The organism is Arthrobacter sp. 10L430, assembly GCF_056395245.1.
On the sequence record NZ_JBFTJD010000029.1, the window covers coordinates 1 to 56,913 of the forward strand.

53 protein-coding genes and 3 riboswitches (1 of these 56 only partly in view) are annotated in these 56,913 nt (G+C 65.8%); of the genes, 38 read left to right on the forward strand and 15 right to left on the reverse strand.

Annotated elements, in window-relative coordinates:
• The 8 genes from AC1DDG_RS18815 to tcuA all read left to right on the forward strand — a co-directional run.
• Positions 1–230 (forward strand): hypothetical protein (locus AC1DDG_RS18815; protein WP_476877252.1); only part of this gene is annotated, 230 nt, incomplete at its 5' end.
• A 183-nt stretch (positions 231–413) separates the two neighbouring features.
• Complete coding sequence (locus AC1DDG_RS18820) at positions 414–962, forward strand: AMIN-like domain-containing (lipo)protein (protein ID WP_476877253.1); 549 nt, start codon at positions 414–416, stop codon at positions 960–962.
• A gap of 381 nt (positions 963–1,343) precedes the next feature.
• Entirely contained in the window at positions 1,344–2,006 is a 663-nt protein-coding gene (locus tag AC1DDG_RS18825; protein WP_476877254.1) for a GntR family transcriptional regulator, read from the forward strand.
• Positions 2,007–2,234: 228 nt separating this feature from the next.
• Positions 2,235–2,984, forward strand: a complete 750-nt coding sequence (locus AC1DDG_RS18830) for an amino acid ABC transporter ATP-binding protein (RefSeq protein WP_476877255.1) — start codon at positions 2,235–2,237, stop codon at positions 2,982–2,984.
• Between the two features lie 38 nt (positions 2,985–3,022).
• Positions 3,023–3,886: a glutamate ABC transporter substrate-binding protein gene (locus AC1DDG_RS18835; protein WP_476877256.1), complete on the forward strand. Its 864-nt coding sequence runs from the start codon at positions 3,023–3,025 to the stop codon at positions 3,884–3,886.
• Between the two features lie 10 nt (positions 3,887–3,896).
• Positions 3,897–4,541: an amino acid ABC transporter permease gene (locus AC1DDG_RS18840; RefSeq protein ID WP_476877257.1), complete on the forward strand. Its 645-nt coding sequence runs from the start codon at positions 3,897–3,899 to the stop codon at positions 4,539–4,541.
• The gene (locus tag AC1DDG_RS18845) at positions 4,538–5,401 is read left to right on the forward strand and encodes an amino acid ABC transporter permease (protein ID WP_476877258.1); all 864 of its coding nucleotides are present in this window, start codon (positions 4,538–4,540) and stop codon (positions 5,399–5,401) included. The genes AC1DDG_RS18840 and AC1DDG_RS18845 overlap by 4 nt, the downstream gene beginning before the upstream one ends.
• A 95-nt stretch (positions 5,402–5,496) precedes the next feature.
• Complete coding sequence (gene tcuA / locus AC1DDG_RS18850; RefSeq protein WP_476877259.1) at positions 5,497–6,990, forward strand: FAD-dependent tricarballylate dehydrogenase TcuA; 1,494 nt, start codon at positions 5,497–5,499, stop codon at positions 6,988–6,990.
• Between the two features lie 311 nt (positions 6,991–7,301).
• Here tcuA and AC1DDG_RS18855 read toward each other — a convergent pair whose 3' ends face one another.
• The 3 genes from AC1DDG_RS18855 to AC1DDG_RS18865 are packed head-to-tail and all read right to left on the reverse strand — an operon-like array spanning position 7,302 to position 10,974.
• Complete coding sequence (locus AC1DDG_RS18855; RefSeq protein ID WP_476877260.1) at positions 7,302–8,873, reverse strand: APC family permease; 1,572 nt, start codon at positions 8,871–8,873, stop codon at positions 7,302–7,304.
• A complete protein-coding gene (locus tag AC1DDG_RS18860) occupies positions 8,870–9,910 on the reverse strand; it encodes an agmatine deiminase family protein (protein ID WP_476877261.1) in 1,041 nt (346 codons plus the stop codon). The genes AC1DDG_RS18855 and AC1DDG_RS18860 overlap by 4 nt, the downstream gene beginning before the upstream one ends.
• Complete coding sequence (locus tag AC1DDG_RS18865; RefSeq protein WP_476877262.1) at positions 9,907–10,974, reverse strand: nitrilase-related carbon-nitrogen hydrolase; 1,068 nt, start codon at positions 10,972–10,974, stop codon at positions 9,907–9,909. Before AC1DDG_RS18865 ends, AC1DDG_RS18860 begins: the two co-directional genes overlap by 4 nt.
• A gap of 211 nt (positions 10,975–11,185) precedes the next feature.
• Here AC1DDG_RS18865 and AC1DDG_RS18870 point away from each other — a divergent pair, with 211 nt between their 5' ends.
• From AC1DDG_RS18870 to AC1DDG_RS18880, 3 genes are all read left to right on the forward strand, one after another.
• A complete protein-coding gene (locus tag AC1DDG_RS18870; RefSeq protein WP_230119772.1) occupies positions 11,186–11,665 on the forward strand; it encodes a Dps family protein in 480 nt (159 codons plus the stop codon).
• Between the two features lie 133 nt (positions 11,666–11,798).
• Positions 11,799–12,167: an ArsR/SmtB family transcription factor gene (locus AC1DDG_RS18875; protein ID WP_476877263.1), complete on the forward strand. Its 369-nt coding sequence runs from the start codon at positions 11,799–11,801 to the stop codon at positions 12,165–12,167.
• On the forward strand, positions 12,164–12,622 hold the full coding sequence (locus AC1DDG_RS18880; protein ID WP_476877264.1) for an SRPBCC family protein: 459 nt from the start codon (positions 12,164–12,166) through the stop codon (positions 12,620–12,622). Before AC1DDG_RS18875 ends, AC1DDG_RS18880 begins: the two co-directional genes overlap by 4 nt.
• Before the next feature lie 41 nt (positions 12,623–12,663).
• On the opposite strand, the gene AC1DDG_RS18885 is transcribed toward AC1DDG_RS18880, so the two are convergent.
• Entirely contained in the window at positions 12,664–14,238 is a 1,575-nt protein-coding gene (locus AC1DDG_RS18885) for an MFS transporter (protein ID WP_476877265.1), read from the reverse strand.
• Positions 14,239–14,305: 67 nt separating this feature from the next.
• Here AC1DDG_RS18885 and AC1DDG_RS18890 point away from each other — a divergent pair, with 67 nt between their 5' ends.
• The 5 genes from AC1DDG_RS18890 to AC1DDG_RS18910 all read left to right on the forward strand — a co-directional run bounded on the left by AC1DDG_RS18890 (position 14,306) and on the right by AC1DDG_RS18910 (position 21,783).
• Positions 14,306–14,845, forward strand: coding sequence for a TetR/AcrR family transcriptional regulator (locus tag AC1DDG_RS18890; protein ID WP_476877310.1), 540 nt, complete (start codon positions 14,306–14,308; stop codon positions 14,843–14,845).
• A gap of 123 nt (positions 14,846–14,968) precedes the next feature.
• Positions 14,969–15,067: riboswitch (glycine riboswitch) on the forward strand.
• Positions 15,068–15,264: 197 nt separating this feature from the next.
• Positions 15,265–18,111, forward strand: a complete 2,847-nt coding sequence (gene gcvP, locus AC1DDG_RS18895; protein WP_476877266.1) for an aminomethyl-transferring glycine dehydrogenase — start codon at positions 15,265–15,267, stop codon at positions 18,109–18,111.
• A 10-nt stretch (positions 18,112–18,121) separates the two neighbouring features.
• The gene (gcvT, locus tag AC1DDG_RS18900; protein ID WP_476877267.1) at positions 18,122–19,282 is read left to right on the forward strand and encodes a glycine cleavage system aminomethyltransferase GcvT; all 1,161 of its coding nucleotides are present in this window, start codon (positions 18,122–18,124) and stop codon (positions 19,280–19,282) included.
• Positions 19,283–19,804: 522 nt separating this feature from the next.
• Positions 19,805–20,188, forward strand: a complete 384-nt coding sequence (gene gcvH, locus AC1DDG_RS18905) for a glycine cleavage system protein GcvH (protein WP_476877268.1) — start codon at positions 19,805–19,807, stop codon at positions 20,186–20,188.
• A 182-nt stretch (positions 20,189–20,370) separates the two neighbouring features.
• Positions 20,371–21,783, forward strand: coding sequence for an L-serine ammonia-lyase (locus tag AC1DDG_RS18910; protein ID WP_476877269.1), 1,413 nt, complete (start codon positions 20,371–20,373; stop codon positions 21,781–21,783).
• Between the two features lie 4 nt (positions 21,784–21,787).
• On the opposite strand, the gene AC1DDG_RS18915 is transcribed toward AC1DDG_RS18910, so the two are convergent.
• Complete coding sequence (locus AC1DDG_RS18915; RefSeq protein ID WP_476877270.1) at positions 21,788–22,366, reverse strand: TspO/MBR family protein; 579 nt, start codon at positions 22,364–22,366, stop codon at positions 21,788–21,790.
• Between the two features lie 145 nt (positions 22,367–22,511).
• Here AC1DDG_RS18915 and AC1DDG_RS18920 point away from each other — a divergent pair, with 145 nt between their 5' ends.
• From AC1DDG_RS18920 to AC1DDG_RS18930, 3 genes are all read left to right on the forward strand, one after another.
• Complete coding sequence (locus AC1DDG_RS18920) at positions 22,512–23,345, forward strand: DNA/RNA non-specific endonuclease (protein WP_476877271.1); 834 nt, start codon at positions 22,512–22,514, stop codon at positions 23,343–23,345.
• Positions 23,346–23,458: 113 nt separating this feature from the next.
• Positions 23,459–24,532: a lipid II:glycine glycyltransferase FemX gene (locus AC1DDG_RS18925; RefSeq protein ID WP_476877272.1), complete on the forward strand. Its 1,074-nt coding sequence runs from the start codon at positions 23,459–23,461 to the stop codon at positions 24,530–24,532.
• A gap of 49 nt (positions 24,533–24,581) precedes the next feature.
• Complete coding sequence (locus tag AC1DDG_RS18930; RefSeq protein ID WP_476877273.1) at positions 24,582–26,078, forward strand: threonine/serine exporter family protein; 1,497 nt, start codon at positions 24,582–24,584, stop codon at positions 26,076–26,078.
• 5 nt (positions 26,079–26,083) lie between these two features.
• On the opposite strand, the gene AC1DDG_RS18935 is transcribed toward AC1DDG_RS18930, so the two are convergent.
• Together AC1DDG_RS18935 and AC1DDG_RS18940 are read right to left on the reverse strand one after the other, a co-directional pair.
• The gene (locus AC1DDG_RS18935) at positions 26,084–26,923 is read right to left on the reverse strand and encodes a siderophore-interacting protein (RefSeq protein ID WP_476877274.1); all 840 of its coding nucleotides are present in this window, start codon (positions 26,921–26,923) and stop codon (positions 26,084–26,086) included.
• A gap of 45 nt (positions 26,924–26,968) precedes the next feature.
• The gene (locus AC1DDG_RS18940; protein WP_476877275.1) at positions 26,969–27,745 is read right to left on the reverse strand and encodes a uracil-DNA glycosylase; all 777 of its coding nucleotides are present in this window, start codon (positions 27,743–27,745) and stop codon (positions 26,969–26,971) included.
• Between the two features lie 114 nt (positions 27,746–27,859).
• On the opposite strand from AC1DDG_RS18940, the gene AC1DDG_RS18945 reads away from it, so the two are divergent.
• From AC1DDG_RS18945 to AC1DDG_RS18970, 6 genes are all read left to right on the forward strand, one after another.
• Complete coding sequence (locus AC1DDG_RS18945; RefSeq protein ID WP_476877276.1) at positions 27,860–28,234, forward strand: DUF3263 domain-containing protein; 375 nt, start codon at positions 27,860–27,862, stop codon at positions 28,232–28,234.
• A 50-nt stretch (positions 28,235–28,284) separates the two neighbouring features.
• Positions 28,285–28,929, forward strand: a complete 645-nt coding sequence (locus tag AC1DDG_RS18950; protein ID WP_476877277.1) for a LytR C-terminal domain-containing protein — start codon at positions 28,285–28,287, stop codon at positions 28,927–28,929.
• Positions 28,930–29,087: 158 nt separating this feature from the next.
• On the forward strand, positions 29,088–29,291 hold the full coding sequence (locus AC1DDG_RS18955) for a cold-shock protein (RefSeq protein WP_230117918.1): 204 nt from the start codon (positions 29,088–29,090) through the stop codon (positions 29,289–29,291).
• A 32-nt stretch (positions 29,292–29,323) separates the two neighbouring features.
• Positions 29,324–30,607 carry an ABC transporter substrate-binding protein gene (locus tag AC1DDG_RS18960; protein ID WP_476877278.1) on the forward strand — a complete coding sequence of 428 codons (1,284 nt, stop codon included), beginning with the start codon at positions 29,324–29,326 and terminating at the stop codon, positions 30,605–30,607.
• 289 nt (positions 30,608–30,896) lie between these two features.
• Positions 30,897–32,525 carry a chaperonin GroEL gene (gene groL / locus AC1DDG_RS18965; RefSeq protein WP_230117920.1) on the forward strand — a complete coding sequence of 543 codons (1,629 nt, stop codon included), beginning with the start codon at positions 30,897–30,899 and terminating at the stop codon, positions 32,523–32,525.
• A gap of 118 nt (positions 32,526–32,643) precedes the next feature.
• Complete coding sequence (locus AC1DDG_RS18970; protein WP_476877279.1) at positions 32,644–33,630, forward strand: RNase H family protein; 987 nt, start codon at positions 32,644–32,646, stop codon at positions 33,628–33,630.
• A 37-nt stretch (positions 33,631–33,667) separates the two neighbouring features.
• Here the strand turns inward: AC1DDG_RS18970 and AC1DDG_RS18975 are convergent, their stop codons facing one another.
• From AC1DDG_RS18975 to AC1DDG_RS19000, 6 genes are all read right to left on the reverse strand, one after another.
• A complete protein-coding gene (locus AC1DDG_RS18975; protein WP_230117922.1) occupies positions 33,668–33,955 on the reverse strand; it encodes a WXG100 family type VII secretion target in 288 nt (95 codons plus the stop codon).
• A gap of 124 nt (positions 33,956–34,079) precedes the next feature.
• Complete coding sequence (locus AC1DDG_RS18980; protein ID WP_476877280.1) at positions 34,080–35,612, reverse strand: sensor histidine kinase; 1,533 nt, start codon at positions 35,610–35,612, stop codon at positions 34,080–34,082.
• Positions 35,613–35,614: 2 nt separating this feature from the next.
• Positions 35,615–36,328 (reverse strand): response regulator transcription factor, encoded by a 714-nt coding sequence (locus AC1DDG_RS18985; protein WP_230117991.1) that lies wholly within the window; start codon positions 36,326–36,328, stop codon positions 35,615–35,617.
• Between the two features lie 62 nt (positions 36,329–36,390).
• Positions 36,391–38,037, reverse strand: coding sequence for a DNA repair helicase XPB (locus AC1DDG_RS18990; protein WP_230117924.1), 1,647 nt, complete (start codon positions 38,035–38,037; stop codon positions 36,391–36,393).
• A gap of 13 nt (positions 38,038–38,050) precedes the next feature.
• Positions 38,051–40,549, reverse strand: coding sequence for a helicase-associated domain-containing protein (locus AC1DDG_RS18995; RefSeq protein ID WP_476877281.1), 2,499 nt, complete (start codon positions 40,547–40,549; stop codon positions 38,051–38,053).
• A 10-nt stretch (positions 40,550–40,559) separates the two neighbouring features.
• Positions 40,560–40,793, reverse strand: a complete 234-nt coding sequence (locus tag AC1DDG_RS19000) for a hypothetical protein (RefSeq protein ID WP_476877282.1) — start codon at positions 40,791–40,793, stop codon at positions 40,560–40,562.
• A gap of 185 nt (positions 40,794–40,978) precedes the next feature.
• Between AC1DDG_RS19000 and AC1DDG_RS19005 the strand changes: the two genes are divergently transcribed.
• Genes AC1DDG_RS19005 through AC1DDG_RS19015 form a run of 3 tightly spaced genes read left to right on the forward strand, consistent with a single transcriptional unit; the run spans position 40,979 to position 43,381 of the window.
• The gene (locus AC1DDG_RS19005; RefSeq protein WP_230117927.1) at positions 40,979–41,362 is read left to right on the forward strand and encodes a cold-shock protein; all 384 of its coding nucleotides are present in this window, start codon (positions 40,979–40,981) and stop codon (positions 41,360–41,362) included.
• A gap of 8 nt (positions 41,363–41,370) precedes the next feature.
• Entirely contained in the window at positions 41,371–41,964 is a 594-nt protein-coding gene (locus AC1DDG_RS19010; RefSeq protein ID WP_230117928.1) for a DUF3027 domain-containing protein, read from the forward strand.
• A gap of 49 nt (positions 41,965–42,013) precedes the next feature.
• Positions 42,014–43,381 carry an MFS transporter gene (locus tag AC1DDG_RS19015; RefSeq protein ID WP_476877283.1) on the forward strand — a complete coding sequence of 456 codons (1,368 nt, stop codon included), beginning with the start codon at positions 42,014–42,016 and terminating at the stop codon, positions 43,379–43,381.
• A 30-nt stretch (positions 43,382–43,411) separates the two neighbouring features.
• Here AC1DDG_RS19015 and serC read toward each other — a convergent pair whose 3' ends face one another.
• Positions 43,412–44,542 (reverse strand): phosphoserine transaminase, encoded by a 1,131-nt coding sequence (gene serC / locus AC1DDG_RS19020; protein ID WP_476877284.1) that lies wholly within the window; start codon positions 44,540–44,542, stop codon positions 43,412–43,414.
• Between the two features lie 341 nt (positions 44,543–44,883).
• On the opposite strand from serC, the gene AC1DDG_RS19025 reads away from it, so the two are divergent.
• The 10 genes from AC1DDG_RS19025 (at position 44,884) to AC1DDG_RS19070 (ending at position 56,226) form a co-directional block, all read left to right on the forward strand.
• Entirely contained in the window at positions 44,884–45,579 is a 696-nt protein-coding gene (locus AC1DDG_RS19025) for an iron-dependent transcriptional repressor DtxR (RefSeq protein WP_230117931.1), read from the forward strand.
• A gap of 133 nt (positions 45,580–45,712) precedes the next feature.
• Positions 45,713–45,957: riboswitch (cyclic di-AMP (ydaO/yuaA leader) on the forward strand.
• 4 nt (positions 45,958–45,961) lie between these two features.
• A complete protein-coding gene (locus tag AC1DDG_RS19030) occupies positions 45,962–46,783 on the forward strand; it encodes a M23 family metallopeptidase (protein WP_230117932.1) in 822 nt (273 codons plus the stop codon).
• A gap of 149 nt (positions 46,784–46,932) precedes the next feature.
• Positions 46,933–47,091: riboswitch (cyclic di-AMP (ydaO/yuaA leader) on the forward strand.
• A gap of 160 nt (positions 47,092–47,251) precedes the next feature.
• Entirely contained in the window at positions 47,252–47,842 is a 591-nt protein-coding gene (locus AC1DDG_RS19035; protein ID WP_476877285.1) for a C40 family peptidase, read from the forward strand.
• Positions 47,843–47,942: 100 nt separating this feature from the next.
• Positions 47,943–48,719 carry an NlpC/P60 family protein gene (locus AC1DDG_RS19040; RefSeq protein WP_476877286.1) on the forward strand — a complete coding sequence of 259 codons (777 nt, stop codon included), beginning with the start codon at positions 47,943–47,945 and terminating at the stop codon, positions 48,717–48,719.
• A gap of 222 nt (positions 48,720–48,941) precedes the next feature.
• A complete protein-coding gene (locus tag AC1DDG_RS19045) occupies positions 48,942–49,442 on the forward strand; it encodes an HNH endonuclease (protein ID WP_230117935.1) in 501 nt (166 codons plus the stop codon).
• Positions 49,443–49,466: 24 nt separating this feature from the next.
• Complete coding sequence (mobA, locus tag AC1DDG_RS19050) at positions 49,467–50,138, forward strand: molybdenum cofactor guanylyltransferase (RefSeq protein WP_476877287.1); 672 nt, start codon at positions 49,467–49,469, stop codon at positions 50,136–50,138.
• A 46-nt stretch (positions 50,139–50,184) separates the two neighbouring features.
• Entirely contained in the window at positions 50,185–50,535 is a 351-nt protein-coding gene (locus AC1DDG_RS19055; protein ID WP_476877288.1) for a DUF6457 domain-containing protein, read from the forward strand.
• Complete coding sequence (locus tag AC1DDG_RS19060; RefSeq protein WP_476877289.1) at positions 50,532–52,061, forward strand: molybdopterin molybdotransferase MoeA; 1,530 nt, start codon at positions 50,532–50,534, stop codon at positions 52,059–52,061. The genes AC1DDG_RS19055 and AC1DDG_RS19060 overlap by 4 nt, the downstream gene beginning before the upstream one ends.
• An 87-nt stretch (positions 52,062–52,148) precedes the next feature.
• Positions 52,149–53,021 (forward strand): formate dehydrogenase accessory sulfurtransferase FdhD, encoded by an 873-nt coding sequence (gene fdhD, locus AC1DDG_RS19065; protein ID WP_476877290.1) that lies wholly within the window; start codon positions 52,149–52,151, stop codon positions 53,019–53,021.
• A gap of 175 nt (positions 53,022–53,196) precedes the next feature.
• Entirely contained in the window at positions 53,197–56,226 is a 3,030-nt protein-coding gene (locus tag AC1DDG_RS19070) for an alpha-mannosidase (protein WP_476877291.1), read from the forward strand.
• Between the two features lie 39 nt (positions 56,227–56,265).
• Here AC1DDG_RS19070 and AC1DDG_RS19075 read toward each other — a convergent pair whose 3' ends face one another.
• Positions 56,266–56,913, reverse strand: the 3' portion of a protein-coding gene (locus AC1DDG_RS19075; RefSeq protein WP_290369728.1) for an amino acid ABC transporter ATP-binding protein. The gene runs 165 nt beyond the window's last position; the window shows 648 of its 813 coding nt (coding positions 166–813); the start codon falls outside the window, past its right edge; the stop codon is at positions 56,266–56,268.

Below are 56,913 nucleotides of genomic sequence, written 5' to 3' on the forward strand. Positions count from 1 at the left end.
CGTACCAGCGATTGACCGCAGACAAGACATTCCAGAGATATGCAAGCACCCCAGCCACCCTAAGCTTCGAAAGCTTAGCCATCCCGGAATTCGCCCGCCAACACTGGGAAGCGAGCCCCTCCCATACACACGTTTTGTCCTATAACCCCACAGCCGATCTGCCGGACGTGGCGGACCGGCCGGAAAATACTGCTTCCGCTTCCGCTGATATCGGCCGTTATCAGCGGTAACAGGAATATGGAGGTAGCGGCACGAACAGCTCTCAAACGCCCCAATTCCGAGCCTGGAATCACGTTCCCGTAATCGGTTGCCGAGGAGACTAACGGTTCCGCCCCGAACCGGATACAACCCTCGTTTTGGGGTTCCGGCACTCCTACGCTTGAGCTATCCAATCACTCGAGGGGGTGGCCAAAATGAAAAAAATCTATGCTTGGCTGACAGCTATCCTTATGGCTGTCGGACTAGGCCTTCTTGTTCCGGGGTCCGCCTCCGCGGCCTCGTATTGCGGACTCGTCTGGGGCTCGTTGGCAAAAACCAACCAGGCCATGAGCACCGCTGCAGTAACCAATGTTCGGACGGGGCAGCACTACTGCTTCGACCGGATGGTGATCGATATTAAGGGGAAGGCGGGAGGCTACAACGTCCGCTACGTCTCCAAGGTGGTCCAGGATGGCTCCGGCCTGCCCATCAAGCTGAGGGGCGGCGCGTTCCTTCAGGTAACCGTCCATTCACCGGCCTACGACAACGTCACCGGGAAGGCCACATTCATTCCGGCCAACCGGTCAGAGGTGACTAACGTATCCGGATACCAGACCTTCAGGCAGGTGGCCTGGGCAGGCAGCTTCGAGGGCTACACCACCCTTGGACTCGGCGTCCGCGCCCGGCTGCCGTACAAGGTCTTCACCCTCGCCGGACCGGGCTCGGGCACACGGCTCGTCATAGACGTTGCCCACCACTGGTGACGAGCCGGGTTGTTCAAACCCTTGAAACCCTGAACTCGCGAATCGCCGATTAACCAAGCGACGCCCCGCCCCCGGCAAGCCGGGAACGGGGCATCGCTTTGCTGTTCTAGATGGGCTGTGCTTCGAAGGGACGGCGTTTCGGGCCGGCCGTGCCTTGGTACAACGGTGATTAGTTTCCGAAGTCGCACGCCGGACGCGGCGTGGGACCGTCGGCCTGACTAAGCACCATCCAGGATGGGGAAGGAAGCCACATCTTGGACACCGCAGTGTCCGTGTGAATACAATAGCTGCCCGGGAGACGACTTCAGGGCTGTGAAATCTGGCGGGATCGAGTAGCAGGACAAGTCTCCCATCCGAAGTCGCCTCTGTGGAAGGAATGCTGTGTCAACTGGTTCTGCACCGATGCGGCACGACGGAGATTCGATCTATGCCCAGCTGCGCTCTGAAATCCTGGGCGGCGCAATTCCTCCGGCGACTCCATTACGGGAGGTTACCCTGGGGGAACGCTTCGGCGTCTCCCGCACTCCGGTACGCGAAGCTCTTCGCCGTCTCCAGCACGACCAGCTTCTGGACCGTGGCGCCCGCGGTCTGCAAGTCCATCAGGCGACCCCGCAGGAGGTCATCCAGGTATACGACGTGCGGATTCTTTTGGAACAGGAGGCGGCCGGGCAGGCAGCCCTGTCCCGCGGCATCACTGACATAATGCAGCTCGAAGGCCTGGTGGAACGTGATCGTGCGCTTTCGGGTCCGGATGACCAGACCCGGGCCTCGACGAACCTGGAGTTTCACGCCGCTGTCTGGGCGGCCGCGCATAATCCGGTCCTACAGGATCTCCTGCAGCGGCTTTCCACCCACCTGATTCGCACCCCCCACTCGACTCTGTCGGTAGGAAAGCGTTGGGATGAGGCCCTGGCCGAGCACGCGAAGCTGGTCGCGGCCATCACTGCCGGCGACGAAACCGGTGCGCGGAACACCGCGCGCGAACACATGGAGACAGCCCGCATGATCAGGCTCGACCTGCTGCGGAAATCGGCCTCCTACTAAGATTCCCCAGCGGCTCTGCCGCTAAACCTTCTTCCGCGGAGTACCAGCCATCCGTGTCCCCCTGGCATGCCAGTATTGCCCGGGGTGCCGCTGGCTCTCCTATCCGTTGCCGGGGCGGGTGCAGGCATGAGCACCCACCGGAGACTCCCAAGACTTGCCGTGATTGCGGTCACTATGCAACACTGTACTTCACTGTATACAGTCGTATTCCATCAAAGGAGATAGATCATGACAGCGATCACAGAGACGGACACCGTCGTTGAGTTCCGCGGGGTCGGCAAGCGCTTCGGCAGCATGCAGGCCCTGGGCGGCATTGATTTGTCGGTGCGCCGTGGCGAGGTGGTCGTCATACTGGGCCCGTCAGGGTCGGGCAAATCGACGCTGTGCCGGTGCATCAACCGGCTGGAAGCCATCGACGAGGGTCACATCCTCATCGACGGCCACGAACAGCCTGTCGAGGGCAGGGACCTGTACAAGTTCCGTACCGAGGTGGGGATGGTCTTCCAGTCCTTTAACCTCTTCTCGCACAAGACCATCCTCGAGAACATCACCCTCGCTCCACGGAAGATCCTGGGCCTGAACAAGCAGGCGGCAGAGACGCGGGCCCACGAGCTGCTGGCCATGGTGGGCATCGCCGACAAGGCACACAGCCGGCCGTCCCAGCTTTCCGGAGGCCAGAAACAGCGCGCAGCCATCGCCCGTGCACTGGCCATGGAACCCAAGGTCCTGCTCTTTGATGAACCCACGTCCGCGCTCGACCCGGAATCCACCCGCGAGGTTCTGGCAACCATGCGGAACCTGGCGCAGAGCGGCACGACGATGATCGTCGTGACCCACGAGATGTCCTTCGCCCGTGCTTTCGCCGACCGGATCGTCTTCATGGCCGCCGGAGCCATCGTCGAAATTGCCGAGCCTGAAACATTCTTCACCTCCCCTTCCAGCGACCGGGCCAAAGTCTTCCTCTCCTCGGTCCACTAACAGCCTGTGCAAAGACGCACCCACCCTAAGGAGTAACCATGAAACGCCAGCACTTCCTGCCCGCACTGGCCATCGCCCTGATCCTGGGCACCACAGCCTGCGCCGGCACCGCCCCGGCCGCCGACAGTCAGCCCGCCCAGAGCTTCCCGGGCAACAGCACGATGGACAAGATCCAGAAACGCGGCAAAGTCATCGTCGGGGTCAAATTCGACCAGCCGCTTTTTGGCGTGAAAAATCCAGTCACCGGCAAGATGGAAGGCCTGGACATTGAGATGGCCAGAATCCTGGCCAAGGACCTCACCGGCAGTGCAGACAATGTCGAGTTCGTGGAGGCGGTCACCAAAAACCGCGAAGCGTTCCTGCAGCAGAACAAGGTCGACGTCGTGATCGCCTCCTACGCCGTGACGGAAGAGCGGAAGAAAGTCGTCAGTTTCGCCGGACCTTACCTCGAGAGCAACGTGGCCTTGCTGGTCCGCAAGGACGACAGCTCAGTGAACAAACCCGAGGATCTCCAGGGCAAGACCGTGTGTTCCACCACCGGCGCCCGCGCTGCCCAGCTGATCGGTGAGGCCGTGCCCGCGGCCAACGTGGTCCTGTTCAGCACCTACAGTGAATGCGCACAGGCATTGAAGGACAAGAGGGTCGATGCGGTGACCACCACCGAGGCCATCCTGCTCGGTGTCCAGTCCCAGAATCCGGACGCCTACCGCATCGCGGACGGCCATCTGGCCGATGCCGAGGAATTTGCCATCGGTTCCGCGAAAGACGATGCAGCATTCCATGACTACCTTGATCAGCTTCTGAACAAGGCCATCGCGGACGGGGACTGGAAGAAGGCCTACGACTCCACGATCGGCAAGGTCAAGCCCGGCGACGTTACCCCGCCCAAAGTAACCCTGTAGGGATCGGCTTATGTCATTCCTTGTCAATCATCTCGTCGATTTCGGTCAGGGCGTGCTGGTGACTCTGGGACTCGTTCTCCTGGGCGCCACGGGTTCGATGATCCTGGGGACGCTGCTCGCTGCACTACGGACCAGCCCCGTCAGGACGGCCCGGGCGGTTTCCTTGGCCTACGTGCTGATCTTCCGGAACGTGCCGCTTCCCGTACAAATGGTGCTGTTTGTCTTCGGCCTCCCGGTCCTGGGCATCCAGTACTCGCTCTACGCCTCGGCCGCGATCGTCTTGGTGCTCTACACGGCGCCGTTCGTGGCCGAAACCCTGCGTTCGGGTCTGAACACCGTAGACCGCGGCGAGCTTGAAGCCGGGCGCGCCCTGGGCTTCGGGCCAATGGCGTCCCTGAAGCTCATCGTCCTTCCGCAGTCCTTCGCCACGGTCACCAGACCGCTGGGCAACGTCTTCATCACCATGGTCAAGAACACATCGGTCGCTGCCCTGGTGGGGGTATCCGAACTGACGTTCCTCTCGGACAAGATCGCGGTGGATGAGGCACAACCGTTCATTATCTTCGGCGGGGCCGCCGTCTGCTACCTCGTTATCGGGCTGGTCATCGGCCGGCTCGTATCCGCAGTCGATCAGAAGGTGGCGTTCAGCCGATGAGTACCGTATCGCTTTTTGACCCGGCCGGTCCGCGCGGCAAACGCCGCCACCTGCTACTGGAAATCTTCACCGCCGTCATCGTGACCGCCGGCGCCTATCTGGTCTTCAGGGTCCTCTACGACAAAGGCGAGCTGAGCGCTGCGGCGTGGGCTCCGTTCGCCGAGCCGGGGCTCTGGGCGCTTCTCGGCCAAGGCCTGTGGAACAACATTGCGGCCGCAGCGGTCGGCATGGTGCTGTCCATGATCACCGGGTGCCTCCTGGCGTTCGGGCTGGTCTCCACCCACACCCTGATCCGCAGAACCTGCCGGGTCTACACGGATGTCTTCAGCAGCATCCCCCTGCTCCTGCTGCTCTACTTCACGTCGCTGGTGTTGCCCAACTATGGCCTTAAACTCGGGGATTTCTGGTTCCTGGTAATCGCACTGACCCTCTACAGCGGGGCTGTCATCGGTGACCTGCTGCGCTCCGGGATCCTCGCGCTGCCACCGGGACAGGCCGAGGCCTCCCTCGCGCTGGGTTTCTCCCAGGTCGGCACGCTGCGCCTGGTCCTGCTTCCGCAGGCCCTGAGGTCCATGAGTCCCGCCCTGGTGAGCCAGCTCATCATCCTCTTCAAAGGAACGGCGCTGGCCTTTGTGCTCGGCGGTTACATGGAACTGCTGAGGTCGGCCACCGTCATCGGCCAGTACTACACCCGGTCGCTGCTGCAGGCGCAGTTTGTTGCCGCCTTGGGGTTCCTGGTGGTGAACGTCGCCTTGGGCGCCCTGGCCGTGGCCCTGGAGCGCCGCCAAAACCGCCTCGCCGAGCAGGAACCGCTGCCAGTAACGGCAGCAGAACCAGACCTCGTGCCGGCCCGCCGCTGACACCCCGGGGTCGCCCCATACGGGCCAAGTACGCTTGGCCGGCTCTGTATACAGACGAATACTTATAAATTCACAAATTAAGGAGCCAAAGAACAATGGCTGATCAGAACGAATCCGCAGCTGCAAACCTCACAAAGGCCGACGTGATCGTCGTCGGTGGCGGCAACGCCGGCTTCACAGCGGCCCACGCCGCTGCCGTCCGCGGACGAAAAGTCATCCTGCTCGAAAAGGGCACCAAAGACATGGCCGGCGGCAACAGCTTCTACACCGCCGGCGCCACTCGCATCGTGCACAACGGCCTGGATGACCTCCAAGGGCTCGTGGAACCGGACGAACGGCACGGCCGGACCGTCGTTCCGCCCTACAGTGCTGAAGAATACGCATCAGACCTGGCAAAGGTCACCGAAGGCCGGAACGACCAGGCACTGACGGAAGTCCTCATTGCCGAGAGCCAGTCCACCCTTCGCTGGCTCAACGGCCTGGGCCTGAAGTACCGCCTGATGTACGAACGCCAGGCCTTCGAGCGTGCCGACGGGTCCTACCTCTTCTGGGGCGGCCTGCACGTGGGAAACGTGGGCGGCGGCGAAGGCCTGATCGAAGACCACACCCGGGTAGCTGCAGAGCTGGGCATCGAAGTCAGGTACGGCCACGCGGCCCAAAGCCTCATCGTTGAGAACGGCCGTGTAGCCGGCGTCGTCGTCAACACCTCTGAAGGGGAGCTGCGCCTGCCGGCAGAATCCGTGGTCCTCACCGCCGGAGGCTTCGAGGCCGACCCGAAGCGTCGGCGGGAGTACTTGGGCGAAGGCTGGGAAAACGCCAAAGTACGCGGCACGCCCTACAACACCGGCGACATGATCGCCGCAGCGTTGGAGATCGGCGCCACCAAGGGCGGAGACTGGGGCACCTGCCACAGCGTCCAGTGGGATGCCTTCACCGCCACCAACGAAAGCAACCGCGAACTCACCAACCGCCTCACCCGGCAAAGCTACCCGTTTGGAATCATCGTCAACACCGACGGCAAGCGTTTTCTGGACGAGGGCGCGGACTTCCGGAACTACACCTACGCCAAGTACGGCAAGGAAATCCTCAAGCAGCCCGGCTCGGTTGCGTACCAGATCTTCGACGCCGGCCTTCGGCCCATGCTGCGCAGCGAAGAATACGAGATGCCCGGCATCTCCGTTGAGGTCGCCGACACCCTCGAGGACCTGGCCGTCAAAATCGGCATCGACCCGGAAAGCCTGTCCAAAACCGTGACGGACTTCAACAACTCGATCGAGCGCTCCATCCCGTTCGACCCCAACATTAAGGATGGCCGGAAGGCCGCCACCGAACCGGTCAAGAGCAACTGGGCCGCCCCCATCGAAACCGGACCCTTCTACGCCTACGGCGTCACCTGCGGAATCACGTTCACCTTCGGTGGCATCAAGTCCGACACCCACGGCCGCGTCCTGGACGCGGACGGCAAGCACATCGAAGGCCTGTTCGTGGCAGGTGAAATGCTCGGCGGACTATTCAGCGTCAACTACCCCGGCGGCACCGGACTTGCTGCCGGATGTGTCTTCGGCCGGCGAGCCGGAGTTCTGGCGTAGGGCACGGTTCACTGCACTTTTTGCGATAGGTCCCGGGACTAGCGTTCCAGGGACGAACAACTGGTCCCCGATTGGACCATGACCACCGACCGCCTGCCCTATGTCCGGCACAGATGGGCGCTCTTCCCGCACTCCGTCGCAACAGGCAGCCCGAAAGTCGGGCGTGGGAAGTGCGCCCATGGGGAGAAGGCAGGGTGGCGGTAACGCCGCCCTGCCTTCTCCGAAGCCCGCATTAAGCGGATTCCGTCGGTGCCCGCCAAGCCCGGACGAGGGTGGAACCCGGCCACTGGACCATTCGGCTCCTGCCACGCCTAGTCGGGCACCACCAGCGCCGGCGTGTCCTGGCGGATGGTTTCGCCGCGGAAGAACCCCGGCCGCAGCCTGGCCATGATCAGCATGAACACCACTCCCAGGGCCAGGATGCCGATCCCGAGGACGAACACGAGCCCCACGCCGAAGACCTCGGAACCGCTGCCGAACTCCGGCGCCCAGCTGTCCGCGGCGGTCTGCAGGAAGACTACCAGCAGCCCCAGGCCGCCCAGCAGCGGGCACAACAGCCGGAAGATGAAGTTGCGTGCGCTGCTGAAGACGCTGTTGCGGAAGTACCAGGCGCACGCGAACGCCGTGAGCCCGTAGTAGAAGCAGATCATCAGGCCCAGCGCCAGGATGGTGTCATTCAGGACGTTCTCGCTGATCACATGCATCACGGCGTAGAAGACCGCCGAAAAGGCGCCGGCGGCGACGGTGGCGAATCCCGGCGTCGAAAACTTCCTGCTGAGGCGGCTGAACCGCTCCGGCAGCGCGCCGTAATGCGCCATGGCGAGAAGGCTCCGTGACGGCGAGGTGAACGTGGACTGCAGGGAGGCCGCCGAGCTGGAGAGCACGGCCAGCGACATCAGGATGGCGAACGGACCCATGACGGGCGAGGCCAGGGCCGTGAAGACGTTGGCGTGGTTCTCCTCGTTGTTCAGGCCGATCCCCGTGTCCCCGACGCCGGCGAACATCATGGTTGCGATGGTCACCAGCAGGTAGATGCCCAGGACGACGACGGCGGTCAGCGTGCCTGCCAGGCCTGCCGTTTTCTTGCCGTTGGCGGTCTCCTCGTTCACCGTCAGGCACACGTCCCAGCCCCAGTAGACAAAGATGGACAGGGAAATGCCGGCGGCGATCTGGCCGAACGTCTCGATTTTGGTGACGTCGAACCACTCCCAGCTGAACGGGATGGCGGTCCCGGACGAGGACCAGTTCGCGAACGCCATGCCCACGAACAGGCCCAGCACCAGGAGCTGGAATCCGACCAGCCCGTACTGGACCACCTTGGTGGTGTGCAGGCCCCGGTAGCTGACCCACACTGCCAGCGCCACGAACACGAAGCACGTGACCACGTTCAGCGGCTTGTTCGCCGCGAGGTCCGCCAGTTCCGGCGATCCGGTCAGCTGGGCCAGGAACAGGTAGAAGAAGTCCACCGCCACGCCGGCCAGGTTGGACAGCACGATGATGTTGGCGGCCAGCAGGCCCCAGCCGCCCATCCAGCCGACCCACGGGCCGAAGGCCTTGGTCACCCAGGTGAAGGTGGTGCCGCTGTCGGGAGAATCGGCGTTCAGCTCCCGGTAGGCGAGGGACACCAGGATCATGGGGATGAAGCCGATGAGGAAAATGACCGGCAGCTGAAGCCCGGCCTCGTTGACGGTGGGGCCCAGCGCGCTGGTCAGCGTGTAGGCCGGCGCGATGGTGGAAATGCCCAGAACCACGACGGCGAGGAGGCCCAGCTGCCCGCCCTTCAGTCCCTTCCCGGTAATGCCGTGCACAGTTCCCGGGGCGTCTGTGCCGGGGCCGCCGGCAGGATCGCCCGCCGGTGCGCTGGCGCGGGTGGTTTGGCTCATGACTGACCTTTCCAGGACGCAGCGGGCTGCTGCTGGGTGATGCAGTGGATGCCGCCGCCGCGGGCGAAGAGCTCGCGGGCGTCGATGCCCACCACGCGGCGCCCGGGGTAGGCGTCGGCAAGGATGCGGAGGGCCTTCTCGTCGTTGGGGTCGGAGAAGGTGCAGGCGATGACTCCGCCGTTGACCACCACATGGTTGATGTAGCTGTAGTCCACGAAGCCCTCGGCGTCCGTGAGGACCGTGGGGGCCGGAACCTCGATGATGTTCCATTCACGCCCGGCCGCGTCCCGGGTGGTGGACAGGAAGCTGACGATCTCGCGGCTGACCTCGAAATCCGGGTGCGCCGGGTCCTGCTGTGAATGGACCAGCAGTGTGCCCGGCGAGGGGATGGCGGCCACGATGTCCACATGTCCGCGGGTGCCGAACCGCTCCGAATCACGGGTGAGGCCCCTAGGAACCCAGATAACGTGCCTGGCGCCGACGGTCCTGGCCAGCTCCGCTTCGATCTCCGGTTTGGTGAGCCCGGGATTGCGGCCCGGGTCCAGCTGCACGGTCTCGGTGACCAGCACGGTTCCCTCGCCGTCCACATGGATGCCGCCGCCTTCATTAACCAGACCGGACACGAGATGGTGGGCGCCGGACCGGCCGGCGACTTCCGCCGCGATGAGCGAGTCCTTGTCCCACCGCGCCCAGTCCTGGGCGCCCCAGCCGTTGAAGACCCAGTCCACCGCACCAAGCCGGCCGGCGCCGTCCAGCACGAAGGTGGGGCCGATGTCCCGCATCCAGGCGTCGTTCAGTTCCACCGTCAGTACGTCGACGGCGGGATCGAGGTAACGCGCGGCGGTATCGACGTCGTCGGGGGCCACCGCCACGGTGACCGGCTCAAATTCAACGGCGGCATTGGCGACGGCGGCCCAGACGGAACGCGCGGCGTGCGCCTCTTCGGCTGTGTCGCCCAGGGTGTAGCCGCCCGTGGGGAACGCCATCCAGAGCCGGTCCTGGCGTGCCGTTTCGGCGGGCATGCGCCACGCGCTCATGCGGTCACCTCGGCAGGCGCATAACCACTGATTGAACTGGTCGAAATCGCGGGACCCGCCTCGTCCCCGAACGGTGCATCGTGGCGGACGGGTTCGGTGAGCCGGGCATAGGTGTCCGGGCGGCGGGTGGTCAGGAACGGGAACAGCGTGAGCCAGTCCTGGCGCTGGTCCAGGTCAAGGTCCGCGACGAGAACGGCTGACTCGTTCCGCGGAGCCTGCGCCAGGATGCGGCCGTAGGGGTCGGAGATGAAGGAGGATCCGTAGAAGTTGAGGCTGCCCTCCTGGCCCCAGCGGTTCGGGACCACCATGAACAGGCCGTTGGCGATGCCGTTGCCCACAATCACCTGCTGCCACAGGGGCTGGGTGTCGAACTCCGGGAACAGCGGTTCGGACCCGATGGCCGTCGGATAGACGAGCAGTTCCGCCCCGCCGAGCGAGTACAGCCGGGCCAGTTCGGGGAACCACTCGTCCCAGCAGGTGGGCATGCCGAGGCGTGCGCCGCCGAGTTCGGCAGGCGAGTGGACTTCGTAGGCGTCATCCGCGGGCGGGCCCTGGCGGAAGAACCGGTCCTCGTAGTAGCCGGCGGTGACGGGGATGTGCAGCTTGTGCGTGCGGGCGAGCAGTTCGCCGCCGGGGGACACGAGGACGGAAGTATTCAGTCCCAAGCCGTCGTCCGGGCCGTCGGGGTTGTCCGCCCGCTGGTAGAGCGAGGCGTGGACGCAGATGCCGTGCCTGCGGGCAGCTTCGGCGGCAAAGCGGAAGGTGGGGCCGGTGAGCAGGTCCTCGGCCGCGTCCGAGGGGCGTGGCCTGGTTTGTCCGGCGAGGGACAGATCGTTGTCCGGAATCTGGTCCGCCGGATAGCGGGACAGCGTAAGTTCCGGCAGGAAGACAACTGTGGCGCCGAGGCGGGCTGCGCGCTCGATGCCGTCGTTCAGTTCGGCGCGAAGAGCAGCAGCGTTGCTGTGCCAACGGTGCTGGACGACGCCGATCCGCAGTGCCGGACGCGCGGACGGCACTGTCCGGGCCAGGGAGGAGGGTGAATCGAGGCAGGTGATTTCAATCATGATGACTACTCCAGAGAGACGACCGTCACTAAATGAATGACGTTCATTTAGTATGCACAGCCCGGCGGCGGCTGGCAAGGGTTAATTTGAATAGCATTCATATATGACAGGAATGGTAAGTAAGCTGATCGTGAAATTTTGGGCCTGCTCCTGCCTGCCCTGACCCGGCCTGCGGTAGCGTCGGAGCTACTGGACCACTCGAGGAGGACGAATGAAAGCTTCACCGACACTGACCAACAACATGCAGGCCGTGCTTGCGGACCTGATCGAACTGCACATCCAGGGCAAGCAGGCGCACTGGAACATTGTGGGGACCAACTTTAGGGACCTTCACCTGCAGCTGGACGAGATTGTCGATGCCGCCAGGGCGTTTGCTGACGACATGGCGGAGCGGATGCGCGCCCTGCACGCGCTGCCCGATGGCCGCAGCGAGACGGTGGCCAAGTCCACCAGCCTGGCCCAGTTCCCGGAAGGCCTCATCAACACCAAGGACGCGATCGACCGGATCGTCGCCGCGCTTGAGGCCGCCGTGGGCACCATGCGCAAGGTCCATGACGAGGTGGATGAAGAGGACCCCACCACCGCAGACCTGCTGCACGCCTTCATTGAAAAGCTGGAGCAGTACGCCTGGATGGTGGGTGCCGAGAACATGAAGGCCTCGGCCAGCGTCACACAGCCCGACAGCAAGTAACCGCAGCCTAAAAATCTGAGATCCGCAGGCGGCCGACGCCCGCGGAACCGACAAAACAGCCCCGGAGTTCCTCCGGGGCTGTTTTGTGCTTTGAACCCTTGACTTTCCGGGGTTGCGGAGAATACTTAAGCATGTGCTTAACAATCAGCTGGCGGAGGATTCGGACCTGGATTCCGTGTTCCAGGCGCTCGCCGACCCCACCCGGAGGGCGATCCTTATCCGCCTCTGCGACGGCGCGGCGTCAGTCTCGCAGCTGGCCCGACCGTTTGCCATGAGCCTGCCGGCAATCCTCCAGCACCTGCAGGTCCTGGAGGGCAGTGGCCTGGTCCGCAGCGAAAAGATCGGACGCGTGCGCAGCTGCACCATTGTCCCCGCTGCCGTCCGCCGTGCGGAGGGCTGGCTCAGCTCGCGCCGGACGGCTGAAGAACGCCGCCTCGACCGGCTCGAGTCGTTCCTTGATTCAGATGATCCACCCACAACAACAACCAGGAGTACGCCATGAGCACCCCCATCACGCATGCCAGCTTCACGTTGTCACGCACGCTCAACGCCCCGCCGTCGCGCGTTTTTGAAGCGTTCTCGGATTTCGCCAGCAAGAAGAAGTGGTTTGGCGGCCCGCCGGAGTGGAACCAGGGCGAATCAAGCCTCGAGTTCCGGGAGGGCGGCCGTGAGACGGACGTCGGAGGGCCCGAGGGCGGTTTCGTTTCGACCATGCATGCCCTCTATTACGACATCGTGGATAACGAGCGGATCGTTTATACCTACGAGATGCTGCTGGACGGTCAGCGCACGTCCGTTTCGCTCAGCACGGTGGAGCTTCAGGCTGAGGGCGACGGTACCCTGCTGACGCTGACCGAACAGGGCGCCTACTTCACGGAGGTTGACCAGGTGGCCGGGAGGAAGGAGGGAACCGAAGGCCTGCTCGATGCCTTGCAGGCCTTCGTCGAAGGCCACTGAGCAGCGGCCGCGGCAGGCCGCCGTCGCTCCTCCGCGGTCCCTTAGCGGGCCCTCGGCACCCGGCGGAGAACGACGGCGGAGAGGACTGACGCTCCCGCCATCAGTACCAGCGCGATGGCCGCCGTGATGTGGACGCCCGAGTCGAAGGCCGCCCGGGCGGCCGCGGCGAGGGCCTCGGACAGCGGCGCCGGCAACGTTCCCGCAAGCTCCATGGCCCCCGCCAGGGTTTCCCGGGCCCGGTCCGCGGAGTCTGCCGGCGCCACCTGGGTAACGGCTGCGGGCAGTGCAAGCTGCCTCTGGTACGAGGCGGTCAGGATCGATCCAAGAACGGCCGTTCCGAGCAGTGAGCCCACTTCGTAGCCCGTCTCGGAAATCGCCGCCGCGGCCCCGGATTTCGCGGGCGGCACGGCGCCTAGGATCAGGTCGTTGGAGATTGTTTCGGCGGCACCCACGCCGAGGGCAAGGAGGAGCAGTGCACCAAGCAGCAGGGCCGGTCCGGCGGAGTGGTCGCCAAAAGCCACCAGGGAGTAGCCCGACGCGCTCAGCGACAGGCCGCCGGCCACCACGAACCCGGGCCGAATCTTCCGGACCAGCGGCACCACCAGAAGCCCCGCCACCACGGTGGCCGTCAGTGCGGGCAGCATGGCAGTCCCCGACGCCGAGGGCGACATCCCTTCCAGCAGTTGCAGGTGCTGTGCCAGGAAGAGGATGAAGCCGTTGAAGGAGAACAGCGCCAGCACGTTGGCTGTGATGGCCGTGCTGAACACCCTGTTCCTGAACAGGGACAGGTCCAGCAGCGGGGACGCGAGCCGCTGCTGGCGACGAACGAAGACGAAGCCCATGGCCATGCCAAAGGCAATGATGGACAGGGCCTGTGCGCCCGGGCCTTCGGTGGCCAGTTCCTTGATTCCGTAGACCACGGGCACCATGGTCAGCATTGACAGCAGGATGCTGGGCATGTCCACCCGGCCCGGCCTGGGGTCCCTGGACTCCGGAATGAAGAACGGGCCGAAGATGAGCAGCGGCAGCATGATGGGCACGGCCACGAGCAGGACCGCGCCCCACCAGAACTGCTCCACGAGCCAGCCGCCGAAAATCGGGCCGAGGGCTGCGCCGCCGGAGAAGCCTGCCGCCCAGATTGCGACCGCCAGCCTGCGCCTGTTGGGGTCCGGAAAAATGTTGCGGATGAGCGAGAGCGTGGAGGGCATCAGCATGGCGCCAAAGAAGCCCAGTGCGGCACGGCCGGTAATCAGCCATTCGGCGCTTGGGGCGAACGCCGTGGCGGCCGAGACTCCGGCGAATCCCATGGTGCCAATCAGCAGCAGCCGGCGGCGCCCGATCCTGTCACCCAGGCCTCCCATGGCAACCAGGAGCCCGGCCAGGACCAGGGCGTAGGCGTCCACGATCCACAGCAGCTGCACTCCGGACGTATCCAGGCTCCGCGCGATTGCCGGCAGGGCGAAGGTCAGCGCGGTGTTGTCCACCGCCACGAGGAGGACCGGAAACATGAGCAGACCCAGGGCAAGCCAGTCGCGGGCTCCGCCGTTGGCGGGGGAGGGCTGTGCTGCTGCTTGGGTGGTGGGCTTTTGCTGCTGGAGGTCTGCGGACGCGGTCATAACTTAACTGTACCGTCTGGACGGTACAGTTATCGAACGAATGACCAGAACAGGCATGATGGGAGCCATGGCCAGAAAACCAGTAGCGCGCAGTGCCGTCCTCGACGCCTTTGAATCCCTCCTCATCGAGGTAGGCGAGCGAGCAGCAACCCTGGATGCCGTGGCCGGGCGCGCCGGGGTCTCCAAAGGGGGCCTGCTCTACCACTTCCCGAATAAGGAGGCCCTGATCGGGGTCTTGCTGGACCGCCTGGACGAGCATGCCGAGGCCGATGCCCGGGCCATGGCCACGGCGCCCGAAGGTGCGGCCGCCTACTTCATCAAATCCTCAGTGTGGGCAGACACCCCCCTCGACCGCGTCATTGTGGCGGCAACGCGGCTCGCAGAGGTGGCCCATCAGGAGACCCGGCGGCGTTTCGCCCATATTCAGCAGCGCTGGCTCGATGAGATCGCCAAGGATGTGGGGCCCGGGCTCGCGAAGGCGGTCCTGTACATGGGGGACGGCCTGTATTTCAATGCGATGCTGTCGATCGGGCCGGCCGCGACAGCTGCCGAGACGGCCGCCGACGTCGAGAGCCTGCTTGCCGCGCTGGAGCGGCTCCGGGGCTGACCGGCCGGTGCTGAAAGCGCCGGCGGCAATACCATCCGGCCGCTACGAGACAGTTTGCGGACGCGTTCCGGACATAGGAGAATAGCCTCTGTGGCTGTTGTCACCGCTAACTGAATATGCCTTTGATCTGCGGCGGGAGAGTTCTGCAAGTAGGTACAAGCAGGCGCCGTAGGAGCAAATCCTCCCCAGGAATCTCTCAGGCCCATGTACCGCCGCGGCAAGGCAACTCTGGAAAGTAGCAGGCTGTCCGTCTGGAGTCCCGGGATGATCCCGAACATCAGGACATGCTGTGCTCACCGACGGTGCAAGCGGGGCTGTGCGCAAACCACAGCAACGCGGAAACTCTCAGGTCCAATACAGAGCGGGGAGGAACCCGATCGATGTGGCGTACCCTGCGCCGCCTTAGTTATGGAGTTCCCTTGACTGTCAATTCAGCCTCCACGTCCTTCGTTGACCGGCATATCGGCGCCCGCCGTGAAGCCGACGTCGACGCCATGCTCAAGGCTGTCGGCTACGACACCGTTGATGCTCTGGTTGATACCGCAGTTCCCAACGACATCCGGCAGGATTCCCCGCTGGAGCTTGCCCCGGCCCTGAGCGAAGTTGAAACCCTCGCCGAGCTGCGCAAGCTTGCCGCGAAGAACAAGACGGCCGTGCAGATGATCGGCCAGGGCTACTACGACACCGTGACCCCGCCGGTGATCCGCCGCAACATCCTCGAAGCACCGGCCTGGTACACGGCCTATACGCCGTACCAGCCGGAAATCTCCCAGGGCCGCCTCGAGGCCCTGCTGAACTTCCAGACCATGGTGCAGGACCTCGTGGGGCTGCCCATCGCCAACGCTTCGCTGCTGGACGAAGCAACCGCCGTGGCCGAGGCCGTGCTGATGATGCGCAGGGCCAACAAGAACAAGGCCGCCCACGACGGCAAAACGGTGCTCGACGCCGACTGCCTGCCGCAGACCATCGCCATCGTCAAGGGCCGCGCCGAGGCCCTCGGCTTTGAGGTGGAGGTCGCCGACCTGTCCCAGGGCCTGCCTGACGGCGTCATTAACGGCGTTGTCCTCCAGCAGCCCGGGGTTTCCGGCCGCGTCTTCGACCACTCCGAGGTCATCGCTGCCGCCAAGGAGCGCGGTGCACTGGTGACGGTTGCCGCGGACCTCCTTTCACTGACGCTGATTACCCCTCCGGGCGAGCAGGGTGCGGACATCGCCGTCGGCTCGGCGCAGCGCCTCGGCGTGCCTCTGTTTTACGGCGGACCCCACGCCGCCTACATGGCAGTCCAGAAGGGCCTCGAGCGCTCGATGCCGGGCCGCCTCGTTGGTGTCTCCAAGGACTCTGCAGGAGTTCCGGCCTACCGCCTCGCACTGCAGACCCGGGAGCAGCACATCCGCCGCGAGAAGGCGACGTCCAACATCTGCACCGCGCAGGCCCTGCTGGCCATCGTCGCCTCGATGTACGCCGTGTACCACGGTCCGGACGGGCTGAAGGCGATTGCCGAAACCGCTCACCGCCACGCCAGGACCCTCGCCACCTCGCTGAAGGCTGCCGGGCTGGTCGTCCTCCACAACAGCTTCTTCGACACCGTGACCGTGTCTGTGCCGGGCAAGGCGGCGGACATCATCGCCGCGGCCGAGGCCAGGGGCATCAACCTCCGCAGCATCGACGCGGACACCGTGGGCATCTCCACCGATGAAACGACGACGGCGGCAATTGTCGAGGACGTCCTCGGCGCCTTCGGTGCCACGGCCGTTGAGGCGACGGACGCCTTTTCCCTGGACGCCGCCGTCGAACGCTCGTCCGAGTACCTGCAGCACCCGGTGTTCAACACCCACCGCTCCGAGACCCAGCTGCTGCGCTACGTGCGCCGGCTGTCCGACCGCGACCTCGCGCTGGACCGCACCATGATCCCGCTGGGTTCGTGCACCATGAAGCTGAACGCGACGGCCGAAATGGAAGCGATCTCCTGGCCGGAGTTCGCGTCCATCCACCCGTTTGCCCCGGATTCCCAGACCGAGGGCTGGCGCGAACTGATTGCAGATCTTGAAGCGCAGCTGACCGAGATCACGGGCTATGACCAGGTGTCCATCCAGCCCAACGCCGGTTCCCAGGGCGAGCTCGCGGGCCTGCTGGCCATCCGCGGCTACCACCGTTCACGCGGCGATGACCAGCGCAACATCTGCCTGATCCCGGCCTCCGCCCACGGCACCAACGCGGCCTCGGCCGTCCTGGCCGGCATGAAGGTTGTTGTTGTGGCCACGGCGGCAGATGGCACGATCGACCACGCCGACCTCAACGCCAAGATCGAGCTGCACAAGGACGCACTGTCCGCGATCATGATCACCTACCCGTCCACCCACGGCGTGTACGACGCCGATGTCCGGGAAGTCTGCGACGCCATACACGCAGCCGGCGGGCAGGTCTACATCGACGGCGCCAACCTCAACGCCCTCGTGGGGCTCGCCCAGCCGGGCAAATTCGGTGGCGACGTCTCGCACCTGAACCTGCACAAGACCTTCTGCATCCCGCACGGCGGCGGCGGCCCGGGCGTCGGTCCGGTCGCTGCCAAGGCCCACCTGGCGCCGTTCATGCCCGGCAACGCCGCGACCTGGACCGAAGGTAATGACGTGCCCATCTCCGCTTCGAACTACGGATCAGCAGGCGTCCTGCCGATCTCCTGGGCTTACGTGAAGCTCATGGGCGGCAGCGGCCTGACTGACGCCACCAAGTCCGCGCTGCTCGCCGCGAACTACATTGCGGCCCGCCTGAACGACTTCTTCCCGGTGCTTTACACGGGCGAGGGCGGGCTCGTGGCCCACGAGTGCATCCTGGACCTGCGCGAGCTCACCGCCAGGACCGGCGTCACGGCGGAGGACGTTGCCAAGCGCCTCATCGACTACGGCTTCCACGCGCCCACCCTGGCGTTCCCTGTTGCCGGCACGCTGATGGTGGAGCCCACGGAGTCCGAAGACCTGGGCGAAATCGACCGCTTCATCACGGCGATGATTGCCATCCGGGCTGAAATCGACCAGGTGGCCAACGGCGACTTCAGCGTGGCGGACAGCCCGCTGCGTAACTCCCCGCACACCGCCGCCGTCGTCATCAGCTCCGACTGGGCCCGCGAATACCCGCGCGAACAGGCGGTGTTCCCGGTGCACTCCCTCAAGCAGGACAAGTACTTCCCGCCCGTGGGCCGGATCGACGGCGCCCTGGGCGACCGCAACCTGATCTGCTCCTGCCCGCCGCTTTCCGAGTTTGAAAACTGAGGATCCGCCCATGTCTGAGAACTACACCGCCCTTTACGAAGAGCACAAGAAGCTCGGCGCCTCCTTCACCGACTTCGGCGGGTGGCAGATGCCGCTCAAATACAGCTCCGAGCTGGCCGAACACCGCGCCGTCCGCAGCGCGGCAGGCATCTTCGACCTCTCCCACATGGGTGAAGTCTGGGTCACCGGCCCGGACGCTGCAGCCTTTCTGGACTACGCGCTCGTCGGCAAGATTTCGGCGATGGCCGTCGGCAAGGCCAAGTACTCGCTGATCTGCAAGGAAGACGGCGGCATCATCGACGACCTCATCGTGTACCGCCGGCCCGCTACTGAGGACACCGCACAAGGCGGTACGGACAGGTTCCTGGTGGTGCCCAACGCCGGCAATGCCAAGGTGGTTGCCCAGGCCCTGGCTGAGCGTTCCGCCGGGTTCGACGCCGTGGTTGAGGATGTCTCCGCCGCCACGTCGCTGATCGCCGTCCAGGGTCCCAAGGCCGAGGAGATCCTCCTCCGCCTGGTTCCCGCCGCGCAGCACGAGCTCGTCACCGGCCTGAAGTACTACGCCGCCGTGGAAGTTCCTTTCCTGGTGGGCGGTGCGAGCCAGGAACTTCTGCTCGCCCGCACGGGCTACACCGGCGAGGACGGCTTCGAGATCTTCGTGGACAACGACGACGCCGCCGCCCTCTGGCAGGCCATCGTCGCCATTGCGGACGAAGGGGAGCTGACGCCTGCGGGACTCGCCTCCCGCGATTCGCTCCGCCTCGAAGCCGGGATGCCGCTGTACGGCAACGAGCTTTCCCTCGACGGCGACCCCTTCGCCGCCGGCCTGGGTCCCGTCGTCGCGCTGTCCAAGGATGGGGACTTCGTGGGTAAGGCGGCTCTGAGCGAGCTCAAGGCAGTCGGCGCCGGTTCCACCACTGGCCGCAAGCTGGTGGGCCTCAAGGGGCTCGGGCGCCGTGCCGGGCGCGGCCACTACCCGGTCCTCAAAGACGGCAACGTTGTCGGCGAAGTCACCTCCGGCCAGCCCAGCCCCACCCTCGGCTACCCGGTCGCGATGGCCTACGTCGACGTCGAGTTCACCGAACCCGGCACGGCCCTGGACATCGACCTGCGCGGCAAAACGGAGCCGTTCGAAGTCGTCGCACTGCCTTTCTACAAGCGCTCAAAGTAGGCCGCCCGCCCGGGTACCTCATCGGTACCCGGCCCCGGGGCTGGCCCCGTCGGGGCTGACATCCTCCGCGTGCTCGGTCGCGTAGACGCCCGCTGGGCGGACGTGACGCTCCCTTAGACGCACGCTTCCGGATGCCAGCCCCGAAGGGTGCCAGCAGCTCACCTTTTGAGACGCGCCGCCGCATCGGGACCAACGGGCACCGGCGCCTTCGAAAGCCAAAGGTGCTGGTGGATGGACCGCCTGCCGGGGGTTGGCTCTAGAAGATATCGAAGAGCGACGGTTTCTTTCGGAACTGACGTCTTTTCGAAAACTGTTGGCGTCCAGAACTGAAACCCGGCGGTCGGCGGGTGAGGGGATTCCGGAAGCGTGCGTCTAAGGGAGCGTCGCGTCCGCTCAGCGGGCGCCCTCGCGACCGAGCACGCGGAGGAATTCGCTCATCCGCCAGCCAACCCGGCCACCGCCAGTTTGTAACCCAGCCACAACTGATTTAGCACCAAGTTTTCAAAAGTAAAGGAAAAACACATGGCAAAAGTTGCCCGTGAACTGCAGTACTCCGACGAGCACGAGTGGGTTGCGCGCGAGGCCGGGAACGTTGTGTCCATCGGCATCTCCGCCGTGGCCACGGACGCCCTCGGCGACATCGTGTACGTGGACCTGCCCGAGGTTGGTTCCCCGGTGACGGCGGGGGAAACCTGCGGCGAGGTGGAGTCCACCAAGTCCGTTTCGGACCTGTACTCGCCGGTGACCGGCGAGGTCACGGAAATCAACACCGCCGTCGTCGACGATCCGGCCCTGATCAACAGTGATCCGTACGGCGCCGGCTGGCTGTTCAAGGTCGCCGCCGAATCGGAGGGCCCGCTGCTGTCGGCCGAGGAATACGCTTCAAAGAACGGCGGCGAGCTGTAAGCGCTTCGACCTCGCCGCGGCAAAAACCGCGTAGCGTGGATTAAAACAGCACGACGGCGGGCGGCCGCCACTAGCTGCCGCCCGCCGCCGTACTGACCGGCTGCAAGCCGCGACCCGCGGCCACTCAGTCATCCGGCAGGACCATCTGCCGGGCCACAGCAAGACCTAGTTAGGAACCGACAATGGCTGTTGGAGTCTTTGACCTCTTCTCCATCGGAATTGGCCCGTCCAGTTCGCACACGGTGGGCCCCATGCGTGCTGCCGCGGTGTTTGCAGAGGAGCTTAAGGCTTCCGGAGACCTTGGCCGGGTGGCGTCGTTGCGGGTGGACCTGTACGGTTCGCTGGCGGCCACGGGCCACGGCCACGGCACCATGACCGCGATCCTGCTCGGTCTCGAAGGTTTCCACCCGGAGAAGATCCTGCCTGACGAGGTCGAGGAACGGCTGGCGGCGATCGCCGAGACGGGCACGCTGCAGCTGGCCGGTTCCGTGCCGCTGCCCTACGGGGTGAAGGACATGGTCCTGCGTCCGCTGACGATCCTGCCTAGGCACACCAACGGCATGACCTTCACGGTGTCGGACGCGGACGGCGGGGTGCTGCACAGCGCCACCTTCTACTCGGTGGGCGGCGGCTTCATCGTCCGTGAGGGCGAGGAGGACGCGGCCCAGCAGGAGCTTGAGGAGTCTAAGAAGGAGCTTCCGCTGCCGTTCCGCACCGCCGCGGAACTGCTGGGCCGGTGCCAGTCCAAGGGACTCTCGATCGGCGAGATCATGCTGGTCAACGAGCGCGCGTCCCGCACCGAAGCTGAAATCCGCGAAGGGCTTCTTCACATCTACTCGGTGATGGAGGGCTGCGTGGAGACCAGCCTCAAGCGCGAGGGTCTCCTTCCGGGCGGGCTGAAGGTCCGCCGTCGTGCTCCCGACTGGCACGAGCGGCTCCTGAAGGAAAGCCGGGACCATGATCCCGACTACCGGGACCCGAAGTACTGGCAGGAATGGGTCAACCTGATTGCCCTGGCCGTGAACGAGGAAAACGCCTCGGGCGGCAGGGTGGTGACCGCGCCCACGAACGGTGCCGCGGGCATCATCCCCGCGGTGCTGTACTACGCGCTGCACTTCGCCCCGGGCATGGACAAGGCCACCCAGCAGGACCGCGACGACGTCGTGGTGAAGTTCCTGCTGACCGCCGGCGCCATCGGGGTGCTGTACAAGGAACAGGCGTCAATCTCCGGGGCGGAAGTGGGCTGCCAAGGCGAGGTGGGATCGGCGTCGTCGATGGCGGCCGCGGGCCTGGCCGAGGTCATGGGCGGCACGCCGGCGCAGGTGGAGAACGCCGCGGAAATCGCCATGGAGCACAACCTGGGCCTGACCTGCGACCCGATCGGCGGGCTCGTGCAGGTGCCCTGCATCGAGCGGAACGCAATCGCGGCAGCGAAGGCCATCAACGCCGCCAAGATGGCGCTCTGGGGCGACGGCTCGCACCGGGTGTCCCTCGACGAAGTGATCGTTACCATGCGGGAGACCGGCCGGGACATGAGCTCCAAATACAAGGAAACGGCCATGGGCGGACTCGCCGTCAACGTGGTGGAGTGCTGAGCCGTCAGTTGTTGACGGCTGCCCAGAGGTTCAGGCTCGCGGCGAAGACTACCCACGACAGGTAGGGCAACATCAGCAATCCGGCGGCGCGGCTGATCGGACCGAAGCACAGCACTGTCGCGGCCACAGCCAGGGCGAGGGCGAGGATGATCGCCAGTGCCAGCCAGAGCGCGGCCGTGCCCAGCGCCGGATAGAGACCGAAGAACACGGGCGTCCAGGCCAGGTTCAGGGCCAGCTGAACGCCGTACACCGTGAGCGCTGTCCGGGTTGCGGAGGTCTGAGTTCCGGTTGACCGGGCCGGGGGAGCCTGGCGGCGCCAGACGAGCCACGCGGCCACCGCCATGGCGGTGTAGAGCAGCGTCCACACGGGTCCGAACACCCAGTTCGGCGGGGACCACGGCGCCTTGCTGGCCGAGGCGTACCAGCCGTCGACGTTGTTGATGGTGGCCTGTGAACCGAGGAGGGCCACCAGCGCGGAGCCAGCCAGGAACAGCAGGAGCGCGGCCAGCTGGACGGCTGTTCCCCTGCGGCCGTGCGGATCGCGGCGCTCGGCGGCAACCGGTCCGTGGTCTTTCGTCGCCATGGTTCAACACTTGCCACGGGAAGAGCCAGAGTCAAGGGAGCCTTCGCCGGAGGATGCGGCCGCACCAGCCGCACGCGCCGCATCCGGGCAGCGCCGCACCGCTCGAGCACTCCACAGTGTCAGTCCCGGGTGCCACCATTGAGCTATGTTGAGCACTGGCGGCGGCGGATATGTTCCCGACTTTCTGCGGGTCTCTGTCGAACTGCCCGCCCCCGCCGGTTCCACCGTCCTCCTGGACTACACGCACTTCTCCATCCGGCTTCGAGCTGCGCGCAGGCTGGCCGTCGTGGCCGCCGTCAATATCAACGGGAGCGAACTCGTGCCGCTGGCCCGTGAGGGAATCTGGCATTTTGACACCAGGGTTCCGCGGAACGTGCAGGCCGGCCCCGAGGTTTACCAGAATAATGACCTGGACCGCGGGCATCTGGTCCGGCGCCTTGACCCCGTGTGGGGCGATGAAACCACGGCGCGGACGGCCAACCAGGACACGTTCACCTACTCCAACGCCGCTCCCCAGGCCTCGGACTTCAACCAGGGAGTGGAACTGTGGCGGGGCCTTGAGGACCATGTGCTCAACCACGCGGAACAGTACGACGCCAGGATCAGCGTTTTTACCGGCCCGGTCCTGGCAGATGACGATCTGCCGTACAGGGGAGTGCAGATACCCCGTAAATTCTGGAAAATCGCCGTCTGGACCATGGAGGGGCAGCTGGCCGCCGCGGGATTCCTGCTCGATCAGTCGCCCTTGCTGGGCAAGGAGGAGCTGGCCCGGGCCATCACGGAGCGGCTGCTGGCGGACGAGCCCCCGCCCCTTGGGCCCTTCCGGACCTTCCAGGTGCCTGTGCGGCAGATTTCAGCGTTGTCCGGAATGCCGCTCACGCAGCTGGAAGACGCCGACCGCTTCATTGCCGGTCCGGACGGGCCACGCCCGGACAGCAATGCGATGTTGCTCACGGACACGGCGCAAATACGGCTCTGAGCAGGGCGGCGCCCGGGTGTATCAAGCCCGCAGCCAGACACGGCGGATAGACTTGAGGCTGCCTCACCGGGCACCAGCTGCAGACACGTACGCGAAGATTGGACACGGCACACTTGCGAGAATTCACTGCCCGCTTTGCCTCCTCCGAGGAGGTCGCCAACTGGGATTCCCACGTCACCGCGAATCCGAACGGCGGAAACCTGCTGCAGTCGGAGGCCTTCGCCGACGTCAAACAGCACTTCGGCTGGAAACCCCTCCACCTCGTCTACGAAACAGCCGACTACACGAGCTACAACCTGGTCCTGGAAAAGACCTTTCCGGTGCTGGGTAAACTCTGGTACCTCATCAAGGGGCCCGACGTGGCCGACGTCGAGGATATTTCCGGTATCGCCAGGGCCAACGCGGACTTCGTCAAGAGGGCGCGGCTCGGCGTTTTCGCCATCAAGATCGAACCGGACATCGTGCTCACCGACTCAGCCCGTCAGGCCATCGAAGGGGCGGGGCTGGTCAAGACCCACAACCTGCAGCCCAACGACTCCACCGCGCTCCTGGATATTTCCCCCGAAGAGAACCAGCTGCTCCGGAACCTGCACTCACGCGGCCGCAACGCGGTACGCCGCGCCCTGCGTGAGGGCGTCGAGGTGCGGAACGTGGAGCCCACCGAGGAGAATTTCCGCGCCATGTACGGGCTGATGACCACGACGGTCGAGGCGAAGTCCCAGGTCCGGGTCCGGGAGTACGAGTACTACAGCCAGTTCTGGACCAATTTCATCAAGCGCGGCCAGGGCAGGCTGCTGTTCGTCTACGAGAACGGCGCGCCCTCAGTGGGCGCCTTCGTGATCAACTACGGCCGCAAGGGCACCTACAAGGACGGCGGTTCCCTCCAGAAACGCAGCCAGTACGGCGATTCGCACCTGGTGCAGTGGACAGCGATCAATCAGGTCAAGGAACTTGGCTGCACGGAATACGACTTCTGCGGCACCCCGCCGAGTGACAAGCTCAAGGATAAGTCCAACCCGTTCCACGGACTCGGCCTGTTCAAGACCAGCTTCAGCAAGACCGTCACCGACTTCGTGGGCTGCTACGACCAGGTCATTAGCCCACTGAAATACAGGGCGTGGATGGCCGCGGGCGAGCGGGTGGCGCGGCAGTTGTATACCCGCCGGACCGGACAGCAATTTTACTAAGACAGCCAATTATGCCCAGATCAGCGGCACTGCACGGAGGGAGGCCGGAATGACCAAACAACCCCGCGGAGCCAACAGGCCGCATACCGACGGACTGCCCAAGACGGAACCGCTCTCGCCTTCCCAGCTGCACCAGAATGCGGCGGCCAAGCGCATGCTCCGCCGGCTGGTCCAGGGGGAAAACCCGCCGACGGCGCCGCTGAGCATCGTGGACCGGCTCGCCGGGAGCCCCTACGCCAACCCGATGATCCAGGTCAGCGGCGTTGACACCTCGGCCCGCAAGACCATGGACTTCGCCCTGCACCTGGCCGAATCAATGTTCCGGTATGGGGCCGGTGCCCTCGAAGTGGAGACCAGCATCATCGCGGTCACTGCGGCGCTGGGCCTGAAGAACATCGAAGTGGACATCACCAACCAGTCGGTGGCCATCAACTACGCGCCCAAGGAACAGACGCCCATCGCCCTTCTGCGGGTGGTCCGCTCGTGGACCAACAACTACGCGGGGGTGGCCAAGGTACACCAGCTGGTGACCGACATCGTGGCAGGGGGCGTCGGCAGGGACGAGGCCATCCGCCGGCTCGACGAGATCATCCGCAGCCCCAAGCCCTTTCCCCGCTGGATGGTCACGGTGGCGTTCGGCGTCTTTTCCGCGGTGTTCGTCGGGGTGCTGGGCGGCGGACCGGGAGCGTCCGCCATTGCGTTCGCCTCGAACCTGCTGATCAGCCTTCTGGCACGGCAGCTGGGCCGGTGGCGGGTGCCCGACTTCTTCATCACGGCCGCCTGTTCCTTCGTGGTCACCTTCGTCGCGCTGCTCCTGTGGCGGTTCGGCCCCCTGGCAGGGATCCAGATCGCGCCGGCCATTGTGGTGGTGGGCGGCATCCTGCTGTTGCTGCCTACCGGGCGCCTTGTGTCTTCGGTCCAGGATGCGATCAATGGCTTCCCGGTCACGGCGGCCGGCCGGTTCCTGTCCACCATGCTGACGTTCGGCGCGCTTGTTGCCGGGATTGCCGTCGCGTTTGTGGTCGGTGACATGACCGGCATGGAGACGATCAATGTGACCGAGACGTTCCCTCCCGCGTATGTGCTGTGGGTACAGGTCGTCCTGGTGGCGATTGCCGTCGTGGCCATCGGCATCACTGAACAGACGGCCTGGAAGCTGCTGCTCCCGACGGCGGCCGTGGGCGTGGTGGGCCACCTCGTCCTTATCTGGGGAGAAGCCATCGGCATTGGTCCCCGTTTCGCCCCGGCGCTGGCAGCCGTGGTCATTGGGCTGCTGGCCCGCGTGGTGGCGCTGAAAATGGGCGCACCCCAGCTGGTGGTCGCCGTTCCGGCGGCACTGATTCTCCTGCCCGGGCTCACCATCTTCCGCTCGATGTATGTGCTGACGATTGAGGAATCGGAGATCCTGCTCGGTGCCGGCGGCATGCTCAACGCCGGGGCGATTGTGCTCGGCGTTGCCGGCGGGATTGTGCTCGGCGACACCTTGGCCAGGCCGCTGACCCGGAGCCTGGCGAGCAACGAACGACGGCGGGCACGGCGCCGCTAACGCCGCTAGATCTTCCCGATCGGCAGCTTTTTCTCGGCCTGGAAGTCGTCCTCCACCCGGCCCTTGGCCCAGTAGCCGGACAGAGACACCTGGCTGCGCTCCAGCCCCCGTTCCCGGAACAGCACCTCTCGCAGACCCTTCATGTAGCCCCGTTCGCCGTGCGCAAAGACATCCACCCGGCCGTCGGGCCACTGGGCATTCCGCACGGCGTTGACCAGCAGTTCGCTGCCCCCGGCGGGGACGCCTTCGCGTGGAAGCCAGACCAGCTGGAGGGCCGCGGGGGCGGCAATCGCCTGGATGTCGGCGTCGGACTCCACCTCCAGGAACGCGAGCCCGCGGGCGTCCGACGGCAGGGATTCGATGACGGCGGCCACCGCGGGCAGAGCCGCCTCGTCGCCGGCCAGCAGATGCCAGTCCGCCGCGGGATCCGGGTTGTAGCCGCCTCCCGGGCCGGTGAAGATGATGCTGTCGCCGGGCCGGGCGGAAGCGGCCCACGGACCTGCCAGCCCCTCGTCACCGTGGATGACGAAGTCGATGGCCAGTTCACGTGCAGCCTCGTCCACCCACCGGACCGTGTAGGTCCGGGTGTGTGGCCACTGCTCCCGCGGCATCGTTTCGCGGACGGCCCACAGATCCAGCGGCTCCGGATATTCCACGCCCGGCTGCGGGAAGGCAATCTTGACGTACCTGTCCACGAAGCCGTTGTTCACATAATCCGCGAACCCGTCGCCGCCCGCCACAATCCGCACCATGTGCGCGGAAAGCTGCTCGCGCCTGATGACGGTGAGGTTGATCTGGGGGCGGGATTTCCGCGTGGCGGACGTCGCGGCTGGAACAGAAGTCATGAAAGTAAGCCTAGGCTAAGTAGCCTGCCCGGCTGCATCGGGGCGTCACAGAACGGGCAGTTCCCAGTCAACTCCGCCGTCGCCCTGCTCCTGCAATAATCCGTTGGCCCGGCTGAAGGGCCTGGAGCCGAAAAACCCGCGGGATGCAGACAACGGGCTGGGGTGGACAGTGGCCACCACCGGGGTGTCGCCGAGCAGGGCGCGCAAGCCTTCGGCGTCCTTTCCCCAAAGCACAGCTACCAGCGGGAGCCTGCCGCCATCCGCCGTCCGGCGCGCAGCAACGGCGGTGACCGCCGCCGTCGTGATGGATTCCCAGCCTTTTCCGCGGTGTGAGCCGGCGGCGCCCCCGCGCACGCTCAGGACCCTGTTGAGCAGCAGCACGCCCTGGCCGGCCCACGCACCGAGGTCGCCGTGGACCCTTGCCGGAAGCCCCAGGTCCGATTCAAGTTCCTTGTAGATGTTCGCCAGGCTGCGGGGGATGGGCCGTGTCCGGCCGTCCACGGAGAAGGCCAGGCCCACTGCGTGGCCCGGCGTGGGGTACGGATCCTGGCCCACAATCAGCACCCGCACATCCGCCAGAGGCTGGCGGAAAGCCCTGAGGACGTTCGACGGCGTAGGCAGCACCGCATGCCCCGCCGCCACCTCACCGGCCAGGAAGGACAGCACCGACCTCAGCTCACCCTCCACCGCGGCCAGCGCCCCGGCCCAGTCAGGAGCCATAAGTTCAATCAGGGGCATCCCGGCCATCTCGGCGAAGCCAAGGGTCTCCGTCTCGGCTGCCCCCAGCTCAAACAGGGGTTCAGGTTCAGTCACAGCACCCATTCTCCCAGCAGCCGCCCGCTGCGCCACCCACGTCACACGGCGTAAATGACAACGCTGTTATTCGTCCGTAACATGGGTGGTGGACTTTTACCGGATTCAGCGAAGGAGGATGCAGTGGCGGAGCCGTTGCAGGACCATCTCGCAGAACAGCATGCGGCGCCGAACCCGCAGGCGGACCAGGCGCAGAACACCGGACCGCGGCGCGGTTCGCTGCTGGATGACTTCCAGTTGCGGGACTCGCCGCTGAGTGAGCGTGAGCAGCAGATGCTGGCGCTGGAACGGCAATGGTGGAAGTACGCCGGCGCCAAGGAACAGGCCATCCGCGAACTGTTCGACCTCTCAGCGACGCACTACTACCAGATCCTCAATGCACTGATCGATACCGAGACTGCGCTGGCCCACGACCCCATGCTGGTGAAGAGATTGCGTAGACTACGTACGTCACGTCAGCGGGCCCGCACTGCACGCCGCCTGGGGTCTGACGCGTAATCGTTAGTGCCGAACCGCCGGCAGAAGACCAACAAGGACGTCGCTTTACCATGACCAATTATGCTCGGGACGAATTCGACAGGGTCCCTGAAGCCTCTTCCCGGCAGGGCGTACACCGTGCCGTTTCGGCGCCGTCCCGCCCGCGTTTGTGGCCCATTCTGAGCGTGGGGATCGGCGCCCTTGCCGTCGGCCTCGTCGCGTTCCTCCTGCTGCCGCAACTTGGGTTCCAGGCCGCTGCTAGCCCGTCGTCAGCCAACGCCGCAGGCGCACCGTCGTCGACGCCGTCAGCGACTTCCTCAGCCAAGCCGTCCACGGAGGTGAAGGCGTCCGGCGCCTCGAACGCCGCTGCGCCGTCCGCCACCCCGTCATCATCGCCCTCTGCCACAGCTCCTGCAGCGGCCCAGGCTCTCGGGTCAACTGTGGACAAAACCCTCCCCGTTTCGGTCTACAACGGCACGCTGACGTCCGGACTCGCGGGCCGGGTGGGAGCCACGGTCCAGGCCGACGGCTGGGCCCTGGGCCAGGTGGCCAACTGGCAGGGCGCGCCTCAGCAGCAGTCGGTCATCTTCTACTCAGATGCGGCGCACAAGGCCAGCGCCGAGGCCATCGGGGCCCTGCTGAACATCACGACGTTCGTGGAAAGTGCAGAGTTCCAGACCCCCGTTGCCGTGGTGCTCGGCCCCGGATTCCAGTGACGATTTGGGTTACGCCTGAATAACTATTGCCGCCGGTTCCGGCTTTCTGCCTGCCTCCCGGCGGGCCCCAGTGGATAGAGTGATTTCAGGCTTCGAAGCGTAATTCACGGCACACGCTGAGGTGGGCCTTACGGAAGCAATCTGAAAGTGTGGAGATCATGGCATTGGGAACCGTGAAGTGGTTCAACGCTGAAAAGGGCTACGGCTTCATTACAGTTGACGGCTCGGGCGATGACGTCTTCGTGCACTGGTCTGCGATTCAGGGTGATGGCTACCGCGCGCTCGATGAGGGACAGCGCGTTGAACTTGAGGTCGGCGAAGGCGAAAAAGGCCCCCAGGCGGAAAGCGTCCGGCCCGCATAGTGGTGTTCCCCGCCGCCCGCAGCCTTGCCCCCGTGACAGCCCGACGGCGGACCGGCACCTGGACATCCGCCCGCGCCGCCGCCTGGGGTGCTGCAGCCGTTGTGGCGCTGAGTGCGTGCTCCGGATCAGCCGGAAATGCCCGGACAGCATCTGTCGAGGCCAGCGGCGACGGCACCTTGCGGATCGGCCTGATTCTGGACAACACCGGCGGCCAGGCGTTCCTGAACGGTGCGCAGCTGGCGGCCGCCAAACTCGCCATCCAGGAGATCAACGCCGCCGGCGGCCACAAGGGCAAGCCCGTGGAGCTGCTGCCGGAAAAGGTCAGCGCTGACACCGCCGCCCTGGCGCGGGAACTCGTGGACGCGAAAGCGGACGTGGTGATCGGCCCTACCGATTCGAGCCACGCTCCGGCCGCCATCGACGTGCTGTCCAAGGCCAAGGTGGCGCTCATTTCACCCGCCAACACTGCCTGGCAGCTGAATACCTACAAGAGCGGCGGATACTACTTCCGTACCGCGGCCGCCGACGTTGCGCAGGCAGCCGTGCTGGTGAAGCTGGCCAAGGACGGCGGCGCCAAGAGCATCGCTGTGGTCCACGAGGACGGCGCCTATGGCACGGAAGTGTCGACGGCCGTGGCCGCAGCCGCGAAGAGCGCAGGGCTGGATCCTGTGACAGTGGCTGGCTTCAAACCGGGCGACTCCCAGGAAGCGGCAGCGGCTGCCCGCGATGCCGCCCCGGACGCCGTCGTCGTGGTTGCCCGTGAAGATGCACAGGGCGCCATTGCCGAGCTCAACAATGCTGGGCTGTCAGGAAAGAAGCTAGTCCTGGCCGACGGCGCCTTCAAGCAGTACGGTTCGGACCTTGCCTCCAAGGCGCTGGACGGGGCCCACGGGATCGTCCCCGGAGTCTTCCCCTCCGCGCACCTGCAGGGTGAACTCGTGGCGGTGGACGCAGGCCTCAAGGACATGACCTACGCCGCGGAAACCTACGACGCGGTGAACCTTGCGGCCCTTGCCGCTGCCGCCGCCGATGACGACGCCGGTGCGTCGGTGGCCGCGAAGCTGATCTCCGTCTCGGGAGGCGCCTCCGTCGCGGCAACACAACCCGCCGGCAAGCCGTCCGCATGCAGGACGTACAAGGATTGCCTCGCCGCTGTCAAAGCCGGAACCGCGGTTGACTACGACGGCGAGTCGGGGCCGGTCCGGTTCGATGCGGACGGCGAGGTCACAGTGGCCAACTACATGGTGTTCACCTACGGCGCTGATAACAAGGCGAAACTCACCGGGAGTGAAACGGCCAGCCGGACCGCCGATTAATCGCTGGGAGCGAAGCGGGCACGCAAGCTCCCGGAATTTCGCGCCTACTGCTTGCACTCTCCCCGGGGGAGTGCTAATTATTGATTAGCACTCCTGCGTATCGACTGCTAAGGCATCGCCCGGTTTAGGCCGTCAGCGAGGCCGGCGGCCGTGCATGGAGCGAAAGAAACACCTGGTTGGGGTGAGATCCGTACTGCCGGCATACAGAGGCCTGCAGGAAAGATCGTCCGTCGCGGGCACCGCAGCGAGGTTCATTCTTAACGACTGTCCCGAAAGGACTACTGCCGTTATGGCCAAGATCATTGCATTTGATGAAGAGGCACGCCGCGGTCTTGAGCGGGGTCTGAACATCCTCGCCGACGCCGTCAAGGTCACCCTCGGCCCGCGTGGACGCAACGTCGTCCTCGAAAAGAAGTGGGGCGCCCCCACGATCACCAACGATGGTGTTTCCATCGCCAAGGAGATCGAGCTGGACGATCCTTACGAGAAGATCGGCGCCGAGCTGGTCAAGGAAGTTGCCAAGAAGACGGATGACGTCGCTGGCGACGGCACCACCACGGCTACCGTGCTGGCACAGGCACTGGTCAAGGAAGGCCTGCGCAACGTCGCGGCCGGCGCTGACCCGCTGTCCCTCAAGCGCGGCATCGAGAAGGCAGTTGAAGCGGTAACCCGCGAACTGCTGGACAACGCCAAGGAAATCGAAACCAAGGAAGAGATCGCCGCTACGGCCTCCATCTCCGCCGGTGACGATGAAATCGGTGCTCTCATTGCCGAGGCCCTGGACAAGGTCGGCAAGGAAGGTGTCATCACCGTCGAGGAGTCCAACACCTTCGGCCTGGAGCTGGAGCTCACCGAAGGCATGCGCTTCGACAAGGGCTACATCTCCGCGTACTTCGTCACGGACACCGAACGCCAGGAAACGGTCCTGGAGGACCCCTACATCCTGATCGTCAACTCCAAGATCTCCAACGTCAAGGAACTGGTTGCTGTCCTCGAAAAGGTCATGCAGTCCAGCAAGCCGCTGCTGATCATCGCCGAAGACATCGAGGGCGAGGCTCTGGCCACGCTGATCGTCAACAAGATCCGCGGCACGTTCAAGTCCGTCGCCGTCAAGGCTCCGGGCTTCGGTGACCGCCGCAAGGCGCAGCTCGCCGACATCGCCATCCTCACCGGTGGCCAGGTCATCGCCGAGGAAGTCGGCCTGAAGCTGGAGACCGCTGGCCTCGAGCTCCTGGGCCGCGCCCGCAAGGTTGTTGTCACCAAGGACGAGACCACCATCGTCGAAGGTGCCGGCGACGCCGACCAGATCGCCGGACGCGTCTCCCAGATCCGTGCCGAGATCGAAAACTCCGATTCGGACTACGACCGCGAGAAGCTGCAGGAGCGCCTGGCCAAGCTGGCCGGCGGCGTTGCAGTCATCAAGGCCGGTGCCGCAACCGAGGTTGAGCTCAAGGAACGCAAGCACCGCATCGAGGACGCCGTCCGCAACGCGAAGGCTGCTGTTGAAGAGGGCATCGTGGCCGGCGGTGGCGTTGCGCTCATCCAGGCAGGCCTCAAGGCATTCGCCAACCTGAACCTGACCGGCGACGAAGCAACCGGTGCGAACATCGTCCGCGTTGCCATCGACGCTCCGCTGAAGCAGATCGCCTTCAACGCAGGCCTTGAGCCCGGCGTTGTGGTCGACAAGGTCCGCGGCCTGCCCGCAGGCCACGGCCTGAACGCTGCAACCGGCGAGTACGTCGACCTGCTGGCTGCCGGCATCAACGACCCGGTCAAGGTAACCCGCTCTGCCCTGCAGAACGCGGCTTCGATTGCCGGCCTGTTCCTCACCACCGAGGCAGTAGTAGCCGACAAGCCGGAGAAGAACGCTCCGGCCATGGGCGGCGGCGACGACATGGGCGGCATGGGCGGTTTCTAACCCCCGGCCTTCCTATCGCTGAATAACGCGTAAGAGCAGCGGCGGCCCCACCTTCGGGTGGGGCGATTGCTGGCGCGCCGGAGGGTGGCCGCACGGAACGAACAACCAGGGCGAGCTGATGGCTGTGCTGGACCTGTTCCGCGCTACGGCCCACATTCCCCAGGAGGACCTCCGGATCCTGTGCGACAGCCAGTACGTCATCAACTCGGTGACCAAATGGATGCCGGGCTGGAAGCGCAAGGGATGGCGCAAGGCCGACGGCAAGCCGGTGCTGAACGTGGACCTCCTGAAGGAGATCGACAAGGAACTGGCAGGGCGGAAGTACACCTTCGAATGGGTCAAGGGCCACGCCGGCCATGACCTGAACGAAGCGGCCGACGAGCGTGCCCGGGCCGTGGCCGTGGCCTTCCAGCAGGGAGTGGCCGCACGCTCCGGGCCCGGCTTCCGCGGAGCGCCGGCGCTCGGCGCAGAGGAGGCCCGGGCAGGCGCCCAGCCGAACGCCCGGGCCGGCACCGACGGGCCCGCCAGCACGGAACCGGCCAGCACGGAACCGGACCGCACGCGTCCGGACCGCACGCGTCCGGACCGCACCGGACCGGACGAGGCCGACGAACTGGACCTTTTCGGCGGCCAGGACATCTCAGGACCGGACCTCCGCAGGCAAGCCCGCGGCGACGTGGCTGGCATGGGTCTGTCCGCCGCCAGCGAGCCGGATCTCTTCAGTGAACTGGGTGCGGATGCCTTTGCCGCGGCCCCCGGCAGCCCCAGCCCGGAGGAATCCGTGGAGGCGCTTGAGCGCGAACTCCTCCGCCCGGATGTGCGCAGCGACATCGGGCGGACCGGCGTGCTTCTGCATCCGGAGTTCACGGAGATCGGCAGCTCCGGCCGGATCTGGACCCGCGATGCCATGATGATGTCGCTCGAGGAAAGCCCGGGCGGTCCGACCGAGCTGGAGGTGATTAGTGCCGACCGGATCGGCGCGGACGCCATCCTGCTCACCTACCGGAGCCACTCCCGCGCCGGCGCGGACCTCCGCAGCTCCTTGTGGGTCCTCGACGGCGGACAATGGCGCCTCCGCTTCCACCAGGGCACCCCGGAGGCCTGACGGGTCCACGACGACCTGCCACGCCCTGACGGGCGTCTCAGCTGAAGCGCTGGGCGTTGCCCTGTTCGGCCTGGGCATAGGTGGCGGCAGCGGACGAGAGCGCGAGGTTGATCGACGCCAAGGACGCCTCCACCTTTCCCTGCGTCAGGGTCCACTCGGTGACGAGCGCCTGGAAGTTCGTGGCGGCCGAACCGCGCCACGTGGCCTGGAGTTCATCCAGGCCACGCTTCATCGCCTGGACGTCGGCGCTGATGCGGTCAACTGTCGCTTTCACGTTGGCTGACTTCACCTGGAGGAGTTCAGTATCGACGGAAATGATGCTCATGGCTGTGGCCTCTCGACGTGCGCGGAACCGGGGTCCGCGGACCGGTATTGGAAGAAGCAGCCGGTCTCCCGGTCCGCTGAGTCGAGCCTACGAACATGACGGCAGCCCGCACCACAGCCGGTTCCTATATGTGGATAACCTGCCCGTCGTCCTGGCTGCCGCGGTCCTGCCCGTCGTTATGGCTGCCCAGGTCCTCGCTGGCTCCGTCCCCGCGGTGGCCGTCCTCTGAGTCATCCCGGAGCGGGAGGCTGACCGCCAGGGTTGCGCCGCCGCCGTCGGTGGTTTCCACCCGCACGGAGCCGCCGTGCGAACCGATGATGGCCGCCACGATGGCAAGGCCAAGGCCGCTTCCGCCGGTTTCCCGCGTGCGTGAGGTGTCTGACCGGTAGAAGCGCTCGAAGACCTTCGGCGCTTCGCTTTCAGGAATACCGGGTCCGTGGTCCCGGACTTCGAGGACAGACAGCGGCGCACCGTCCTCGTCATTTCGCACGCCCACGGCAAGCTCTATCGGCGTTCCCTCGGGCGTGTACCGCAGTGCATTTCCCACCAGGTTGCCCACCACCTGGCGGAGCTTCAACTCGTCGCCGAGCACGGGTGCCGGCGCGGCGTTTCCGCCGTCGAGCCCGGTCAGGGTGATCGTGCGGTCCCGGTCGCTCGCCTGCGTGTCCACCACGGCATCGTGGGCGATGAGCTGCAGGTCAACGGGCTTCTCCTGCAGGGGCCGCTGCTCGTCCAGCCGGGCAAGCAGGAGCAGGTCCTCCACCATGGAGCCCATCCGTTTGGCTTCGCTCTCGATCCTGCCCATGGCAGTCGACACGTCCTCGTCAGTTTGCAGCGCCCCGTGCCGGTAGAGCTCGGAATAGCCCCTGATGGTCACCAGCGGAGTGCGCAGCTCATGGGAAGCATCCGCCGCGAAGCGCCGCATCCGGTCCTCGGATGCCATCCGGGCGGCAAAGGCGGCCTCGATGTGGGCCAGCATGGCATTCAGCGAACGTCCGAGGCGGCCCACCTCCGTGGCCGGATTACCCACGGCCACACGGCGCGACAAGTCACCGGCCGCGATCGCGGCGGCAGTTTTCTCCACCCGGGCGAGTGGCCTGAACGACCTGGTTACCATCCAGGACGCGATGAAGAAGGCGAGGATCAGGGTCAACAGGCCAACGCCCACCACGACCAGCGTGGCATGGCGCAGCACTTCGTCCACCGGCGAAAGCGGCAGCCCCACAACCACCACTGCCCTCTGCTGGTTGCTGTCCAGGATGCTGACGGCGACCACGCGCCAGTTTGCACCGTCCGTACCGCGGACCTGGTACGGCTTGAACCCCCGCAGCCGGGCCTCATCAATTGTGATGTGGTCGATGTCCGGGCGGTCCTGAGTCTTTCCATCGAGGTTGCGCCCAGCTGCCCCCGGATAGTAGACCGTGACCGTGTAATCGGTGGGGATCACCGGGTTGGGCACAATGAGCTGGCTGAAGGACCGCTGCTGCTCGGCGGACTCGACGGCGGCCCGGAGCTTGTCGTCCACCTGGCCCTCAAGAAAGCTGCGCAACAACGTCAGTGTGCCGACTCCGGTCACGGCGAGTGCCACCAGCATGAGTGCCATCATGATGGCCACCAGCTGGGACCGGAGGGTGGCGGACTTCCAACGTTCGAGCAAGATCAGCGCTTTTCTGCTGTCCGGAGCACGTACCCCACACCCCGCTTGGTCTGGATGAGGGCCGGGGCTTCGGGATCGATGTCCACCTTGCGGCGCAGGTACGAGATGTAGGACTCCACGATCGAGGCATCGCCGTTGAAGTCGTATTCCCAGACGTGGTCCAGGATCTGTGCCTTGGAGAGCACCCGGTTCGGATTGAGCATCAGGTACCGCAAAAGCTTGAACTCGGTGGGGGACAGCTCAATCACCGTCCCGCCGCGGCGCACCTCGTGGGCGTCGTCGTCGAGCTCGAGGTCGTCCACGCGGATGACAGCTTCGTCGTCGTCGAGCATCGGCTGGGTGCGGCGGAGCACTGCACGGATCCGGGCCACCACTTCGTCGAGGCTGAACGGCTTGGTGACGTAGTCGTCACCGCCCACCGTGAGTCCGGTGACTTTGTCCTCGGTGTCGTCTTTGGCGGTGAGGAACAGGACCGGGAAATGTTTGCCCGCGGCGCGGAGCCGGCGCGTCACGGTGAACCCGTCCATATCCGGAAGCATCACATCGAGCACCGCAAGGTCGGGGGTATGGGCTTCTGCTGCGGCCAGGGCGTCGCGCCCGTTGCCCGCAGACACCACCTCAAACCCTGCGAAGCGCAGCGACGTGGACAGCAGCTCGCGGATGTTCGGTTCATCATCGACCACGAGGAGCTTTGCTTCGGCACCGTTCTTTTTCATATCTCCCATGATGCTCCCAGAAACTGGGAGTTTTCTGAATGAAAGTTGTGTGTTGGTTGTGGCTACCCCACCGCGCCCGCGTCCTTCGCGTCCATGATCCGGTAGGCATAGCCCTGTTCGGCCAGAAACCGCTGGCGTTTGGCGGCGAAGTCCTGGTCCAGGGTGTCCCTGGCCACCAGCGAATAGAAACGCGCCGCCCTGCCGTCCTGCTTGGGGCGCAGCAGCCGGCCGAGCCGCTGGGCCTCCTCCTGCCGCGACCCGAAGGAACCGGAGACCTGGATGGCCACTGACGCCTCCGGGAGATCGATGGAAAAGTTGGCCACCTTGGAGACCACGAGCGTCTGGACGTCGCCCGCGCGGAAAGCCGCGAAGAGCTTCTGGCGCTCCTTGACGGATGTCTCGCCCTTGATGACCGGAGCGCCCAGGCGCTCGCCGAGCTCATCCAGCTGGTCGATGTACTGGCCGATCACCAGCACCTGCTCGCCGCGGTGCTTTTCCACCAGCTGCTCCGCCACCTGGGTCTTGGTTTCGGACGTGGCGCACAGCCGGTACTTGTCGGCGTCGTCGGCCATGGCGTAGGCGACGCGTTCATCGCGGGGAAGGTCCACGCGGACCTCGACGCAGTCCGCCGGGGCAATATAGCCTTGGGCCTCGATGTCCTTCCACGGCGCGTCATAGCGCTTGGGGCCGATGAGGCTGAACACCTCGCCTTCACGGCCGTCCTCACGCACCAGCGTGGCAGTCAGCCCCAGGCGGCGGCGGGCCTGGAGGTCGGCCGTCATCCGGAAGATCGGTGCAGGGAGCAGATGCACTTCGTCGTAAATGATCAGACCCCAGTCGTGGCCGTCCACAAGCTCCAGATGCGGATAGAGGCCTCCACGCTTCGTCGTAAGCACCTGGTACGTGGCGATCGTGACTGGCCGCACTTCCTTGACCGCCCCCGAATACTCGCCGATTTCATCTTCCGTGAGCGAGGTCCGCTTGAGGAGTTCGTCCTTCCACTGCCTCGCGGAGACGGTGTTGGTGACGAGGATGAGGGTGGTGGTGGAGCTCGTGGCCATCGCCGCGGCGCCCACCAGGGTTTTGCCGGCACCGCAGGGGAGCACCACAACACCGCTGCCGCCGGCCCAGAAGTTCTCCGCCGCCAGTTGCTGGTACGGCCGCAGCTTCCAACCGGACTCGTTGAGCATGATGGGGTGGGGCGTGCCGTCGACGTACCCCGCCAGGTCCTCCGCCGGCCAGCCGATCTTAAGCAGGAGCTGTTTCAGCTGGCCGCGCTGCGAGGAGTGGACCACTACGGTCTCGCCGTCAATGCGCGGACCCAGCAGCGGCTGGATCTTCTTGGCCCGGCTGACCTCCTCGAGCACCGGGTAGTCACTGGTGCGCATCACCAGCCCGTGTTGCGGATCCTTCTCAAGCCGGAGCCGGCCGTAGCGGGACATGGTTTCTTCGATGTCGATCAGGAGCGAGTGCGGCACCGGGAAGCGGGAGTACTTGAGCAGGGTGTCCAGCACCTTCTCGGCATCCAGCCCCGCAGCCCGTGCGTTCCAAAGTCCCAGCGGGGTCAGCCGGTAGCTGTGCATGTGCTCCGGCGCGCGCTCCAGCTCGGCAAAGGCCGCGATGGCGTGCCTGGCCTCGGTGGCCTGCTCGTGATCCACTTCGAGGAGGATGGTTTTGTCGCTTTGGACAATCAGCGGGCCGTCATTCATGCGGCGAAAACCTTCACTGGTGCATTTCCTCTGTAGCTTCGATGTCGATGATCCGGTGGATGGACAGCACTCGCTCGGTGTCCTTGGCAGGGTCGAAAACCCGGACCCGTCCGCCGGTTACAGACACCGGAACAACCGTTTCCAGCTTGGCATTCCCCAGGCTGTCCACCACGTTCATGGTCACGCGCTGCTTGAGCCGGATGGCCTTCCGCAGTGTTTCCAGTCCCAGCTGCGTTGCTTCCTCTCCGCCGTTGAGGGCCGCACTGGAATGGTGGCCGTTGGAGCCTGCCACGGCCGCACGGCTGCGGAGCACCGCCAGCTGCGCCGCAATGTCGGCGTCCGGCGGCGCCGTCCGCGGCGCGCTGTACACCGGACGGGCGCCTGCGCCCGCAACCGGTGTGGTGCGGTTAAACCGGACGACGGCGGATTCCGGCTCTTCGACGGCGGGCGACAGTCCCAGCCCGCGCAACACCAAGGCGGTCTGCCGGGGCGATGCATGCGACACCAGGACGGTGGGGGCGATCCGGACCAGGTTCAGGGAGGCCGCCGCGGCTTCACCGGCCAGCTCCAAAAGGGCCGCTTCGTCGTCGCTCTGGATGAAGCTGGCGGCGGCGCCAACCCGCAGTTTGCCGTGCCGCTGGGCGGTATCCTCGACGAGGTACTCCAGCGGCTGCGGTACAGCGGTGGCCGAATGCCGGCGGAGGAATTCCAGGATGGCCGCGGCATCCTGCCCCGAGTCCAGGGCCCGCCGGATGGACTGCACCGAGAAGCGGTAGATGGTGGCCGGGCCCTGTCCCTCGGCATCTGCCATCCCCTGCAGCTGTTCGCTCAATTCGGGCGTCAGATACCCGGGAGCGACTGCGGTCAGGTCGGCCTGCAGCAGGACGTGGTTGAGCGCGGCAGGCAGGTGTTCGCCGAGGATGTCCATGGCGTCGTCCGGCGCGTCGGCTGCGATGGCGGCTCCCAGCTGGCTGAGGGCACCGGAACCGACCAGCCCGAGCATCTCCGCCTCTGCCAGGACTCCCCGGATCAGCGAGCTGAAGCGCCGCGCCATGCGGGGCTGGGACCATTCGGCGCGCTGCAGCACGGCATCGGCGTTAAGGACGGGAGCGGTGCCATCGGGCGCTTCGGCCTCGAGCGTCAGCTCCTGCAGTATTTCCAGGATTCGTTTGCGGACAACGGGCGCGTCGGACCGCTGCGCCTCAGCGGACAGTGCGTTGACCACGGTTCCAGTGGGCGTCCGGTGGTTTGGCGGGCCGGCCGGCGGGCCACTGGTGGGCTGCCCCACCAGGGACGGAGCCCTTTCGCTGGCCAGCCACGCGTTGACAAGCCATAGCCACTGTTCCTGCCGGGGGAGGCTCAGCCATTCCAGCTGGGGCGGCTGCACCCAGCAGGAGCTGTCCACGTCCAGCCGGACCAGCCCCGACAGCGCACAGAACTCCAGCAGTACGGCGGCAATATGCTGGTCCACCCGCAACGAGTCGGCAAGCCTGCGCATTTCGCGGATGCCCACTCCGCCGCTCCGCAGCGTGGCCAGCGGCTGTTCCCTGATCGCGTGGAGCAGCTCGCCGGTAAGCCGCAGGGTTTCGGCGATCGCTCCCAGTGCGGCGTTCCGGCGGAGGGACCCTGTGGTTGTTCCCAGCGTCGGCCGGGGGGGAGTCAGCGAAAAATCATCAATCACCGCGCCGCCGCGGAGCGACATGCCGACGCTGTGCGGAAGTTCCACGTGCGCGGCATCCAGCGGCACCAGCAGGCCCCGGGCCAGCAGCCAGTCAACAGGCCCGACGTCGGGACCCTCAGCGGTGACGGACGCTTTCCGCTGCGCCTGGGGGACGGCACCCATGGCCCAGTTGCTGAACCGGGCGAGCAGCGCCGTCGTGCGTTCCGGCGCCCCGGCGAGGATGGCACGCAGGGCCTCCGGGGAGGATGTCCAGTGCTGCAGCGCCAGCGCGGCCTCCATCGGCGTGGTGGCCGGCTGGATTTCGGCACCGCTGCGGTGCAGTTCGGCCACCAGATGGACCACGCGCTGGGCGAAGGCGGGCTGCAGCCGGACCAGCTCGGTGTAACTGCGGCCCAGCCCGGCCGGATAGATTCCGACCACGTCCTTCAGGCTGCCCACCGGCAGGTAGAACCGTTGCCGGTGCGCGGAGGGGCCGGCGCTGTGAGGGGGCTCGGCCCGGTGGACCAGGGCCAACTCCTGGAGCGAGATCAGGATCCGCTCAACGGCGGCCACCGTTGAGCCGGCGATCAGTTTCCTGACGCCCGTGGCCGAGGCGCTGTGCCCGGTATCGGTGTTCGTGCACAGGTGAAGGGTCTCCAGCACCTGCATCTGTGGCCGATTCAGGCGCTCCAGCGCCCGCTGCACGCTGACCCGTGCGCTCGCGCGTGCTGCCAAGGCCGCAAAATCCGGGACACCGGGCGAAATCAAATCCGGCCGCGCAGCGAAAAGAGCCCGCAGCGACTCGTCGCTGCGTGCCTCCAGTTCCTTGCTTAGCGCACGAATAAGGGACATCAGTCCAACGTTACCGCCCGCCGCCGTTTCCTGCCCGGCGGCGGGCGGTAACTCCGTCGATCACCAGGACGAACATCAGGACGAAGGCCACCGGAAGTCCGTAAAGGGCGGCGGAAGTTATCCAGGGAGGGGCCGGCTGGCCGCCAAACGCCAACGCCATCACCATTCCCACGGCGGCCACGGAAAGCACTGCCAGGACCGCTGCGGCGATCATCAGGGGACGCCGGAAACGCGTGGGTATCATGCACGTAACGCTAACAGTCCGGCCGCGGCCGCGCCTCAAAGCAGGAATCCCAAGCCAGTCAGGATAACCTTGAGGCAACAGACCAACATGGACCAGGCAGTCACACCCTGAACCCGCACATCCGTGCGGATGCGCTGATGGCCGGACATGTCTTATATAACGCCAGAACGAAGAAGGTTGATTACGTGCCTACCGGCAAAGTCAAGTGGTATGACAAGGACAAGGGATTCGGATTCCTCGCAGGCGAGGACGGGCAGGAAGTGTTCCTGCCCAAGTCGGCGCTTCCCGAGGGCGTCACCGAACTGAAGGCCGGCACCCGTGTGGAGTTCGGCGTGGCCGACGGCCGCAAGGGCGCCCAGGCCCTCGGCCTGCGCGTCCTGGACAAGACGCCGTCCATCGCCAAGGCCAAGCGCCCCAGCGCCAGGGATCTCGCGCCGCTCGTTCAGGACCTCGTCACAGTGCTGGATAACCTGTCCGGAACCCTTTCTGCGGGCAAATACCCGGAGGGCAACAAGGGCAAGGCCATCGCGGCCGCCCTGCGCAAGGTTGCCGACGAGCTGGACGCTTAGGCATCCACATGAACCCGGAACCTGAACAGGGCGAATCCAAGGTGGAGCCAAAGGCGCCCAAGCGTCGCGCCGGCGTCCCCGCATGGCGCACCGGTAAGCCGGATGCCGTGCTGGCCGCTGCCGTGGACCTTGCACGGACCGCCATCGAAGGCATCGCGAAGGCATCCGAAATCGGCGAACACCTGGCGGCGCGCACCGAGGGCGACCGCCTTGTGACGCATCTCTTCGAGTCGCGGCTGCCCGGGTACCTCGGCTGGCAGTGGTATGCCGTGCTGACGCGGAACTCGCGGTCAAAGGTGATCACAGTGAATGAGCTGGGCTTGTTGCCCTCCGAGGATTCAATCCTGGCCCCGGAATGGGTTCCGTGGGCCGAGCGGGTACGTCCCGAGGACGCCCGCGAGGACGAGGCATCTGAAGAGGGCGCGCCCCAGGACGAGACTGCCCGCGAGGCGGATTCCGCGGACGGCCCTGCCGCATCTCCGGAGGATGAACCTGCCGAGGCTAACGGTGGGAATTCTGCGGAGGCTTCCGAGGCCGACCCGGACGACGCACCCACAGACGCCGAAGCCGGCTACGACGCCGAGAGCCGCGGACGGGGCTGATCGCACAGTTGGGATCATCCGGGACTGAGTACTCCGAAGGCAGGCAATGATGTCCACCTTCAGATCCCTGCATATCCTCAACTACCGCATCTGGTTCGTCGGCGCCCTCGTCTCCAACATCGGGACCTGGATGCAGCGGACCGCCCAGGACTGGCTCGTCTTTGACCATCTGACAGCCCATGACGCCGGCGCGATGGGTGTAACCATGGCGCTCCAGCTTGGTCCCCAGCTGTTCCTGGCGCCCGTGGCAGGGCTCGTCGCCGACCGGTACAACCGCAAGCAGCTGCTGGTCGTGACCCAGTCCGTCATGGCCTTGCTAAGTGCCGGCCTCGGCATCCTGGTGGTGCTGGGGGCGGCACAGCTCTGGCACGTCTACGCGTTCGCGCTCATGCTGGGAATGGTCTCCGCGCTGGACGCGCCCGTCCGCCAGACGTTCGTGTCCGAGCTGGTCAGGGACGACCTCCTGCCGAACGCCGTTGCATTGAACAGCGCCTCGTTCAATGTAGCCCGCATGATTGGCCCGGCCGTTGCCGGCATCCTGACAGTGGCGGTGGGGCCGGGGTGGGTGTTCCTGATCAACACCGTCACCTTCCTTGCGCTGCTGGCCAGCCTGGCAAAAATCCCGACGGCGTCGCTCAGGTCCCTGCCCCGCGCCGGGGCAGGCAAAGGCCGGATCCGCGAGGGGCTGCGCTACGTGCGTTTCCGTCCTGACATCGTGGTGGTCCTGGTGGCCATCTTCATCGTGGGAACGCTGGGACTCAACTTCGTCCTGTTCATCGCTGCGATGGTTGGCACCGAATTCGGCCTGGACGCCAGCGCCTTCGGCCTCATGAACTCCATCATGGCCATCGGCTCGGTGGCAGGTGCCCTGCTGTCCGCCCGGCGCAGCAGGCCCAGGCTGCGCATCATCTTCGGTGCTGCCGCCGCCTTCGGCGTCACGTCCGGGCTCGCCGCCCTCGCCCCGAGCTACTTCTGGTTCGGAGTTGCGCTGGTGCCCGTCGGGCTTTTCGCCCTGACCATGCTCACCAGCGCGAACGGGTATGTGCAGACCACCACGGACCCCGTGATGAGGGGGCGCGTAATGGCCCTGTACATGGCGATCTTCATGGGCGGCACCCCCATCGGCGCACCGCTGGTGGGCTGGGTGGCCAACGTCGCCGGGGCCCGCTGGTCGCTGGCGGTGGCGGCGGCCTCCGGCCTGCTGGCGGCCGCGATCGGACTGGTGTGGATCATCCGCACCAGAATGCTGCGGATCCGTGTGAGCCGGCAGCCCCGCGGGCTGCCACAGATCCGGCTCGTCTCGCTGAACCAGGCCGGTCGCCCGACAGCCCGGACCGGCACTCGGACCGGTGAAGGTGGCGGAACGGCGGACGGCGCCGCCCGGGACACAAGCCCGGACGACGCCGTCGAACGCTGACGCTGTAAGCGTCACCGCGGTCTGGGGAGACTACTTCTTCAGTTCGCCCACCACGTAGTCGATGCATTCCAGCAGTGCGGAGACGTCAGCAGGCTCGATTGCCACGAAGGTGGCGATGCGGAGCTGGTTGCGTCCCAGCTTGCGGTAGGGCTCGGTGTCCACGATGCCGTTGGCGCGCAGCACCTTGGCGATGGCCGCGGCGTCGATGGAGTCGTCGAAATCGATCGTGGCGATGACGTTGGAACGCTCGGCGGCGTTGGCCACGAAGGGCGTGGCGACATCGGAAGCCTCGGCCCACTTGTAGATGCGGCTCGCGGAGTCCGCCGTCCGGCCGGCCGCGAAGTCGAGGCCGCCGCTGGCGTTGAGCCACTGCACCTGGGCATCGAGCGTCACCAGGGTGGCCAGCGCCGGGGTGTTGTACGTCTGGTTCAGCTTGGAGTTGTCAATCGCGGTCTGCAGGTCCAGGAAGTCCGGGATCCACCGGCCGCTGGCCTTGATCCGGGCGGCGCGCTCGAGGGCCGCCGGGGAGAAGAGACCAAGCCACAGGCCGCCGTCGGAAGCGAAGTTCTTCTGCGGTGCGAAGTAGTACACATCGGTCTCGGCAACGTCCACGTCCAGCCCGCCCGCGGCGGAGGTCGCGTCCACCAGCACGAGGGCATCGGCGTCTGCCCCGTCCACGCGCTTGACCGGAGCCGCAACGCCAGTGGACGTCTCGTTCTGCGGCCACGCGTAGACGTCAACTCCCGCCTCGGCCTGCGGCGCCGGGCACGTTCCGGGCTCGGATTTGATGATAGAGGATTCCGAAAGGAACGGCGCCTTGTTGGTGGCGGAAGCGAACTTGGAACCGAACTCGCCGAAGGACAGGTGTTGGGCCTTCTGGTCCACCAGGCCGAAGCTCGCGACATCCCAGAACGCCGTCGAACCGCCCACGCCCAGAACCACTTCGTAGCCCTCGGGAGCGCGGAAGAAGGTGCTGAGGCCCTCGCGGACAGATCCCACCAGGTTCTTCACGGGCGCCTGGCGGTGGGATGTGCCGAGGATCGTTGTGGCGGCTGCGGAAAGCGCCTCGATCTGCTCGGGCCTGACCTTGGAGGGCCCGGCGCCGAACCGTCCGTCCTTGGGCAGGAGGTTTGCTGGGATAGTGATGCTGGTGTCGCTCACAGTGGCTCCAATTTTCGGCATGGACATGCAGTTCGGCGGGGACAAGAGGTGGCCGGCGGGCAATCATGTCTGCCACGAAGGCCCCTTTTATTCTGCCCGAAGCCCGGAAATCCCGGGAAACGTTGCCGTCACAGTCCAGTCATTGAAACCGGCCGCCCGCTTCGTCCGAATTATCCGGAGTAATTCAAAATAGGCTAAGCTTTCACTGGACGTACGGGCGGAGAGCCGGTGTTGCTCCGTCGTCGAATTGCGGCCGCGGCAGCTTGACGCCGGGCCACCGTGCGGTGGGCCCGCGGTACGGTGGGACGGACACAAGTACTGTGCTCGAGGAGCTGAGCTGAATGACGGATCTGATCGATACCACGGAGATGTATCTTCGGACCATTTTGGAGCTTGAAGAAGAGAACATCGTGGCGCTGCGAGCCCGCATCGCCGAACGCCTCCGCCATTCGGGCCCCACCGTCTCCCAGACCGTCGGCAGGATGGAACGGGACGGGCTGGTGGTAGTGTCCGGCGACCGTCACCTGGAGCTGACAGAAACAGGCCGCAAACGGGCCACGGAGGTCATGCGCAAGCACCGCCTGGCGGAGCGGCTGCTCGCCGACGTCATCGGCCTCGACTGGGCCTACGTCCACGACGAGGCGTGCCGGTGGGAGCACGTGATGAGCGAACGCGTGGAGCGCAGGATCTTTGAAATGCTTGGCCACCCCACCGAATCGCCCTACGGCAACCCGATTCCTGGGCTGGCTGCGCTCGGCGGCGAGCCTTCGCTGGCCTTCACCGACGGCGTGATGAACCTGCTGGACGCCATGCCCGGCTACGGTCCGGATTCGCGCGTTACCGTCAGCCGGCTGGCAGAACCCATCCAGGTGGAGCCGGAGCTGCTGGTCCAGCTCGATGAAGGCGGGATCCGCCCCGGTGCCGCGGTTTCCCTCGAACGCGTGGGGGAGTACATCTCGGTCCGTGTGCCGGGGATCGAAGGCGCCCTCGAACTGCCACCGGAAGTGGCCGCCCACGTGTTTGTCCGCGTCAGCTGACGTGCTGGCCCGTGATTTGTCTGACATCAGGTGGCAGGATGCCCTACGACTTTTGCACAGCTTAGATAACGGAATTATTACTGCCCACTTTAATCACTTATAGTTAAACAGCAGCGCCGATACTAAAGCGTTACCTGATCTGGAGCCGAACTCTGCCAGCGGATCAGTCGCACGAGTCACCTTCTGGCAGAGGCGGGGGAACCACAACCGGCCGTTGAAAAACGGCCTTGGGGTGAAGTCCGCAGCAGCAAGCCACTTTCCGCAGATGGAATCTCCCGGGATACCCCTGTGCCGAAACGCTTGTCACGGCGGACCGGGTCGATGATCTCTCTGACCCGAATCCGACAGCTAACTTCGCAGGCTATCCAGAGAGGAACACTTCTTGACCATGCAGAATGCCCGGGGCCGCCGCCGCGCGGCCGGCCCCGCTGCGGAGCCGCGCGCCGCCGAAGTCTTCGCAGGGGAGCGTCCGCGGGATGCGCAGCGCGAAGCACGGAGGCACCGCAGTCCGTTCCGCCAGGTCACCGACTTCGCAGCCGCAAGCGGAGTGGGCCAGAAGGCGGGAGTCGCACTGGCTGCCACAGGCCTCCTGCTGACAGTCACGGTTCCTGCAACCAGTCCGGTCATGGCCACCGCTGACCAGGGCGGCGCCGCGGCGCTGTCCTCCCGTGTCCAGCCGCAGGTGTCCGCTGAGGCGGCCGCAAAGATCGACTTCAGCCGAACGTCCGTCTCCACCCAGGGTGACCCGGACAGCAAGCTCAAGCAGCTCCTCAGTGCACAGTCGGCCGGCAGCATCACCCGCGCCGCCTCGGCGGGCAGCCTTGGTGCGCCCCTGACCACCATGGTCAAATCGTCTCCGTTCGGATACCGCGTCAGCCCGATCACCGGGGGCTCCGGGGAATTTCACCGGGGCCAGGACTTTGCCGCCGAGTGCGGAACCCAGGTGTTCGCCGCGGCCAGCGGCACGGTCACCTTCGCCGGTTGGCACCCCTACGGGGGCGGCAACAGGGTTGTGATCAACCACGGCAACGGCCTCGAGACCACGTATAACCACCTGTCCTCTTCGAGTGTCCGCGTCGGCCAGAAGGTCAACCGCGGTGACGTAATCGCTCTCAGCGGGACCACCGGCGCCTCGACGGGCTGCCACCTCCACTTCGAGGTGATGGTCAACGGAGAAGTCGTTGACCCCCTGGGCTGGCTTTAAGCAAAACCGATGGAGAACTCTCGCATTCTTGTGACATGCCGTGACCTGAATGTGACATTCGCTCCGAACTGCTGTACCGTCTAAACCGCGTCAACTTTTCCGAAGTTGACGCCTTTGAGTGGATTGCCTAACTCTGCCACCGCTCAAGGTCCGTTCGCATGACATCGTCTGGCAGGGGCGGGGGAACCAATTTTGGTCTTCGCAAGAAGGCCTTGGGGTTAAGTCGCAAAGCTTCCCAGGAAGCGGCGCGGCCGGGTGACTCCCATCCGAATCCGACAGCTCACCTCGTAGGCATTGGGAGAGGCTACCTTCGTGTCTTCACGCCACAATTCTGCGCGCCACCGTGCGCAAACGGTTCGTACGAACCCGTTGGACTCAGTGTCCAAGGCAGTAAGCGCCAATGCCGGCACAGTAGGTCGCCAGGCAGCTGTTATCGCAGCTGCTTCAGGGCTCATCCTGAGCATTGGCATGCCGGCTAACGCAGCCGACACCAACATCGGTGTTTCCGCCTCCACGGAGTCCGGATCCCAGGCCACGCAGCTTGCTGTGACCGCCGCACCAACCGCAACTGTCTCCTTCGAGCGTCCTGCCGTCACCACCGAGGCAGCGCCGGTCATCGAGACTCTGGCCGCGCAGTCCAGCGACGACGCGGCCAATGGTGCAACCGATACTGCCAAAACCGTTACTGCCAAGGCGAGCAAGCTGGTGGATGCCGCAGGCTCCGCCGCCGCAACGTCAGGGCTGGCGGCCATTGCCTACACCGGTATCGGCCACCCGTACGTCTGGGGTGGCACCACTCCTAACGGCTGGGACTGCTCCGGCTTCACCCAGTGGGTTTACGCGCAGGCAGGCATCAGCATTCCCCGCGTCAACGCCTGGACTGCAATGAAGCCCACCTCGACACCCGCTCCGGGCGACCTGGTCATGCAGAACGGCGGCGCCCACGTGGGCATCTACGTTGGCAACGGCATGATGATCAGCGCCCTGAACCCTTCGGATGGAACGATCCTGCACGCTGCGTCCGCCACGGGCACGTCCTCCTTCTTCACCCTTCGCTAAAAATCCCGTTCGGGACGCGCCGGCTTACCCCCAAGATGCCGGCGCGTCGCTAAGCCACGTCCTGCTACCGCGGTCCGTGGAACACGAAAGAGAGAAACTTATGACTACACGTGCGACCATTGCACGCCACCGCGCCGAGGTCACCAAGACCCACTCGCTGGCTGTCATCGCCAAGGCTGTCGGCGACAACGCCGGTGGCATGGGCCGCCAGGCCGCAGTTATCGCTGCCGCGTCCGGCCTGGTCCTGACCAGCGGTATCGCTGCAAACGCTGCCGAGACCAACGTTCAGCGTGAATCGGTTCCTGTTTCCGCCCTGGAAGTGCAGTCTGTTGCTCCGGCAACCATTTCCGCTGCGTCCAGCATCGCCATCTCCTACGAGAAGCCGGCTGTTTCCACCACGGCCGCTCCCGTCGTCGAGGCACCCAAGCCCGTCGTTCAGGTGCAGGAAGCTGCTCCCGCCGTCGAGGCTGCTCCGGCAGTAAAGACCGCCGCTGCCGTTGAGGCTGCTCCGGCTGCTCCTGCCGCCGCCAAGACCGCTTCCGGAAGCGGCATGGGCGCCTCGATCGCCGCTGCTGCTTACGCGCAGCTGGGTGTTTCACAGGACTGCACCGCGCTGGCCACCAACTCCCTGGCCGCCGTGGGCATCAACTACCACGGCTGGCCGGCAGGCTACCTGTCCCTCGGCCGCACCGTCAGCGCTGCTGAAGCCCAGCCGGGCGACCTTGCCTACTACGAAAACGGCGGCATGGGCATGGCCCACATCGCTGTCTACGTCGGCAACGGCCAGGCTGTCCACGGCGGCTGGAACGGCGGAACCACCGCACTGTTCAGCGTAAACGTCGGCTCCGGCCCGGTCTTCATCCGCGTCGGCGGCTAAGACTACCAAGGCTTAGAAAAGGACCCCTGCCACTGCGGCAGGGGTCCTTTTGCATGCCCGTAGGCCCGGTTGCCATGCCGACACGGCGTCGGAGTGCATTCCGTCGATTCGCCGATCTGCCCCTTGAGTGTTTACTCTTGTGGTGTCGATCCATAGCCCGGACATGCAGAGGGCAGCCGGCCCTCGCGCCTCTGCCGGGTGCGGCCGTGAAGAGGTATGTGCATGCGCACTCTCGTTCTGAATGCTGGATATGAACCGCTGGCGGTTGTGACCTTCCGCCGGGCGCTGGTCCTTGTGCTCACCGGAAAAGCTAGCGTGGTGGCCGAAGGCGACGATCCTGTCGTCGGGCCGCAGGACATCATGGGCCGCCCGTCCGTGATCCTCCTTAACCGCTACATCCGGCCGCGCTACAACATGATCACCGCCGTCAGCCGGCGTGGCGTCCTTCGCAGGGACGGGCACCGGTGTGCCTACTGCGGCAAGGCAGCCCACACCATTGACCATGTCCAGCCAAAATCGCGGGGCGGTGCCGATTCATGGGAGAACCTCGTGGCGGCCTGCCTCCGCTGTAATAACGTCAAGGGAGACCACACGCCTGCTGAAATGGGCTGGAAGCTGCGGTTCGCCCCGGCGCCGCCCGTAGGCACCATCTGGCAGATCAAGGAACTGGAGAAGCCCACGCCGGCGTGGGATCCGTTCCTGCTTCCGGAGACCGCCGCGTAACCTGCCCGGCACTACGCTGGGGATGTGGAATTCGACGCAATAATCCTTGCCGGCGGCCGCTCCTCGCGGCTGGGCGGCTCGCCCAAGTCCGAGCTGACATACGACGGCGAGAGCCTCCTTAGCCGGTCCATCGCGGCTGCCCGTGGTGCCCGCCGGATTGTGGTGGTGGGCCCGGACACGAACCTTCCGCCCGGCGTGCTGAACTGCCGCGAGGATCCTCCCTTCGCCGGGCCTGCTGCGGCGATCGCCGCAGGCCTGGACCGGCTGCAGCGGCCGGACCCGGCACCGGACGCTGGAACAGCTGAAAGACGGGAAGGCACGGAGACGCAGGCCGCCACACTGACCCTGGTTCTCGCGTGTGACATGCCGCGCGCGCCGGATGCCGTCCATGCTCTTCTGGACGCTCTCCGGGCTGCGGCCCCCGGAGATGCCGCGCGTGCCTCCCAGGGCAAAGATGGCGTCATGGCCGCATCCGGAGACGGACGCCGCCAGCCGCTGGCCGGCTTTTACAGCACGGCTGCGCTAAAACGCGCCGTGGACGATGCAGCCGCACGGAACACCCTGGATCACGGGTCAGTTTTCGCTCTCCTTGCTAGGCTTGACGTACAGGCTGTCACCGTCCCCGCCGGCTCCACAGATGATGTGGATACCTGGGATGATGCCGCCGCATTAGGAGTCGAAGGGCAGGGACGATGAGCCCGGCCCGGAACGTCGCAGCCGCAGTTTGAGTTTGGAGGCAGGCATGAAAAGCCAGGACGAAACGCTTGAGGAGTGGTGCCGGCTGCTGCTTCGGGCCTTCGAGCTCGAAGACGTGCAGGTGGATGTCAATGAAGTGCTGTCGCTTGCCGGAGTGGCCGCCCACTCGGTGGTGCGGCCAGCGGCGCCGCTGACCACATTCATAGCCGGGTTTGCTGCGGGTCTTGCGTCCGGTTCGGGCCAGGCCCCGGATTCCACCTCCATGAAAGCGGCAATGGACGTCGCCCGCTCCGTCACCAAGGTGTACGCGGCCGAAGAGCAAGGGGAGGACTCCGTCTCGCCGGCGGTGGGCACCTCCACAGGCGTTCCGGCTCCCAGCGGGACACCGGGGGAATGACCGCCGCCCCCGGACATCCAACTGCCGATGCCATGGAGCTGACCGCCGCCCCCGCCGAGGACAGCGCCGCTGCCGGAAACGTAACTCCCTCCCGGGGGACTTCCGGGACTGGAACCCTGTCCCCGGACGATTCCGCCGAAAGCGGTGCCGAGGCTAAGGACGCCGCCCCCGGGAAACACCTGGCGCACACCTGGGAGGAAGCGCGGCAGGCCGCCTTTGATTGCGCCGCCCCGATCCCGGCTGCCCCGGTTCCCCTCCGTGAGGCACTGGGCAGGACACTGGCTGCCGACATCACGGCGCTGCAGGACATGCCCCATTACGCGTCCTCTGCCATGGACGGATGGGCCGTCAGCGGCACCGGTCCCTGGATCCTTGCCGAACCCGGGCTTCGGCTGGCCCCGCACCAGGCCAGCGTGATCGTGACCGGCGGACTCCTTCCGCCCGGAGCCAAGGCTGTGCTGCGCAGTGAAAGCGGCGTCATATCCACGGATGACGAGGGTCTGCCCGTGCTGGCGGCGGGCGGAACCGCCCGTCCCGGGGAACCCCGGAACGGGCAGCACATCCGCAAGGCAGGGGAGGAAGCCACAGCCGGCGAGGTGCTGGTCAAAGCCGGCATCCTGCTGAATCCCGCCCATCTGGCACTTGCCGCCCTCGCCGGCTACGACGACGTGCCGGTCTTGGGAAAACCCGTGGTGAAGCTGCTGCTGACGGGCTCCGAGGTGGTGGATCACGGCATCCCTGAACCGGGAAAGGTGCGCGACACCTTTGGCCCGCAACTGGCTTCAGTGGTGGGGATGCTGGGCGGCATCTGCGCCGCGCAGGTAAGAATTGGCGACAGTTACAGCGAATGGCTGGAGGCACTGGAGGACGAGGGCCCAGGTGCCGAGCCGGACGGCCTCCCCGGCGAGGCATCAGGGGCAGGCCTTCCCCCCGACGTCGTCATCACCACAGGAGGCACCGGGAAATCCGGAACCGACCACTTCAGGCGGGCGGTGGCTGAACTCGGCGGCCGGCTCGTGATCGACGGGGTGGCCATGCGTCCGGGCCACCCCGCTGTCCTGGCCGAGCTTCCGGACGGGCGCTTCGTGCTGGGGCTGCCCGGAAACCCGCTCGCTGCCATGATGGCGCTGTCTACGGTAGGGGCGCCGCTTCTCGCGGCTTTGGGCCACGGAGCCATTCCGCCTGTGCAGGAAGTGCCGTGTGGAGCGATGATCGATCCCGACCCCGGCCGGACCCGGCTCATGCCGTTCCGGCTCCTTTACGGCATGGCCTCGCCTGCGCCGCACACCGGCCCTGGCATGATGCGGGGCCTGGCCTCAGCGGACGGCGTCATGGTGGTTCCGCCCCACGGCGTGCAGTTGGGCGAGGCCGTCCCTGCGTTCGCGCTGCCATGGGGCCCAGCCATCCCTCAGCCCACGTCGGCCGGTTCCAAGCCTAAAACTCCGCCGCGCAAGACCGGCAACCGGTCCTCGGCCAAGCCGGCGGCGAATAGCGGCCCCGTGGACTGGAGCGCGCTCCTGGACTGAATTCCAAGCAGAACGGACGGCGTTGGTATCCGTGACCCTGACTTGCGATGATGGAGGCATGAACAGGCTGGCATCCGGGGTGACCCGATGGGACGCGTGACGCAACGGCGCAAGATCCACCGGTACGTCCTGGACGGCTCGCCGGCTTCCCTCGAATTTCCGGTCCGGCACCGTGAGGATGTCCTGGCCGTGGAGGAACCGCTGGAGATCCGGCTCGGCAGTCTTTCCTTCTCCGTGACCATGCGGACGCCGGGGGACGACTTCGACCTCGTGGCAGGGTTCCTGGTCTCCGAAGGCGTCATCTGGAGCCCTGAGCAGCTGATCTCGCTGAGGTTCTGTGCCGGCGAGGATGAAAACGGCGTCCAGACCTTCAACGTGGTGGAAGCCCAGCTCCGGCCGGATGTGGTGCTGCCGGACACTGGACGCCATGTGTACACGTCCAGTTCGTGCGGGATCTGCGGGACCGACTCAATCGAGTCGGTCCGGAAGTCCTCGCACTTCAGCGCCGCTGAGGACCCCCTGACGGTCCCGGTCGGGACCCTCGCCTCCCTTCCGGACCTGCTGAGGGAAGCGCAGACGGTATTTGACGCCACCGGGGGAGTCCACGCGGCCGGTCTTTTCAGTATCGACGACGACGGCGGCGCCCGGCTGCTATGCCTGCGCGAGGACGTGGGCCGGCACAACGCCGTGGACAAGGTCGTCGGATGGGCACTGCGCGAGCGTCGCCTGCCGCTGTCCGGAACGGTGCTCCAGGTATCCGGCCGTGCGTCCTTTGAACTCGTGCAAAAAGCTGCCCTGGCGGGCATTCCCGTATTGGCCGCGGTCAGCGCCCCCTCCAGCCTTGCCGTCGAGCTCGCGGAGTCCAGCGGCGTAACCCTGGCCGGCTTCAGCCGGGGGAGCAGCCTTAACGTCTACGCCGGCGCCGAGCGGATTTCCCTGCCTGCGCCGCTGCCGCGGTAGTGGGTGCGGACCCTTGGTTATTTCCGTCTGACGCAGTAGATTTTATCCATCGAATGGACACGTTGATCCGCTCTTTCACGGCAGCGAACCTGCCCGGACATCAGCTGCGTGACGCCCAGGCCCGCGAGGAAGCCGGCACAGGACGCGCCGGCTTCAAGCATTAAAGAGGAATACATTGCACGACGACCGCCGGATCACGGAAGTCCGCCTCGACCGCTTCCTGCGGGAGCGGATCACCCCCGCGATCTACTCGCGAAGTGTACCCCTGGCACTCAGCAGTTGGGACGTTCCGGATGAACCCGTCCCTGTGACGGAGGCCCTGCGCCAGGACTTCGTGCCACAGGAACACGGTGCCGCCTGGGGCCACCCCTGGGGCACCAAATGGCTGCGGCTCCAAGGCGAAGTTCCCGACTCCTGGGGCACGGTACCGGACACCGAGGTGGAGATGGTGGTGGACCTGGGGTTCACTACCGAGATCCCCGGATTCCAGTGCGAAGGAACCGCCTGGCGTCCTGACGGCAGCATCATCAAGGCAATTTCTCCACGCAACCAGTACATTCCGCTCAAGCTCCTGGGCAGCGGGATGGCTGTGGACTTCTACGTGGAGGCAGCTGCGAACCCGGACGTGGCCCAGGGATGGAGCTTCGCGGCCACCCCCTACGGGGACAAGGCCACCGCCGGGACGCAGCCACAGTACCGCCTGGGCAGCATTGCCATAGCCGAGCTGAACCGGCCCGTATGGGAGCTGCAACAGGACATCTGGACGCTCAGGGGCCTTATGCACGAACTGCCCATGGAACTGCCCCGGCGGCACGAGATCCTCCGCGCGCTCGAGCGAATGCTGGACATCATGGATCCGGACGACGTCGCCGGAACCGCATCGGCAGGCCGGGCCGCACTCGCCCAAGTGCTCGCGAGGCCCGCCTACGCCTCCGCCCACCAGTTGCTCGCAACGGGCCATGCCCACATCGACTCCGCCTGGCTGTGGCCGGTCAGGGAGACCATCAGGAAATGTGCCCGGACGTTTTCGAACGTGGTTGCCCTCATGGATGATGATCCCGACTTCGTGTTCTCCTGCTCCTCAGCACAGCAACTGGCGTGGATCAAGGAGTTCTATCCAGAGCTGTTCGGTCGGATCCGGGAGAAGGTGAAGTCCGGTCAGTTCGTTCCCGTGGGCGGCATGTGGGTGGAATCCGACACCAACATGCCCGGCGGGGAGGCCATGGCCCGGCAGTTCCTCGAAGGTAAGAGCTTCTTCCTGGACGAGTTCGGCATCGAATGTCAGGAGGCCTGGCTTCCTGATTCCTTCGGCTACTCCGCCGCCCTGCCGCAGATCGTCAAGGCCGCCGGCAGCCAGTGGTTCCTGACGCAGAAGATCTCCTGGAACCAGATCAACCGGATGCCGCACCACACGTTTAACTGGGAGGGGATCGACGGCACCAGGCTGTTCACGCACTTCCCGCCCGTGGACACGTACAACTCGGAGCTCAGCGGCCGGGACCTCGCTCACGCCCAACGCAACTACCGGGACCATGGCCACGGCACCATCTCGCTGGTTCCCTTCGGCTACGGCGACGGCGGAGGCGGACCCACCCGGGAAATGCTTGCCGCCGCCCACCGCACCGAGGACCTGGAGGGCTCGCCCAAGGTCCGGATCGGAACGGCGCGGAGCTTCTTCGAGCAGGCCCAGGCCGAGTACACGGTGCTGCCGGTCTGGGTGGGCGAGATGTACCTGGAACTCCACCGCGGCACCTACACCAGCCAGGCCCGTACCAAACAGGGCAACCGGCGCAGCGAGCACCTGCTCCGCGAAGCGGAATTGTGGTGCGCCACTGCCGCGGTCCGCACCGGTGGCTCCTTTGCGTATCCTGCGGCTGAGCTGAAGCGGCTGTGGCGGCTGGTGCTCCTCCAGCAGTTCCACGACATCCTGCCCGGCAGCTCCATCGCCTGGGTGCACCAGGACGCCGAACGGAATTACGCCGCCGTGACCAGGGGACTCGAGGCGGTCATCGCCAAGGCTGCGGCAGCCGCGCTGGGGGAGGGCAGCGAGGAGTTCCTACTCAACGCGAGCCCCCATGAGCGCAACGGGGTGCCGGCGCTCGCGGCCGCGCTGCCGGTTCAGCCGGGCACGCCCGTTCGGACTGCCGCCCTGGACGGCGGCTTCGTGCTGGACAACGGGATCATCAGTGCCGTGCTGGACGCCAACGGCCTGCTGACTTCGCTGCGGGACCACGCCAGCGGCAGGGAAGCCATCGCCCCGGGCCAGTTCGGCAACCACCTGGAGCTGCACCGCGACACCCCCAACGAATGGGACGCCTGGGACATCGACGAGTTCTACCGGCGGAATGTCACGTCACTGACCGACGCGGCCTCGGTGACGCTGGAGCAGCAAGGCGGGGACGCCGTCGTCGTAATTGAGCGCCTCACCGGAGCCTCGCGCATCACGCAGCGCATCACCCTGTCGCCCGGCGCCGGCGCGCTGGGCATTTCCACCGACGTGGACTGGCAGGAACGCGAGAAGCTGCTCAAGCTGGGCTTTCCCCTGGACCTCCGCGCGGACCGTTCAGCCGCCGAGACCCAGTTCGGGCACGTTTTCCGGCCCACCCACGTGAACACGTCCTGGGAGGCGGCGAAGTTCGAGATCTGCGCCCAGCGCTGGATCCACGTCGCCGAGCCCGGCTATGGCGTGGCCATCGCCAATGCCTCCACGTATGGGCACGATGTGGCCAGGAGCATCAGGGACGACGACGGCGGCACCACCACCACCGTCCGGCTCTCGCTGCTGCGCGCGGCCAAGTTCCCGGACCCCAATGCCGACCGGGGCCGGCATGTGCTGGACGTCTGGATCCGGCCCGGCGCAGGTATCGCCGAGGCCGTCGAGGAAGGATACCGCGCCAACCTGGCCCCTCGGAGAATGACGGGCGGCCATGCCGTTGAGCCGCTGGTCACCGTGGACAACAGGGCACTGATCGTTGAAGCGGTGAAGCTGGCGGAGGACGGCTCGGGAGATGTCATCGTTCGCCTTTACGAGTCGCTGGGTGAACGTTCCGCCGGACGGCTCACCGCCCACTTTCCGGCCAAAAGCGTCCGCGCCGTGGATCTGCTCGAGCGGGAAGTCGACGCACCAGGGGTAGTGGCCGGCAGGGAATCCGCGGAACTCACGCTGCGTCCGTTCCAGCTGGTCACGCTCAGGTTCGCCCGTTGACCCGATAGCGGGGCGGCGCCGGCGGCGGTCACAAACGGGTCAGAATTCGTGGAGCAGGCGCCGCACGAACTGCCGGGTGCGGTCCTGGCGCGGCGCCCGCAGCACCTCTGCCGCCGGGCCCCGCTCCACCACCACTCCGCCGTCCATGAAGATGACTTCGTCGGCCACCTGACGGGCGAAGGCCAGCTCGTGCGTGACGATCACCATGGTCCAGCCCTCCTCGGCCAACTCCTGGATGACGCCCAAGACCTCGCCCACCAGTTCCGGGTCCAGGGCCGAGGTGGGTTCGTCGAACAGCAGAAGCTGGGGCTTCAGGGCCAGGGCACGCACAATGCCCACGCGCTGCTGCTGCCCGCCGGACAGCTCGAACGGGTAGGCATCACGCTTGTCAGCCAGCCCTACGCGGGCCAGCAGTTTCTCCGCCTCGGCGACAGCTTCCGCCCTCTTCCGCTTCTGCACCTGGACGGGGCCCTCAATGACATTCTGCAGCACCGTCATGTGCGGAAAGAGGTTGTAGTGCTGGAATACCATGGCGCTGCGGTCGCGGAGGTCCGAGATGTCCTTCTTGGCAACCTTGGCGGAGAAGTCGAGCGCGAGGTCCGTGCCGGTGGCGGTGTCCGCGAAGGTGACGGTGCCGGCGTCGGGCGTTTCCAGTCCGTTCAGCGAACGGAGCACAGTGGTTTTGCC

Bases quoted from the DNA above. Each gene is read 5' to 3' on its own strand.
- AC1DDG_RS18820 (WP_476877253.1), top strand. From the start codon at position 414: ATGAAAAAAATCTATGCTTGGCTGACAGCTATCCTTATGGCTGTCGGA.
- AC1DDG_RS18830 (WP_476877255.1), top strand. From the start codon at position 2,235: ATGACAGCGATCACAGAGACGGACACCGTCGTTGAGTTCCGCGGGGTC.
- AC1DDG_RS18835 (WP_476877256.1), top strand. From the start codon at position 3,023: ATGAAACGCCAGCACTTCCTGCCCGCACTGGCCATCGCCCTGATCCTG.
- AC1DDG_RS18840 (WP_476877257.1), top strand. From the start codon at position 3,897: ATGTCATTCCTTGTCAATCATCTCGTCGATTTCGGTCAGGGCGTGCTG.
- AC1DDG_RS18845 (WP_476877258.1), top strand. From the start codon at position 4,538: ATGAGTACCGTATCGCTTTTTGACCCGGCCGGTCCGCGCGGCAAACGC.
- tcuA (WP_476877259.1), top strand. From the start codon at position 5,497: ATGGCTGATCAGAACGAATCCGCAGCTGCAAACCTCACAAAGGCCGAC.
- AC1DDG_RS18855 (WP_476877260.1), bottom strand. From the start codon at position 8,873: ATGAGCCAAACCACCCGCGCCAGCGCACCGGCGGGCGATCCTGCCGGC.
- AC1DDG_RS18860 (WP_476877261.1), bottom strand. From the start codon at position 9,910: ATGAGCGCGTGGCGCATGCCCGCCGAAACGGCACGCCAGGACCGGCTC.
- AC1DDG_RS18865 (WP_476877262.1), bottom strand. From the start codon at position 10,974: ATGATTGAAATCACCTGCCTCGATTCACCCTCCTCCCTGGCCCGGACA.
- AC1DDG_RS18870 (WP_230119772.1), top strand. From the start codon at position 11,186: ATGAAAGCTTCACCGACACTGACCAACAACATGCAGGCCGTGCTTGCG.
- AC1DDG_RS18880 (WP_476877264.1), top strand. From the start codon at position 12,164: ATGAGCACCCCCATCACGCATGCCAGCTTCACGTTGTCACGCACGCTC.
- AC1DDG_RS18885 (WP_476877265.1), bottom strand. From the start codon at position 14,238: ATGACCGCGTCCGCAGACCTCCAGCAGCAAAAGCCCACCACCCAAGCA.
- AC1DDG_RS18890 (WP_476877310.1), top strand. From the start codon at position 14,306: ATGGCCAGAAAACCAGTAGCGCGCAGTGCCGTCCTCGACGCCTTTGAA.
- gcvT (WP_476877267.1), top strand. From the start codon at position 18,122: ATGTCTGAGAACTACACCGCCCTTTACGAAGAGCACAAGAAGCTCGGC.
- gcvH (WP_476877268.1), top strand. From the start codon at position 19,805: ATGGCAAAAGTTGCCCGTGAACTGCAGTACTCCGACGAGCACGAGTGG.
- AC1DDG_RS18910 (WP_476877269.1), top strand. From the start codon at position 20,371: ATGGCTGTTGGAGTCTTTGACCTCTTCTCCATCGGAATTGGCCCGTCC.
- AC1DDG_RS18915 (WP_476877270.1), bottom strand. From the start codon at position 22,366: ATGGCGACGAAAGACCACGGACCGGTTGCCGCCGAGCGCCGCGATCCG.
- AC1DDG_RS18920 (WP_476877271.1), top strand. From the start codon at position 22,512: ATGTTGAGCACTGGCGGCGGCGGATATGTTCCCGACTTTCTGCGGGTC.
- AC1DDG_RS18930 (WP_476877273.1), top strand. From the start codon at position 24,582: ATGACCAAACAACCCCGCGGAGCCAACAGGCCGCATACCGACGGACTG.
- AC1DDG_RS18935 (WP_476877274.1), bottom strand. From the start codon at position 26,923: ATGACTTCTGTTCCAGCCGCGACGTCCGCCACGCGGAAATCCCGCCCC.
- AC1DDG_RS18940 (WP_476877275.1), bottom strand. From the start codon at position 27,745: ATGGGTGCTGTGACTGAACCTGAACCCCTGTTTGAGCTGGGGGCAGCC.
- AC1DDG_RS18950 (WP_476877277.1), top strand. From the start codon at position 28,285: ATGACCAATTATGCTCGGGACGAATTCGACAGGGTCCCTGAAGCCTCT.
- AC1DDG_RS18955 (WP_230117918.1), top strand. From the start codon at position 29,088: ATGGCATTGGGAACCGTGAAGTGGTTCAACGCTGAAAAGGGCTACGGC.
- groL (WP_230117920.1), top strand. From the start codon at position 30,897: ATGGCCAAGATCATTGCATTTGATGAAGAGGCACGCCGCGGTCTTGAG.
- AC1DDG_RS18970 (WP_476877279.1), top strand. From the start codon at position 32,644: ATGGCTGTGCTGGACCTGTTCCGCGCTACGGCCCACATTCCCCAGGAG.
- AC1DDG_RS18975 (WP_230117922.1), bottom strand. From the start codon at position 33,955: ATGAGCATCATTTCCGTCGATACTGAACTCCTCCAGGTGAAGTCAGCC.
- AC1DDG_RS18985 (WP_230117991.1), bottom strand. From the start codon at position 36,328: ATGAAAAAGAACGGTGCCGAAGCAAAGCTCCTCGTGGTCGATGATGAA.
- AC1DDG_RS18990 (WP_230117924.1), bottom strand. From the start codon at position 38,037: ATGAATGACGGCCCGCTGATTGTCCAAAGCGACAAAACCATCCTCCTC.
- AC1DDG_RS18995 (WP_476877281.1), bottom strand. From the start codon at position 40,549: ATGTCCCTTATTCGTGCGCTAAGCAAGGAACTGGAGGCACGCAGCGAC.
- AC1DDG_RS19000 (WP_476877282.1), bottom strand. From the start codon at position 40,793: ATGATACCCACGCGTTTCCGGCGTCCCCTGATGATCGCCGCAGCGGTC.
- AC1DDG_RS19010 (WP_230117928.1), top strand. From the start codon at position 41,371: ATGAACCCGGAACCTGAACAGGGCGAATCCAAGGTGGAGCCAAAGGCG.
- AC1DDG_RS19015 (WP_476877283.1), top strand. From the start codon at position 42,014: ATGTCCACCTTCAGATCCCTGCATATCCTCAACTACCGCATCTGGTTC.
- AC1DDG_RS19025 (WP_230117931.1), top strand. From the start codon at position 44,884: ATGACGGATCTGATCGATACCACGGAGATGTATCTTCGGACCATTTTG.
- AC1DDG_RS19035 (WP_476877285.1), top strand. From the start codon at position 47,252: ATGCCGGCTAACGCAGCCGACACCAACATCGGTGTTTCCGCCTCCACG.
- AC1DDG_RS19040 (WP_476877286.1), top strand. From the start codon at position 47,943: ATGACTACACGTGCGACCATTGCACGCCACCGCGCCGAGGTCACCAAG.
- AC1DDG_RS19045 (WP_230117935.1), top strand. From the start codon at position 48,942: ATGCGCACTCTCGTTCTGAATGCTGGATATGAACCGCTGGCGGTTGTG.
- AC1DDG_RS19055 (WP_476877288.1), top strand. From the start codon at position 50,185: ATGAAAAGCCAGGACGAAACGCTTGAGGAGTGGTGCCGGCTGCTGCTT.
- AC1DDG_RS19060 (WP_476877289.1), top strand. From the start codon at position 50,532: ATGACCGCCGCCCCCGGACATCCAACTGCCGATGCCATGGAGCTGACC.
- fdhD (WP_476877290.1), top strand. From the start codon at position 52,149: ATGGGACGCGTGACGCAACGGCGCAAGATCCACCGGTACGTCCTGGAC.